Origin of the sequence: Mesorhizobium helmanticense, assembly GCF_003034915.1 — a bacterium.
Classification (GTDB): Bacteria; Pseudomonadota; Alphaproteobacteria; order Rhizobiales; family Rhizobiaceae; genus Mesorhizobium; species Mesorhizobium helmanticense.
On the sequence record NZ_PZJX01000006.1, the window covers coordinates 113049 to 162401 of the forward strand.

48 protein-coding genes (1 of these 48 cut by a window edge) are annotated in these 49353 nt (G+C 62.5%); 25 read left to right on the forward strand and 23 right to left on the reverse strand.

The features are described from left to right. Positions 1-557, forward strand: partial view of an alpha/beta hydrolase gene (locus C9427_RS03915; protein ID WP_107647881.1) — the 3' portion only. The gene continues 418 nt to the left of window position 1, outside the view; 557 of the gene's 975 nt are visible here — the last part of the coding sequence; its start codon lies beyond the left edge, outside the window; it ends in the stop codon at positions 555-557. Between the two features lie 89 nt (positions 558-646). On the opposite strand, the gene C9427_RS03920 is transcribed toward C9427_RS03915, so the two are convergent. Continuing rightward, a complete protein-coding gene (locus tag C9427_RS03920) occupies positions 647-2095 on the reverse strand; it encodes a DEAD/DEAH box helicase (RefSeq protein ID WP_107647882.1) in 1449 nt (482 codons plus the stop codon). A gap of 394 nt (positions 2096-2489) precedes the next feature. On the opposite strand from C9427_RS03920, the gene C9427_RS03925 reads away from it, so the two are divergent. The 4 genes from C9427_RS03925 (at position 2490) to C9427_RS03940 (ending at position 7568) form a co-directional block, all read left to right on the forward strand. After that, entirely contained in the window at positions 2490-4022 is a 1533-nt protein-coding gene (locus C9427_RS03925) for an acyl-CoA carboxylase subunit beta (RefSeq protein WP_107647883.1), read from the forward strand. Positions 4023-4093: 71 nt separating this feature from the next. Next, positions 4094-4672 (forward strand): CatB-related O-acetyltransferase, encoded by a 579-nt coding sequence (locus C9427_RS03930; protein WP_107647884.1) that lies wholly within the window; start codon positions 4094-4096, stop codon positions 4670-4672. A gap of 378 nt (positions 4673-5050) precedes the next feature. Continuing rightward, complete coding sequence (locus C9427_RS03935; protein ID WP_245436972.1) at positions 5051-6217, forward strand: FIST signal transduction protein; 1167 nt, start codon at positions 5051-5053, stop codon at positions 6215-6217. Between the two features lie 10 nt (positions 6218-6227). Then, positions 6228-7568 (forward strand): ATP-binding response regulator, encoded by a 1341-nt coding sequence (locus C9427_RS03940; RefSeq protein ID WP_107647885.1) that lies wholly within the window; start codon positions 6228-6230, stop codon positions 7566-7568. Here C9427_RS03940 and C9427_RS03945 read toward each other — a convergent pair. Further along, positions 7565-8248 carry a response regulator gene (locus tag C9427_RS03945; RefSeq protein ID WP_107647886.1) on the reverse strand — a complete coding sequence of 228 codons (684 nt, stop codon included), beginning with the start codon at positions 8246-8248 and terminating at the stop codon, positions 7565-7567. The two genes, C9427_RS03940 and C9427_RS03945, sit on opposite strands and share 4 nt — an antisense overlap. Before the next feature lie 170 nt (positions 8249-8418). Between C9427_RS03945 and maiA the strand changes: the two genes are divergently transcribed. Further along, positions 8419-9069: a maleylacetoacetate isomerase gene (maiA, locus tag C9427_RS03950; protein ID WP_107647887.1), complete on the forward strand. Its 651-nt coding sequence runs from the start codon at positions 8419-8421 to the stop codon at positions 9067-9069. Between the two features lie 44 nt (positions 9070-9113). Then, the gene (locus C9427_RS03955; protein WP_107647888.1) at positions 9114-10154 is read left to right on the forward strand and encodes a zinc-dependent alcohol dehydrogenase family protein; all 1041 of its coding nucleotides are present in this window, start codon (positions 9114-9116) and stop codon (positions 10152-10154) included. A 127-nt stretch (positions 10155-10281) separates the two neighbouring features. Here C9427_RS03955 and C9427_RS03960 read toward each other — a convergent pair whose 3' ends face one another. Continuing rightward, positions 10282-11175: a DMT family transporter gene (locus C9427_RS03960; protein ID WP_107647889.1), complete on the reverse strand. Its 894-nt coding sequence runs from the start codon at positions 11173-11175 to the stop codon at positions 10282-10284. A gap of 108 nt (positions 11176-11283) precedes the next feature. On the opposite strand from C9427_RS03960, the gene C9427_RS03965 reads away from it, so the two are divergent. Next, positions 11284-12693, forward strand: a complete 1410-nt coding sequence (locus tag C9427_RS03965; RefSeq protein ID WP_107647890.1) for an aminotransferase-like domain-containing protein — start codon at positions 11284-11286, stop codon at positions 12691-12693. A 21-nt stretch (positions 12694-12714) separates the two neighbouring features. Here the strand turns inward: C9427_RS03965 and C9427_RS03970 are convergent, their stop codons facing one another. From C9427_RS03970 to C9427_RS03980, 3 genes are all read right to left on the reverse strand, one after another. Continuing rightward, complete coding sequence (locus C9427_RS03970; RefSeq protein ID WP_107647891.1) at positions 12715-13212, reverse strand: MaoC family dehydratase; 498 nt, start codon at positions 13210-13212, stop codon at positions 12715-12717. Positions 13213-13376: 164 nt separating this feature from the next. After that, positions 13377-13805, reverse strand: a complete 429-nt coding sequence (locus C9427_RS03975; protein ID WP_107647892.1) for a phasin family protein — start codon at positions 13803-13805, stop codon at positions 13377-13379. A gap of 114 nt (positions 13806-13919) precedes the next feature. Further along, positions 13920-15218, reverse strand: a complete 1299-nt coding sequence (locus tag C9427_RS03980; RefSeq protein WP_107647893.1) for a DUF445 domain-containing protein — start codon at positions 15216-15218, stop codon at positions 13920-13922. A gap of 293 nt (positions 15219-15511) precedes the next feature. Here C9427_RS03980 and rirA point away from each other — a divergent pair, with 293 nt between their 5' ends. After that, positions 15512-15973, forward strand: a complete 462-nt coding sequence (gene rirA / locus C9427_RS03985) for an iron-responsive transcriptional regulator RirA (RefSeq protein ID WP_097577247.1) — start codon at positions 15512-15514, stop codon at positions 15971-15973. 60 nt (positions 15974-16033) lie between these two features. Here rirA and C9427_RS03990 read toward each other — a convergent pair whose 3' ends face one another. Together C9427_RS03990 and C9427_RS03995 are read right to left on the reverse strand one after the other, a co-directional pair. Further along, positions 16034-16963, reverse strand: a complete 930-nt coding sequence (locus C9427_RS03990) for a glutaminase (protein ID WP_107647894.1) — start codon at positions 16961-16963, stop codon at positions 16034-16036. Positions 16964-16974: 11 nt separating this feature from the next. Further along, positions 16975-18123, reverse strand: a complete 1149-nt coding sequence (locus tag C9427_RS03995; RefSeq protein ID WP_107647895.1) for a pyridoxal phosphate-dependent aminotransferase — start codon at positions 18121-18123, stop codon at positions 16975-16977. A 144-nt stretch (positions 18124-18267) separates the two neighbouring features. Here C9427_RS03995 and C9427_RS04000 point away from each other — a divergent pair, with 144 nt between their 5' ends. The 6 genes from C9427_RS04000 to aat all read left to right on the forward strand — a co-directional run bounded on the left by C9427_RS04000 (position 18268) and on the right by aat (position 23624). After that, positions 18268-19662, forward strand: coding sequence for a M48 family metalloprotease (locus C9427_RS04000; protein WP_107647896.1), 1395 nt, complete (start codon positions 18268-18270; stop codon positions 19660-19662). A gap of 85 nt (positions 19663-19747) precedes the next feature. Beyond that, complete coding sequence (locus C9427_RS04005; RefSeq protein WP_097577248.1) at positions 19748-20551, forward strand: DsbA family protein; 804 nt, start codon at positions 19748-19750, stop codon at positions 20549-20551. Between the two features lie 143 nt (positions 20552-20694). Continuing rightward, positions 20695-21129, forward strand: coding sequence for a type II 3-dehydroquinate dehydratase (gene aroQ / locus C9427_RS04010; protein ID WP_107647897.1), 435 nt, complete (start codon positions 20695-20697; stop codon positions 21127-21129). Positions 21130-21155: 26 nt separating this feature from the next. Next, a complete protein-coding gene (gene accB / locus C9427_RS04015) occupies positions 21156-21617 on the forward strand; it encodes an acetyl-CoA carboxylase biotin carboxyl carrier protein (RefSeq protein ID WP_107647930.1) in 462 nt (153 codons plus the stop codon). A 19-nt stretch (positions 21618-21636) separates the two neighbouring features. After that, complete coding sequence (accC, locus tag C9427_RS04020; RefSeq protein ID WP_097577241.1) at positions 21637-22980, forward strand: acetyl-CoA carboxylase biotin carboxylase subunit; 1344 nt, start codon at positions 21637-21639, stop codon at positions 22978-22980. Between the two features lie 26 nt (positions 22981-23006). Beyond that, the gene (gene aat / locus C9427_RS04025; RefSeq protein ID WP_107647898.1) at positions 23007-23624 is read left to right on the forward strand and encodes a leucyl/phenylalanyl-tRNA--protein transferase; all 618 of its coding nucleotides are present in this window, start codon (positions 23007-23009) and stop codon (positions 23622-23624) included. A 3-nt stretch (positions 23625-23627) separates the two neighbouring features. Here the strand turns inward: aat and C9427_RS04030 are convergent, their stop codons facing one another. The 3 genes from C9427_RS04030 to C9427_RS04040 form a co-directional block, all read right to left on the reverse strand. Continuing rightward, positions 23628-24014 carry a hypothetical protein gene (locus tag C9427_RS04030; RefSeq protein WP_107647899.1) on the reverse strand — a complete coding sequence of 129 codons (387 nt, stop codon included), beginning with the start codon at positions 24012-24014 and terminating at the stop codon, positions 23628-23630. Between the two features lie 74 nt (positions 24015-24088). Continuing rightward, positions 24089-24619: a DUF2155 domain-containing protein gene (locus tag C9427_RS04035; protein ID WP_107647900.1), complete on the reverse strand. Its 531-nt coding sequence runs from the start codon at positions 24617-24619 to the stop codon at positions 24089-24091. Positions 24620-24744: 125 nt separating this feature from the next. Beyond that, positions 24745-25143 (reverse strand): NADH:ubiquinone oxidoreductase subunit NDUFA12, encoded by a 399-nt coding sequence (locus C9427_RS04040; RefSeq protein ID WP_097577237.1) that lies wholly within the window; start codon positions 25141-25143, stop codon positions 24745-24747. A 211-nt stretch (positions 25144-25354) separates the two neighbouring features. Here C9427_RS04040 and panB point away from each other — a divergent pair, with 211 nt between their 5' ends. The 4 genes from panB (at position 25355) to C9427_RS04060 (ending at position 30000) form a co-directional block, all read left to right on the forward strand. Beyond that, complete coding sequence (gene panB, locus C9427_RS04045) at positions 25355-26209, forward strand: 3-methyl-2-oxobutanoate hydroxymethyltransferase (protein WP_245436970.1); 855 nt, start codon at positions 25355-25357, stop codon at positions 26207-26209. Next, the gene (gene panC, locus C9427_RS04050; protein WP_107647902.1) at positions 26206-27057 is read left to right on the forward strand and encodes a pantoate--beta-alanine ligase; all 852 of its coding nucleotides are present in this window, start codon (positions 26206-26208) and stop codon (positions 27055-27057) included. Before panB ends, panC begins: the two co-directional genes overlap by 4 nt. Before the next feature lie 196 nt (positions 27058-27253). Next, a complete protein-coding gene (locus C9427_RS04055; protein ID WP_107647903.1) occupies positions 27254-28414 on the forward strand; it encodes a helix-turn-helix transcriptional regulator in 1161 nt (386 codons plus the stop codon). A 185-nt stretch (positions 28415-28599) separates the two neighbouring features. Beyond that, complete coding sequence (locus C9427_RS04060; RefSeq protein WP_107647904.1) at positions 28600-30000, forward strand: ArnT family glycosyltransferase; 1401 nt, start codon at positions 28600-28602, stop codon at positions 29998-30000. Positions 30001-30031: 31 nt separating this feature from the next. On the opposite strand, the gene C9427_RS04065 is transcribed toward C9427_RS04060, so the two are convergent. Continuing rightward, a complete protein-coding gene (locus C9427_RS04065; RefSeq protein ID WP_245436971.1) occupies positions 30032-30325 on the reverse strand; it encodes a GNAT family N-acetyltransferase in 294 nt (97 codons plus the stop codon). Between the two features lie 86 nt (positions 30326-30411). Between C9427_RS04065 and C9427_RS04070 the strand changes: the two genes are divergently transcribed. Continuing rightward, a complete protein-coding gene (locus tag C9427_RS04070) occupies positions 30412-31557 on the forward strand; it encodes a GGDEF domain-containing protein (RefSeq protein ID WP_107647905.1) in 1146 nt (381 codons plus the stop codon). 24 nt (positions 31558-31581) lie between these two features. On the opposite strand, the gene C9427_RS04075 is transcribed toward C9427_RS04070, so the two are convergent. From C9427_RS04075 to urtA, 6 genes are all read right to left on the reverse strand, one after another. Continuing rightward, the gene (locus tag C9427_RS04075) at positions 31582-31758 is read right to left on the reverse strand and encodes a hypothetical protein (protein ID WP_107647906.1); all 177 of its coding nucleotides are present in this window, start codon (positions 31756-31758) and stop codon (positions 31582-31584) included. Positions 31759-32057: 299 nt separating this feature from the next. After that, entirely contained in the window at positions 32058-32753 is a 696-nt protein-coding gene (gene urtE, locus C9427_RS04080; protein WP_107647931.1) for an urea ABC transporter ATP-binding subunit UrtE, read from the reverse strand. A gap of 70 nt (positions 32754-32823) precedes the next feature. After that, entirely contained in the window at positions 32824-33570 is a 747-nt protein-coding gene (gene urtD, locus C9427_RS04085; RefSeq protein ID WP_107647907.1) for an urea ABC transporter ATP-binding protein UrtD, read from the reverse strand. Between the two features lie 4 nt (positions 33571-33574). Next, positions 33575-34804, reverse strand: a complete 1230-nt coding sequence (gene urtC / locus C9427_RS04090) for an urea ABC transporter permease subunit UrtC (protein ID WP_107647908.1) — start codon at positions 34802-34804, stop codon at positions 33575-33577. Beyond that, a complete protein-coding gene (gene urtB, locus C9427_RS04095; protein ID WP_107647909.1) occupies positions 34801-36417 on the reverse strand; it encodes an urea ABC transporter permease subunit UrtB in 1617 nt (538 codons plus the stop codon). The genes urtC and urtB overlap by 4 nt, the downstream gene beginning before the upstream one ends. A gap of 113 nt (positions 36418-36530) precedes the next feature. After that, complete coding sequence (gene urtA, locus C9427_RS04100) at positions 36531-37841, reverse strand: urea ABC transporter substrate-binding protein (RefSeq protein ID WP_107647910.1); 1311 nt, start codon at positions 37839-37841, stop codon at positions 36531-36533. 311 nt (positions 37842-38152) lie between these two features. On the opposite strand from urtA, the gene C9427_RS04105 reads away from it, so the two are divergent. After that, positions 38153-38548, forward strand: a complete 396-nt coding sequence (locus C9427_RS04105) for a hypothetical protein (protein WP_107647911.1) — start codon at positions 38153-38155, stop codon at positions 38546-38548. A 64-nt stretch (positions 38549-38612) separates the two neighbouring features. On the opposite strand, the gene C9427_RS04110 is transcribed toward C9427_RS04105, so the two are convergent. The 3 genes from C9427_RS04110 to C9427_RS04120 form a co-directional block, all read right to left on the reverse strand. Continuing rightward, positions 38613-40184, reverse strand: coding sequence for a GMC family oxidoreductase (locus C9427_RS04110; RefSeq protein ID WP_107647912.1), 1572 nt, complete (start codon positions 40182-40184; stop codon positions 38613-38615). A gap of 48 nt (positions 40185-40232) precedes the next feature. Further along, positions 40233-40781, reverse strand: coding sequence for a Twin-arginine translocation pathway signal (locus C9427_RS04115; protein WP_107647913.1), 549 nt, complete (start codon positions 40779-40781; stop codon positions 40233-40235). Between the two features lie 80 nt (positions 40782-40861). After that, positions 40862-41257, reverse strand: a complete 396-nt coding sequence (locus tag C9427_RS04120) for a VOC family protein (RefSeq protein ID WP_107647914.1) — start codon at positions 41255-41257, stop codon at positions 40862-40864. A gap of 232 nt (positions 41258-41489) precedes the next feature. Between C9427_RS04120 and C9427_RS04125 the strand changes: the two genes are divergently transcribed. The 4 genes from C9427_RS04125 to C9427_RS04140 all read left to right on the forward strand — a co-directional run bounded on the left by C9427_RS04125 (position 41490) and on the right by C9427_RS04140 (position 46017). After that, a complete protein-coding gene (locus tag C9427_RS04125) occupies positions 41490-41795 on the forward strand; it encodes a ribbon-helix-helix domain-containing protein (protein WP_097573801.1) in 306 nt (101 codons plus the stop codon). Positions 41796-42406: 611 nt separating this feature from the next. After that, complete coding sequence (locus C9427_RS04130; RefSeq protein ID WP_342587232.1) at positions 42407-43033, forward strand: gluconate 2-dehydrogenase subunit 3 family protein; 627 nt, start codon at positions 42407-42409, stop codon at positions 43031-43033. Positions 43034-43036: 3 nt separating this feature from the next. After that, on the forward strand, positions 43037-44803 hold the full coding sequence (locus C9427_RS04135; protein WP_107647915.1) for a GMC family oxidoreductase: 1767 nt from the start codon (positions 43037-43039) through the stop codon (positions 44801-44803). Next, complete coding sequence (locus tag C9427_RS04140; RefSeq protein WP_107647916.1) at positions 44800-46017, forward strand: c-type cytochrome; 1218 nt, start codon at positions 44800-44802, stop codon at positions 46015-46017. Before C9427_RS04135 ends, C9427_RS04140 begins: the two co-directional genes overlap by 4 nt. A 47-nt stretch (positions 46018-46064) precedes the next feature. On the opposite strand, the gene C9427_RS04145 is transcribed toward C9427_RS04140, so the two are convergent. Both C9427_RS04145 and cckA read right to left on the reverse strand, forming a co-directional pair. After that, a complete protein-coding gene (locus tag C9427_RS04145; protein WP_107647917.1) occupies positions 46065-46775 on the reverse strand; it encodes a purine-nucleoside phosphorylase in 711 nt (236 codons plus the stop codon). A gap of 223 nt (positions 46776-46998) precedes the next feature. Then, a partial coding sequence (cckA, locus tag C9427_RS04150) for a cell cycle histidine kinase CckA (RefSeq protein ID WP_107647933.1) occupies positions 46999-49353 on the reverse strand: 2355 nt, incomplete at its 5' end.

Genomic DNA, 49353 nt, shown 5'->3' on the forward strand with positions numbered 1-49353 from the left:
CCATAGGCCGGGCGATCGGCGACAAGGTGATCGTCATCGGCACCTCGACCGGCGGCTCGCTGGCGGCGTGGGCGGCGACGCAGCCCGGCGCTTCGGACGGCATTGCGGCGATCGCGTTCATCTCGCCGAATTTCGGCGTGAAGGCTTCCGGCGCCGAACTGCTGACCATGCCATGGGGCAAACAGATCGCCGAACTGGTCATCGGCAAGCAACGCAGCTTTGAGACGCGCAACGCCTTGCACGCGAAATTCTGGACATACCAGTATCCGACGGCGGCGACGCTGCCGATGGCGGCGCTGACGGAACTCGCCTATGGCGCGCCGGTGGAGAAGGCGACCATCCCTGCCTTGTTCATCTTTTCGGATTCGGACGCCGTGGTGCGGCCCGACCGCACCCGCGAAATTGCCGGGCGCTGGGGTGCGGCACACGAGCTGGTGCCCGTGGACGACACCGACGACAAGGACAACCACGTTATTGCCGGCGACGCGCTGTCGCCGTCGACCACGGCTTTCCTCGCACAGCGGATCGTGGTGTGGGTGGAGGCCGTGGTGCAGTAGAAACGAAAGGGCGATCAGAGCATTGCTCCGATCGCCCTTTTTTATTTATCAGCGATCAAGCCGGGCTCAATCCGCCGAAGTGGCATTCATCAGGCAGCGTGCGTCGCCGGCCGCTTGCCGCCAAAGCGGCGCTTGTTGTTGCCCTTGAACGGCTTGCGGCCTTCCGGGCGGTCGCCTTGATGCTTGGCCGCGAACGGCCGGTCGCCGGCCGGCTTGTCGCCGAACCGCTTCTTGCCGAAGCCGTTGCCACCACCGGGCCGCCTGCCGTCGCGACGGCCATTGTGGTCGGGGCGGCTGTTGGCCGGCTCGAAGCGCTCGTTCTTTTCGGCCGGATTGCGCTGCGGATCCGGGCTGCCGAGATGGTCGGCAACGACAGGCAGCTTGGTGCGGATGATGCGCTCGACCTGGCGCAGCTTGCTGTTTTCGGAAGGATCGCAAAGCGTGATCGCAATGCCATCCATGCCGTTGCGGCCGGTGCGGCCGATGCGGTGGACATAGCTCTCCGCCTCGTCCGGCAGGTCGAAGTTGACGACGTGGCTGATGCCGGGCACGTCGATGCCGCGCGCCGCGATATCGGTGGCGACAAGAATGCGCACCGAACCGTCGCGGAAATCGTTCAGTGCCTTCTGGCGGGCGTTCTGCGACTTGTTGCCGTGGATGACGGCGGCCTTGAAGCCGTCGCGCTCGAGGTCCTTCGTCACCCTGTCGGCGCCATGCTTGGTGCGCGAAAAGATGATGACGGACTTCATTGCGTCGTCGGCGAGCATCGTCGACAGCACCTGGCGCTTCTGCTTGGTGCGGGCAAAGACGACGCCCTGCACGATCTCGGCCGCCGCGGTGCTTTGCGGCGCGACTTCGACGCGGATCGGGTTCTTCAGCAGGCCTTTGGCCAGCTCGGCGATTTCATTCGGCATGGTCGCAGAGAACAGCACCGTCTGGCGGTCGGGCGCGGTCGCCTTGGCGATGCGCTTGACGTCGTTGATGAAGCCCATGTCGAGCATGCGATCGCCCTCGTCCAGCACCAGCCATTTGGTGTCGGAGAGGATGAGGTCACCCTCGCGCACCAGGTCGGTCAGACGGCCGGGCGTGGCGATCAGGATGTCGACGCCGGGCGCAACCTTCTTCACCTGGCTGAAGCGCGAGACGCCGCCAAGCACAAGCGCGGTCGAGACATGCGCGCCCTTGGCGAGGATCTTGATGGTGTCCTCGATCTGAACGGCGAGTTCGCGCGTCGGCGCCAGGATCAAGGCACGTGTGGTCTTCGCACGGCGCTTGGTGCCTAGCGCGATGATCTTCGACAGGATCGGCAACGCGAAGGCCGCCGTCTTGCCCGAGCCGGTCTGTGCGATGCCGAAAATGTCACGGCCTTCCATCTGCGGCGGGATCGCCTGCATCTGGATCGGCTTCGGTTCGGTAAAGCCGGCGCCATGGGTCGCCTTGAGCAGCGCGCCGGTAATTCCAAGGGCTGCGAAACCGGAGAGTTCCGCAGTGCTGCCGGTCGAGTTGGTGTTACCGGCAAAGGTGTTTTCGTTGGTCAAAATAGTCTTCTTTCACACGGCCTGTAGCCGCAAACATCGATGGCGGCAGGGCGCAACCTGCCGTCGAAAAAAATTGATACGAAACGACAAGGCGGGCGGACGTAAACGTCCACTCGGCTGCGCTGTCGTGCCCGCAGGCATCATGCCACGGGGCTTTTTCGCCACCTTGCCGATCAACGGGAAAGAGGGAAAACAGACGCAACCAGTCTCATTCGTCGAGAAGGCCGGATCTTGCCCGGCCCAAGCGCCTATGCCGCTGCATATGGCCTAGTTCGCCGCGCAATGCAAGGGGCGCCATGTTGCGATGCAACAAATCGATGGCAAAAGCGGCGCTTGCGCTCCCTTGCCGGCATGATTACCACGAAACGCACCTTTTCGTTTTGGGGATCGACCGATGAAGGACGTGCTGAAGGAACTCGAGCGACGCCGCGACATGGCGCGCATGGGCGGTGGCCAGGTCCGCATCGACGCCCAGCACAAAAAGGGCAAGCTGACCGCGCGCGAGCGTATCGACGTCTTTCTCGACGAGGGCTCGTTCGAGGAATTCGACATGTATGTCGAGCACCGCTCGACCGACTTCGGCATGGAAAAAACCAAGGTGGCCGGCGACGGCGTCGTCACCGGCTGGGGCACCGTCAACGGCCGGCCGGTCTACGTCTTTGCCAAGGATTTTACCGTATTCGGCGGCTCGCTATCGGAGGCGCACGCCGAAAAGGTGGTCAAGGTGCAGGAGATGGCGCTGCGTAACCGCGCGCCGATCATCGGCCTCTACGACGCCGGCGGCGCGCGCATCCAGGAGGGTGTGGCGGCGCTCGGCGGCTATGCCGAGATTTTCCAGCGCAATGTGCTGGCCTCCGGCGTGATCCCGCAGATCTCGGTGATCATGGGACCCTGCGCCGGCGGCGACGTCTATTCGCCTGCCATGACCGACTTCATCTTCATGGTGCGCGACACCTCCTACATGTTCGTCACCGGGCCGGACGTGGTGAAGACAGTCACCAACGAGACGGTGACCGCCGAAAGCCTGGGCGGCGCCTCCGTCCATACGACGAAATCCTCGATCGCCGACGGCGCCTACGACAATGACGTCGAGGCGCTGTTGCAGATGCGCCGGCTGGTCGATCTGCTGCCTGCTTCCAACACGGCTGATATCCCCGAGATCGAATGCTACCAGTCGGTCACCGATCACGATCTCTCGCTCGACCGGCTGATCCCCGACAACGCCAACAAGCCCTATGACATCAAGGAATTGATCCTCAAGATTGCCGACGAGGGCGATTTCTTCGAAATCCAGCAGAGTTTCGCCAAGAACATCGTCACCGGTTTTGGGCGAGTCGAGGGCCGCACGGTCGGCTTCGTCGCCAACCAGCCGATGGTGCTGGCCGGCGTTCTCGATTCGGATGCCAGCCGCAAGGCAGCGCGTTTCGTGCGCTTCTGTGACTGTTTCTCGATTCCGATCGTCACCTTCGTCGATGTCCCCGGCTTCCTGCCCGGCACCGCGCAGGAATATGGCGGGCTGATCAAGCATGGCGCCAAGCTGTTGTTCGCCTATGCGGAGGCGACCGTGCCGAAGATCACCGTCATCACCAGAAAAGCCTATGGCGGCGCCTATGATGTGATGGCGTCGAAGCATCTGCGCGGCGACATGAATTATGCCTGGCCGACGGCGCAGATCGCCGTGATGGGCGCCAGGGGCGCGGTCGAGATCATTTATCGCAAGGATATCGGCGACGCGGAAAAGATCGCAGCGCATACAAAGGCTTACGAGGATCGCTTCCTGTCGCCCTTCGTCGCCGCCGAGCGCGGCTATGTCGACGAGGTGATCATGCCGCATTCTACCCGCCGCCGCATTGCCCGCGCGCTCAGGATGCTGCGTAACAAGGACATGCAGAACCCCTGGAAGAAGCACGACAACATCCCGCTGTGAGGCGGCGTTCCGCGCAGGCACACTTCCCTGCCTGGGTTGCGGAGTTCTCGGCGTGTCTTTAGGTTTCGCCGATGGCGCTCAAGAAGCTTCGCATTTGGCTAGGGTTGAAACAGCATCCCGATGCGATCCCAAGACATGCAAAGATTGGGCGCGAAAGCTATGGCATTCACGGCAGAACATTCCTGAACTGCACCGCTGAAAGTCCCATCGAGATCGGCGCATTCTGCTCCATTGGTCCGGGCGTACTTTTTATCTGCCAGGCAAGTCATCCAACCAGCACGGCTTCGACTTTCCCCCTTCAGTCGCGGATTTTCAGGCAGAAAAGAAATCTGGAGTATCTGGTATCAAAAGGCCCGATCGTCATCGGCAACGATGTCTGGATAGGCGCCAGGACCATCGTCATGTCGGGCGTGACAATCGGCCATGGAGCTATCGTCGCCGCAGGCAGCGTCGTGACGAAAGATGTTGCGCCTTACACGCTGGCAGGCGGGAGCCCGGCCAAGGCGATCAGGCGACGATTCTCCGACGACACGATCTCCACTCTGCTCGAAATCCAATGGTGGAACTGGCCTGTAGACCGCTTGAAAGCGGAGCGCTCAGCTTTCGATCTGACGGCCGATGAATTCGCGCAGCGCTACAGGTTGGCCTAGAGCCGGATGATTTCAGGTCAAGTCGACCTGAAATCTGAATCCGGCTCTAAATCAAAGAGATAGAGCATGATGTCGTCCGAAAACCACTTCACACTTTTCGGCATCATGCTCCAGCTCCAGAGGAACCAGCCTCAAGGCGGAAAAATCGAGCCCGACAGAATTCGCCGGCTGGAATAATCGCGTAAACGGTGGTTGGCCTGCCTTGCGCTCTGGTTTCCGTTCTACTTGAACCGCTTCCATGACGAGCAAGTCCAGTGTGGTGGATCGGCCATTGCCAAAGCGCGACTTGAAGACAACAATGGTTTCGACGCCCCCGCGCAAGGCCAACAAAGAGCCGCGAACAAGAGAGAGCGTCGGAGGAAACGACAGGAGGAGCCGCTGGCCAGTTCACGGACGCGCTATGCATGCGGCCTGTCGGCGCTCACCACCGACGAGCCCGACACGGATGCCTTCGCCCGTGCGGTGGCACTGGAGGCCGCGGCAATCGATGCCGGCTTCGCCCTGCTCTTCTTCTCGCAAAGCCTTGTCGAGGCGACCGCCCTGACGGATGCGCTGAAGACCCATGCGCCGGCGCTGCGCTATGCCGGCTGCTCGACCGCAGGCGAGATCACGCCGCAGGGTCTGGAGGACGGCCATATCCTGGCGATGCTGCTTCCCTCCGCATCATTCTCGGCGGCCAGCACCATGGTCGAAAATCTGTCCTCGTCGGGCATGGACAAGATCACCGGCGAAGTCGAGATGCTCAGGCGTTCGTTGCGCGGGAACAGGCCCGAGCGGGCCAAAAGCACCTTCGCGCTCTGCCTCATCGACGGCCTGTCCTATGCCGAGGAAGCGGTGACCTCGGCCATCCATTGGGGCCTCGACGACATTCCGCTGATTGGCGGGTCGGCGGGCGATGACCTGAAATTCGAGACCACGCGGCTGATCTCGAACGGCAAGGTCGCCTCCGACAGCGCCATCATCGTGCTGATCGCCACCGAAATTCCTTTCCACGTCTTCAAGACCGACAATTTCGTCCCCACCGACGAGAAGCTGGTGGTGACGGCGTCCGACCCCGATCATCGCATCGTGCGCGAATTCAACGCCATCAATGCGGCCGAGGAATATGCCGCTTCGGTCGGCATCGTCGCGCAGACTCTGACGCCGCTGAGTTTCGCCTCGCATCCGGTGGTGGTGAAGGTGGGCGGCGAATATTACTGCCGCTCGATCCAGAAGATGCATCCGGACGGTTCATTGTCGTTCTTCTGCGCCATCGATGATGGCGTCGTCCTTTCCATCGCCCAGCCCAAGGATATGGTGGAGGCAACGCGTTCCGCCTTGAGGGACGTCGAGAACAGGTTGGGCGGCATCGACGTGATCCTTGGTTTCGACTGCGTGCTGCGCCGGCTCGACGCCCGCAACCGGCAGGTGTTTCGCGATATTTCGGAACTCTACCGGGTCAACAATGTCATCGGCTTCGGCACCTATGGCGAACAATACCGGTCGATGCATCTGAACCAGACTTTTACCGGCATCGCCTTCGGCGAACGCCAGGCGGCGGAATAGGACATCTTCCATGCCGCTCAGGGACATCACCGACCTGGAGAAATTGAAGAAGATCAACGCCGCCCTGGTCAGCCGCGTCGAGCGGTCGATGGACCAGCAAGGCAACGCCTTCTCGCTCTTCCAAACCGCGATTTCGCTCGAGAATCGAGTGCGCACGCGCACAGAGGAGTTACATTCGACCTTGCGCCGGCTGGAGCAGTCGAACATCGATCTCAGCGCCGCCAAGGAAAACGCCGAGCTGGCCAACCTGTCCAAGACCAGGTTCCTGGCGGCCGCCAGCCACGACGTGCTGCAACCGCTGAATGCCGCGCATCTGTCCGTCTCGGCGCTCGCCGAGGTGCAGACCTCCGACGAGGGCAGGAAACTGGTGCGGCAGGTCGAGCGGTCGCTGGAGACGATGGAGGACCTGCTGCGCACCCTGCTCGACATTTCCAAGCTTGATGCCGGCGTCGTGCAGCCCGATATCGGCGACGTCAGTCTGGAAACGCTGTTTTCGTCGCTGCGCTCGGATTTCCTGCCCGTCGCCGAGATGAAGGGGCTGACGCTGAAGTTCCGGCCGGTCAATGCGGTCGTGCGTTCGGACCGCACCTTGCTGCGCCGCGTCCTGCAGAACATCCTGTCCAATGCGCTGCACTACACACGCTCCGGCGGCGTGCTGGTCGGCACCAGGCATCGCGGCGACACGATCCGCATCGATGTCGCCGATACCGGCTGCGGCATCCCCGACGACCAGCGCGAGGCCGTGTTCGAGGAATTCCACCGCGGCACGATCTCGACCGATGCCGGGCTCGCCGGCGGCGGGCTGGGTCTGGGCCTGGCTATCGTGCGCCGCATCGCGGCCGCACTCGGCCATCCCGTGACGTTTTCGTCCAAAGTCGGCCACGGCACGATCTTCCACATCGACGTTCCCGTCGGCATTGGCGCCACGGCCGACGCCATTGCCAGCGCCACCGATATGGAGCGGCCGCGCGGCTACGGCCTGTTCGGCACAAAAGTGCTGCTGGTCGAGAACGACGCCGAGGTGCTGCAGGCGATGACGTTTCTGCTCGAACGCTGGCAATGTCTGGTGCGCGCCGCCACCTCGACCGGCGAAGCGCTCGACATGCTTGGCGACACGGACTGGGTGCCGGACATCATCATCGCCGACCAGCATCTCGACGCTGGCGACCTTGGCACCGCCACCATCGCCGAGGTCCGCGACTATCTCGGCCGCGCCGTGCCGGCGCTGATCGTCACAGCCGACGGTTCGGAGGCCGTTGCAAAAGCCGCCCGCGCCGCCGGCATCGAGCTGATGCGCAAGCCGCTGAAGCCGGCGCAACTGCGGGCGCTGCTGGCGCACCTTTTGGCTTAAAACCCCGCCTGGTCCCGAAACAACTCCGCATTGTCCAGCTTCGACACCTCGATCACAGCCTGCGTGCGGCTATAAACGTTGAGCTTGCGCAGGATCTCGGAGACATGCGCCTTGACCGTGGTTTCGCCGACCTGCAGCTCGTAGGCGATCTGCTTGTTGAGCAGGCCCTGGCGCAGCATCTGCAACACCCTGAGCTGCTGTGGCGTCAGCTTGGCAAGGCGCTGCACCATCTCGGCGCGATCGGTGCTGTCGGCGTCCGGCGGCTGGCCTTCATAGGTTTCGGGCACATAGATCGCGCCTTCCATCACCGAGCGGATGGCGGCCGCCAGATCGCTCTTGCGCGCCGATTTCGGAATGAAACCGGCAGCACCATAGGACAGCGCCTCGGAAATGATCCTGGGCTCCTCATAGCCCGAGACGATGACCACCGGCAGGCGCGGATAACGGGTCCGAAGCTGCAGCAGCCCCTCGAACCCATGCACGTCAGGCATGCTGAGGTCGAGCAAGGCAAGATCGAAGGGCTTGGCATCAGCCAGAAGCTCGAGCGCCTCGGCGATGGTGCGCGCCTCCACCGTGTCGACCTCCGGATAAGCCATCTGCACGGCGCTGTGCAGCGCCTCGCGAAACAGCGGATGGTCGTCGATGATCAGAAACCGGGCGCGATCGTTGACTGCGGTCATGGGGCTCGTTTCGGTTCGGTCTGGTCGACCTGTTCTGGCGCAGGATAATCCTGCGACCATGGTCAGATTATTGCCAAATAGTACATCGCCATCCATGGTGAAGGGCGGAGATGGCAATTTCCGAACGGCCATGCCTTGCTCGGTGGTCCAAATCGGCCGAATGTGCCGCAATGAGCGACATCGTCCTTCACAACTACTACCGCTCCTCCACCTCCTACCGGGTGCGGATCGCGCTGGAGATGAAGGGCCTGACCTATCGATACGTGCCGCATCACCTGCGCCACGGCGAGCATCTGGAGCCCGCCTATCTCTCTGTCAACCCGCAAGGGCTGGTCCCTGCGCTGATCCTGGGCGACGGCACGCTTCTAACCCAATCGCTGGCGATCATCGAATTTCTGGACGAGACCAAGCCCGCGCCGCCGCTGCTGCCGAAGGAGGCGCTTGGCCGGGCCCATGTCAGGATGCTGGCGCAGATGATCGCCTGCGACATCCATCCCGTGAACAATCTGCGCGTGCTGACCTCGCTGCGCACGCTGTTCGGCGCCGGCGACGAGGACGTCGTCAACTGGTTCCGGCACTGGGTGAACGAGGGTTTCCAGCCACTTGAAAAGATCCTGGCTTCTTCGTCCGAGACGAGGATATTCTGCCATGGCGACACGCCGGGGCTGGCCGACATCTGTCTGGTCGCCCAGGTCACAAGCAACGCGCGTTTCGGCGTCGACATGACGCCCTACCCGACGATTGCGCGCATCCACGCCGCCTGCATGGCTCTGCCGGCCTTCCAAAAGGCGGCGCCCGAGAACCAGATCGATGCCGAGTAACGGCGCAATCCAATTATGACGAGCATGACTATGAGGTATTGCCAATGAAAGCCGTCGTCTTCGAAAAGTTCGGCGAAGCGCCGACCATCCAGACCGTCGCCGATCCGACGCCGGCGCCCGAGGGCGTCGTCATCAAGGTCGAGGCGACGGGGCTCTGCCGCAGCGACTGGCACGGCTGGATGGGTCACGACGACGGCATCCGCCTGCCGCATGTGCCGGGCCATGAGCTTGCCGGCGTCGTGGTGGCCGCCGGCTCAGGAGTGACCCGCTGGAAGGCCGGTGAGCGCGTCACCGTGCCGTTCGCCGTCGGTTGCGGTCGCTGCTTCGAATGCACGTCCGGCAACCATCAGGTCTGCGAGCACCAGTTCCAGCCCGGCTTCAGCGCCTGGGGTTCGTTTGCCGAATATGTCGCCATCGACCATGCCGACACCAATCTGGTGCGCCTGCCCGATGAGATGGAGTTCGCCACTGCTGCCAGCCTCGGTTGTCGTTTCGTGACGTCGTTCCGCGCCATCGTCGACCAGGGCCGGGTGACGCCCGGCGAATGGGTGGCCGTGCATGGCTGCGGCGGCGTCGGCCTGTCGGCGATCATGATCGCCAGCGCCATGGGCGCCAACGTCATTGCCATCGACCTGACCGACGAGAAGCTCGATTTCGCCAGCAAGATCGGCGCCGTGGCGACGATCAACGCCGCCAAGACGCCGAATGTGGTCAAGGCGGTCAAGCAGATCACCAATGGCGGCGCGCATATGTCGGTGGACGCGCTCGGCCATCCCACCACCTCGTTCAACTCGATCGCCAATTTGCGCCGGCGCGGCCGGCACGTGCAGGTCGGCCTGATGCTCGGCGATCATGCCAGGCCGCAGATACCGATGGACAAGGTGATCGCCTTCGAGCTCGAAATCCGCGGCAGCCACGGCATGCAGGCCTACCGCTACCAGGCGATGATGGAGATGATCCGCACCGGCAAGCTCAAGCCCGAACTCTTGGTCGGCAAGCGGATCAGCCTCGAGGACGCGCCGGCCGCGCTGATGGCGATGGGCGGTTTCGAAGGCATCGGCATCGGTGTGGTGACGAAGTTCTAATGCATGTCGCGCAAAAGCATGCCCACGGGCTTGACCCGAGGGTGCGCAGCGGTTTTGCGATAACGACATGCATAAAAACAAAAACCTAAAGCGCGTCAAACATGACGCGCTTTAGCGGACGGCGCAGTCACTGCGCGGCCACCCGTTGCGGCACAGCCTGCTTGGCGAACCTCTTGGCGCCAACGACGCAAAGCACCACGGCGACCGTGACGGCGATCATCAGCGGGCTGACCTGCTCGTGCAGCAGCGTTGCCGCCAGCGCGAGGCCGAAGAAGGGCTGGAGAAGCTGCAACTGTCCCACGGCGGCAATGCCCCCCAGCGCCAGCCCGCGATACCAGAACACGAAACCAATCAGCATGCTGAACAGCGAAACATAGGCCAGGCCGATCCAGGCGTTGACGCCGACGCCGTCAAACGACGCCGGCTTGGTCATCAGCGTCAGCGCAAACATCACCGGCAGTGACAGCACCAGCGCCCAGCAGATCACCTGCCAGCCGCCGAGCCGGCGCGACAGTGCGGCCCCTTCGGCATAGCCAAGACCGCATGCGATGATGGCGGCAAGCATCAAACTGTCGCCCAGCGGCGAAGCCGATCCACCCTGCGCTAGCGCAAAGCCGGCAACGAGGGCGCTGCCAAGGCACGAAAACAGCCAGAAAGCCGGCCTTGGGCGATCACCGCCGCGAATGACGCCAAAGATCGCGGTCGCAAGCGGCAACAGGCCGACGAAGATGATGGAGTGAGCCGAGGTGACGTGTTTCAGCGCCAGCGCGGTGAGCAAAGGGAAGCCAACCACGACGCCGAGCGCCACGATGACCAGGGAAAACAGGTCACCACGCCGCGGACGCTCGGCGCGCAAAACGATGAGCAGCACAAGGCCGAGCAGACCGGCTATCGCGGCGCGGGCCACGGTCAAGAAGATCGGATCGAAATCCATCACTGCCACGCGTGTAGCCGGAAGCGAGCCGCTGAAAATCAGCACGCCGACGAATCCGCTCACCCAGCCGCTCGCCGTCTTGTCCATTCAACGCTCCCGATGCTCGCGCTCCTCTATCGGGCCAAGACATGTGGCACCACCAGAGACAATGCAGTACAATTCGAAGAAACTGTTATGGTCTAGCGAGCAGTACAGATGGATGAACTGACGGCGGAAAGCCAAGGCAACGGGACGCTTGTCGAAAGCGTCATGGCAACGATCAGGCACAGGATCGCCGCACGGATCCTGACACCGGGAGCACGGTTGCCGTCGATCCGCGCCTTTGCCAAGACCATGCAGGTCTCCAAATCCACCGTGGTCGACGCCTACGAGCGTCTTGCCGCCGAGGGGGATATCCGTTCGCGGCCGGGTTCGGGTTATTATGCCGCCGGACCAATTGCGCCTTTGTCATTGGCCGAGATCGGCCCCCGGCTCGACCGTGCCGTCGATCCGCTCTGGGTTTCGCGCCAGTCCCTGGAGGCGGGCGAGGACGTGCTGAAGCCAGGTTGCGGCTGGCTGCCGGCCTCGTGGATGCCTGAGGCTGGCCTGCGCCGGGCGCTACGGACGCTGGCGCGAGCCGACAATGTCTCCCTGACTGATTATGGCACCCCACTCGGATTGCCGGCGTTGCGTCACCTGCTTTCTCGGCGCATGGCCGGGCACGGCATCGAGGCCTCTCCCGACCAGATCGTGCTGACGGAATCGGGAACGCAGGCCATCGATCTGCTTTGCCGCTTCCTTATCGAACCCGGTGACCCGGTACTGGTCGACGACCCCTGCTACTTCAACTTCCACGCGCTGTTGCGCGCGCACAGGGCCAAGGTCGTCAGCGTCCCCTACACCCCTTCGGGACCGGATATCGCAGAGTTCGCGCAGGCGCTGGCCGAGCACCGACCGCGCCTCTACATCACCAATTCCGCCCTGCACAATCCAACAGGCGCCATTCTGTCGCCGGTCACCGCGCACCGCTTGCTCAAGCTCGCCGAGCAGTCGGACCTGACCATCATCGAAGACGATATCTTTGCCGATTTCGAGCACACCCCCGCCGCCAGGCTGGCGGCGTTCGACGGCCTCAATCGGGTCATTCATATCGGTAGCTTCTCAAAGACGCTTTCAGCCTCGATACGCTGCGGTTTCATCGCCGCGCCGCGGCGCTGGGTGGAGGGTTTGACCGATCTCAAGATCGCCACAACCTTCGGCGGCGGGCGACTGGCGGCCGAACTGGTGCTGACGTTGCTCAGGGACGGTCTCTATCGCAAGCATATGGATTTGTTGCGGGCGCGGCTGTCGCGCGCCATGGTCGACACGAGCGCCCGCCTGAGAGCCATCGGCATCACCCCATGGATAGACCAGCCGGCAGGCATGTTCCTATGGTGCAGCCTGCCGGAGGGCATGGATGCCGCCGATATCGCTCGCCGCGCCCTGTCCGCCAATATCGTTCTGGCGCCCGGCAATGCGTTCAGCCTGTCTCGATCGGCAAGCCGCTTCATGCGCTTCAACGTAGCGCAAACGGGCGATGAGCGGATTTTCAGAGTGCTTGAAGAGGCGATGGCGCGTCGTGACTGACGGCCCGGGCCTGGTGCTGCCTCACGCCCCTGCCCGCCTCCGTCGCTCATACAGCATGACCAGCGTTTCGGCCGTCAGCGCCGGCTTCTGCTCGCCTTCGATCTCGACAGTGTTGGCCGCCTTCATCAGGTACTGGCCAGGTCCCCTGTCTTCCATCGACAGGAGCGTCGTGCGCAGCCTGATCCGGGCGCCGACCCGGACAGGCGACAGGAAACGCACTCTGTCGAAGCCGTAGTTGAAGGCGGCTTGCGTGTTTTCCGGCACGATGCCCATGTCGAGCGCCAGCGCGCCGATGATCGACAGCGTCAGATAGCCATGCGCGATGGTGGTGCGGAACGGGCTTTGCCGCCTTGCCCGTTCCGGATCGACATGGATCCACTGGTGGTCGCCCGTGCATTCGGCAAACTGGTCGATGCGATTCTGGTCGACCGTCGTCCAGTCGGACACGCCAAGTTCCTGCCCGGCCATGGTCCTGAGCTGCTCATAGGTCGGCGGCGTCCTCGGCCGTATTTGCGTCATTCCTGCTTTCCCGATCGCTGGCCTGCCTCCGGACCACGAACCGGCCGCCTCTGTCAATTCGCTCTGTGCGATTCCGTTCCGCCTATTCGGCCCGAGTCACCGTGCTCCACGAACCGGAAGCGGTTTGCCCAGCCAGGAGAACCGGCTCGACCGACAGCGGTCGATTACTTCTTCTCGTAGCCGGCGCGGATCTCCGCTATCGCTTCCTTGATGCGATCGCGCAGGATCTCGACCGATTCGGCGCCGGACTTCTTGACCAGCTCGGCGACCTCGCCGGCATTCTTCAGCGCGGTTTCGAAGGATTTCCTGGCGAACTCCGTTTGTTTCGTCATCAACTCCTGCGGATTGCCCGGCGCCCTGTAACTCTGCGCCATGTCGGTGACCTCGCGCAGCGTGTCCTGCAGCATCACGCGCTGCCTGGACATAAGCGACTGCGCTCCGGCGGCACTGGCCCTGGCCGACTTTTCCAGGGCTTCGAGGTTCTTGCGGTGATGGCTGAGGATCGCCTCGACATCGACGTTCGGCAACTTGAGGTCGCGGCCGAACCTGCCGAACATGTCCATGAAGGAGTCGGAATCGGGTTGCTTTGCCATGATGGTTCTCTCCCCTGTTGCCGCGAATGCGGCACCCGAAGAAGAGAATAGAGCACCGGAGCTTCGCGGTCCATTCGGACGGGCAATGAACGTTTCAGAGCCGTACGCGGCGCCTCAGTTGACGAGAAACAGCAGCTCCGCCGTATAGAGCACGACACCGGCAAGGCCGCCGATGACCATGCCGTTGAAGCGGATATATTGCAGGTCCCTGCCGATGTTCATCTCGATCAGCCTGGTGAGCTGGGCAAGATCCCAGCGCTTGACCTGGTCGGCGATGAATTTCGACACGCCGCTCTTCTGGCTTTCGACGAAAGAGGACAGCGCCACGACGAAGCCCTGGTTCATGTCGGCCCTGATCTGCGAATCGCCGGCAAGATGGCGGCCGACCTCGACAAACATGTTGGCCAGATGGGCGCGGATCATCGAGTTCTCCGCCTTGGCGTCCTGCTCGATGAACAGGCGCAGACTTTCCCACATGTCGCCGGCCAGCGCCTTGAGTTCCGGCCGAGCAAGGAAATCGCGCTTCAATTTCTCGGCCCGCCTGGCATATTGCCTGGATGTCCTCAGCCGCTCGATGAAGCTTTCCACGAAGCGGTCGAATTCGGCGCGCATCGGGTGATCGGGATTGGCCCTGACCTCGTCGAGCAGCGATCCGGCTGAGGCGACGATCTTCTTCAGGAGATACGCATCGGCGCGAAAAAGGTTGAACAGCGACGGCAATTCCTCGCGGATCTTCTCGCGCATCGTCGCCAATGCCTCTTCATCGCTCAGGAACCGGCCGACGACCTTGGTGAATTCGTCGAACAGTTTCTGATGGCGGCGGTCGTCGGTCAGCGCCGACAGCAATTCGGCGGCGAGCGGCGCCAGCGGCACCTTTTCGACCTGCTCCAGCATACGGCTGGTGACGAAACCGCGCAGGCCGGACTGTTCGATTGCCGCCAACGTCTGCGGCACCAGACGGCCGACGAACCGCGACAGGCCGGCCGCGCGGTCGGCGTCCGACAGCCAGTCGGCGACGAGCGCGGAAAAGTCGACCTCGGCGAGCTTTTCGCGCACCGGCTCCGGCGCCAGGAAATTGACCTCGATGAACCGGCCGAGATTGTCGGCAATGCGGTTCTGATTCTCCGGAATGATAGCGGTGTGCGGGATCGGCAGGCCGAGCGGGCGCTTGAACAGCGCCACCACCGCATACCAGTCGGCCAGCCCGCCGATCGTCGCGGCCTCGGCAAAGGCGGCGACGAAACCAAGCCAGGCAAAGCGGCCCTCGAACGACTTGGCCACCGCAAAGATGAGTACGCAGAGCGCAAGCGCTGCCGTAGCGAGGAATTTAGTGCGCCGGAGCGCCGAAAGCTTGGCGACCGCATCGGCGTCGAACCGGGCGACGGGCGCCAAAGCCGAGGCTGGTTGTGACATGGAACCGCTCCTGATGGATCTCGCGGACTTACTTAGTAACCCGCCCAGCCGAATGCGCGCCACATTTCATCCCAGCCCGGTTTGCGCGACCGCACACAAAGTTGACGATAATATTCAACTATTAAGCCGTGCTTGTCTGGAATTATTCCAAGGTATAGGCCATATTCACTGATGTCGCCCAAAACCGCGCCAGCGATTGGGGACGACAGCATGGACAAAGACAAGGGCCCGAAGCGCGTCGCTCGTTTGACTCGACGCGTTTTGGGGTCAAGCCACTGCTTCGCGAGGACAAAATGCGCCTGACACGCCAGACCAACTACGCCATGCGCATCTTGATGTATTGCGCCGCGAACACCGATCGGCTGAGCCGCATCCCCGAGATTGCCGCCGCCTATTCGGTATCCGAGCTTTTTCTGTTCAAGATCCTGCAGCCGCTGGTCGAGCATGGCCTGGTCGAGACAGTGCGCGGCAGGAACGGTGGCGTCAGGCTTGGGCGCCCAGCCGAGCAGATCAACCTGTTCGACGTGGTGCGGGTGACGGAAGAAAGCTTCGCCATGGCCGAATGCTTCGAAAACGATGCCGCCGAATGCCCGCTGATCGACAGTTGCGCGCTGAATTCGGCGCTGCGCGAGGCGCTCAACGCCTTCTTCGCTGTGCTTGCGCGCTATACGATCGCCGACATGGTGGCGGCACGGCCGAATGTGCGACACCTGCTCGGTATTGACATGCTGGAACAGCGGGCGCCGGCCGCCTGATTCTGGTTGGCCGACCATCGGCACCCTCCCAACAGAATCGCTCACGACCGCCGCAGCCGACTATGGCGCGAAAATCGACCAGTTCATCATCCGGGCCAGTTTCTCCAACGCGATCGAGCCCAGCCTGGAATTGCCGTTGGCGTTGAGGCCCGGTGACCACACGGCAAGCGAGGCGACGCCCGGCACGATGCCCAATATGCCACCGCCGACGCCGCTCTTGCCCGGGATACCGACGCGGAAAGCAAAGTCGCCCGAGCCGTCATAGTGGCCACAGGTCAGCATCATCGCGCCGATGCGGCGGGCGCGTTCGGCCGACACGACGGAATGGCCGGTTGCCGGATTCTTGCCGCCATTGGCGAGGAAGCGGCCGGCCAGCGCCAGCTGCCGGCAGCTCATGGCGATGGCGCAGTGATGGAAATAGACGCCGAGCGCCAGCTCGGGCGCATGATGGAGATTGCCGAAGGATTTCATGTAGTTGGCAAGCGCAAAATTGCGGTAGCCGGTGGCACGCTCGGAGGCCGCGACCTCGCGGTCGATGATGACAGTGTCGTCATCGGCCAGGAACTGGATGAAGCGCAGGATCTCGCCGATCGCCTCGCGCGGCTGGTGGCCTGCGAGCAGAATGTCGGAAATGACGATGGCGCCGGCATTGATGAACGGATTGCGCGGAATGCCGTTCTCATGCTCGAGCTGGACGATCGAGTTGAACGGATTGCCCGATGGCTCGCGCCCGACGCGCTGCCAGAGCGCATCGCCGACATTGCCGAGCGCCAGCGTCAGCGTGAACACCTTGGAAATGCTCTGGATGGAAAACGGCTCATCGGCGTCGCCCGCCATGAGCACGCGACCGTCATTGGTCACGGCGGCGATGCCGAAATTCTTCGGATCGACCTTGCCGAGCTGCGGAATGTAGGTGGCGACCTCGCCCCTATCCGTCCGCTCCGCCATCTCGGCGGCGACTTCGGCCAAAGCCTGTTCGAGTTCCGGCATTGGCGTCCTCGCTACTTCAGCCAGCGCTCGATGCGCGCCAGCGCCTCGAGCATGTCATCATAGCTGCCGGCATAGGAAAAGCGCATGGTTCGATGGCCCTGGAGTGGATCGAAATCGCGGCCGGGCGTCGCCGCGACATGCGCCTCGGCCAGCATCCGGCGCGCGAAAACCATGCTGTCGTTGGTATGCCTGGTGACATCGCAAAAGGCATAGAAGGCGCCGTCCATCGGCGCCGCCAGCGCGAAGCCGAGCTCCGGCAGGCGCTGCATCAGAAGCTCGCGATTGCCCGCATAGCGCGCCTTCACCACTTCCAATTCCCCGGTTGCCTTGAACGCTTCTATCGCCGCGATCTGGGAAAGCTCGGGCGGCGAGATGTAAAGGCTCTGGGCGATGCGCTCGACGGGTCGCACCAGCTCTTCGGGGAGCACCATCCAGCCGATGCGCCAACCAGTCATGCAATAGTATTTCGAAAAGGAGTTGATCACCGTCACATCCGGGCTGCGGGCAAGCGCCGTCGTGTCGGGCGCGGTATAGGCCAGCCGATGATAAATCTCGTCGGAGATCACGGCGATGCCCAGCTCTTGCGCGGTCTTGATCAGTGCCGACAGCTCGGCGGCAGGGATAACCGCACCGGTCGGGTTGGCCGGACTGGCGAACAGAACGCCCTTCAGCGGCTTTTGGCGGTGCGCGGCTTCCAGATGCCCAGCATGGAGATAGGCGGCGCCGTCAAGCTCGATCTCGACGATCTCGATGCCGAGCGCCGCCATGATGTTGCGATAGGCCGGGTAGCCAGGGGCTGCAATGGCGACGCGGTCGCCCGGATCGAACATTGCCAGGAAGGCGAGGTTGAAGGCTGCCGACGATCCGGTGGTGACGGCGATCCGGCTGGGCGGGACATCGAGCCCATAGTGATCGCCATAGTGCTCGGCGATTGCCTTACGCAGGCCGGCCAGGCCCAGTGCATCGGTATAGCCGATGAGCCCCATCTTCAAGGCGTGGGCAGCCGCTTGCCTGACCCCGGCCGGCGCCGGGTCGGACGGCTGGCCGACAGCCATGGAAACGACCGGAATGCCGGAGGCCTTCAGCCGATTCGCCTCCGCCAGAATGTCCATGGCGTGGAACGGCTCGACCTCGCCGCGGCGTGAAAGCGAAACAACCATTTGACCTCACATCCTGCCGTCCGAAGCCGCCGGCCCTGGCGGCCGCGCCGCACAAATGCCCGATTGATGTGAGGATCACAAGTTCAGTAAGTTTTCGGTGCCGACTTTTCATCCTTCGCCCGCTCGTCTACCAGTGGACCTGCCATGTTGAGCCGACCCAGATTGACGATTGCCAGGGCAGCGCGCGTTTTCGCGACGCTTTGGCTTGCCGTGATGGTCACTGTCGCCGGCTCGGTCAATGCCTTCGCGCAAAACGTGCCGGTGGTGCGCGACGCCGAGATCGAAGCCCTGGTGCGCGACTATGCGCGGCCGATCTTCAAGGCGGCGGGCCTGTCAAACGATGCCATCGACATCGTCCTGGTCAACGATCAGAGCTTCAACGCGTTCGTCGCCGGGCGCCGTCTGTTCATCAACACAGGCGCCTTGATGGAAGCGGAAACGCCTAATGAGATCATCGGTGTCATTGCCCATGAGGCCGGGCACATCGCCGGCGGTCACCAGCAGAAATTGCGCGAGCAACTCGAACGCGCCAAGACGATGGCCATCATCGCAACGCTGCTTGGCGCCGGCGCCATCGTCGCCGGCGCCACGACCAACAGCCGTGGCCTGGCCGGCGCCGGCATGGGCGTCGCTGCGGGCGGTGGGGAGATGGCACAGCGCAGCGTCCTTGCCTATCAGCGCTCCGAAGAGATGACCGCCGACCGCTCGGCAATCACCTATCTCAACGCCACCGGCCAGTCTGGCATGGGCATGCTGAAGACGTTCGGCCGGTTCCAGAGCGCGCTGTCGCTGTCGGGCGCGCAGGTCGATCCCTACAGGATCAGCCATCCGATGCCACGCGAGCGTATCGCCAATCTCGAAGTCCTGGTGAAGCAGAGCCCCTATGTCGACAAGGTAGACCCGCCGGCGCTGCAGCAGCGGCATGACATGATGCGCATCAAGATCGCCGCCTATATGGGAGGCCAGGCCGCCGCGGTGCGGCTGATGCGCAAGAATCCGGGCAGCCTGGCCTCGCAATATGGCCTTGCGCAGACGACCTATCTCTATGGCAATCTGGCTGCCGCGCTTAGCAAGACCAATGCATTGATCAAGGCGCAGCCGAAAAACCCCTATTTCCAGGAATTGCGCGGCGACATCCTGATGAAGGCGAACAAGCCGAAGGATGCTTCGCAGGCCTATGCCAAGGCGGTCAGCCTCGACCCGGTGCGATCGGGACTGCTGCTGGTTTCCTACGGGCAGGCGCTGATGGCCATCGGCACGCCTGATTCGCTGGAGAAGGCGGTGGTGCAGATCAACAAGGGCCTCGGGCGCGATCGCGAAAACGTCGCCGGCTACCGCTATCTGGCGCAGGCCAATGGCGAGCTCGGCAAAATCCCGGCCGCCGATCTTGCCACCGCTGAAGGCCATTTCTATTCCGGCGACTACAGGAATGCCAAGATCTTCGCCATGCGCGCGCAACAAAAGTTGAAGCGCGGCGAGCCGGGCTGGCTTCGCGCGCAGGACATCATAAACTACGCGCCACCAGGCAAGAAAAAGTGAACCTTCCGGCAACCGCGGCGACATATAGTCAGGCCGGTCAGGTCAGACCAATCGGGCCGAAAACCAGGCAAGAGGATTACGGATGATGAACAAGGCAATTCTGCTCGGCACTACGGGAGTGGCGGTTGCTCTCGCCATGCTGGCTTTCGGATTCGTGGCCGGAAATCCGCAGGCGGCAAAGGCCGATACAGCTCAACTCGCCCAGGCGGTGTCCGGCGATAGCAAGATCGACCGCGCGGAAGTCGAGGGCATCATCCGCGACTATCTCCTGAAGAACCCGGAAGTGCTGCTGGAGGTCCAGGACGCGCTTGAGGCCAAGCAGAAGGAAGAGCAGCGGATCGCCAGTCTCGGCGTCATCACCAATGCCAAGGACCAGATCTTCAACTCGGCCTTCGACGGCGTCGTCGGCAACCCGAACGGCAAGGTCACCATCGTCGAGTTCTACGATTACAATTGCGGCTTCTGCAAACGCGCCATCGAGGACATGCAGGCTCTGACGAAAGCCGATCCGGACCTGCGCTTCGTGCTCAAGGAATTCCCGATCCTCGGCCCGGATTCGCAAAAGGCAAGTGTCGTCTCGATGGCGTTCCATCTGATGCATCCGGAGAAATATGGCGAGTTCCACAACGCACTGCTCGGCGGCCAGGGGCGCGCCACCGAGGCCACGGCCATCAAGGTGGCGCTTTCGCTCGGTGCCGACGAAGCGACATTGCGCGAGAAGATGAAGGATCCGTCCATCACCGAGGCCTTCTCCAAGACCTTCGACCTTGCCAACAAGCTGGCCATCACCGGAACGCCCTCCTACGTGGTCGGCAACGAGGTGGTGTTCGGGGCGCTCGGCCAGGAAGTACTGGCGGAGAAGATCGAAGCGGCCAAGGCCGCGCTCTGATCGGCACTGGTTTCGCCACAGGCCGTTTCCCGCCTGTTGTGGACAGCGAAAGAACGCACTTGCGCTCTTTTCGCAGGCGTCTAAGCCCATTATAGAGGCCCAGTGCGCCGGCTTGAGGCCGGTGCCGGGAAAGGTCGGCATTCTTGAAAACTGTTTTCGTCCTGAACGGTCCCAACCTCAACGCGCTCGGCAAGCGCGAGCCGGGCATCTATGGCGGCAAGACGCTTGCCGCGATCGCCGAAGACTGCAAGCAGGCGGGCGCGGCGTTGGGGCTCGATATCGATTTCCGCCAGTCGAACCACGAGGGCGATCTCGTCGACTGGATCCAGGAAGCCGGCGACAAGGCTGCCGGCATCGTCATCAATCCGGGCGCCTACAGCCACACCTCGATTGCCATTCACGACGCGATACGCGCCGTGGCGCCACTGCCCGTCGCCGAAGTTCATCTTTCCAACATCCACGCGCGGGAACCATTCCGCCACGTCTCAATGGTCTCGCCGGTCGCCGTCGGCATGATCTGCGGGTTCGGGCCACTCGGCTACACGCTGGCGCTGCAGGCGCTGGCCGCACGCCTATGACCGGCCAACAAACAGAAGGCTCGAAAATGTCGATAAAGAAGACCGGTGTTGACCAGCAGCTGATCCGCGATCTGGCGGGCATACTGAACGACACCAACCTCACCGAGATCGAGGTCGAGCTGGGCGACTTGAAGGTGCGCGTGTCGCGACAGGCGCCGGCCGTGCATGCGATCGCCGCGCCGCAGCCCGCTTATGCGCCGGCGGCGGCCCAGCCCGCGGCCGCCGCGGCCGGGCCGGCGGCAGCCGAAATATCAAAGAACGCGGTCGCTTCGCCGATGGTCGGCACCGCCTATCTGGCGCCGTCACCCGACGCCAAGCCGTTCATCGAGGTCGGCCAGACGGTCAAGGAAGGCCAGACGCTGCTGATCATCGAGGCGATGAAGACGATGAACCAGATCCCCTCGCCTCGCGGCGGCACGGTGACGGCGATCCTGTTCGAGGATGCGCAGCCGGTCGAATATGGCATGCCGCTCGTCGTGATCGAGTAGAGCCGGGAACAGGCGAGACATGTTCCAGAAAATCCTCATCGCCAATCGCGGCGAAATTGCCCTGAGGGTGCTGCGCGCCTGCAAGGAGCTCGGCATCCAGACCGTGGTGGTGCATTCGACCGCCGACGCCGACGCCATGCATGTCAGGCTCGCCGACGAGAGCGTCTGCATCGGCCCGCCGCCGTCGCGCGACAGCTATCTCAACATCCACCAGATCGTCGCGGCCTGCGAGATCACCGGCGCCGATGCCGTGCATCCGGGCTACGGCTTTCTGTCGGAAAATGCCAAGTTCGCCGATATCCTCGCCGCGCACAACATCACCTTCATCGGCCCGACGGGCGACCATATCCGCATCATGGGCGACAAGATCGAGGCCAAGCGCACGGCAAAACGCCTTGGCATTCCGGTCGTGCCCGGCTCCGACGGCGCGGTCACCGAGGAAAAGGAAGCCAGGCGCATCGCCGCCGAGATCGGCTACCCCGTGATCATCAAGGCTTCGGCCGGCGGTGGCGGACGCGGCATGAAGGTGGCGCATAGCGAAGCCGAGCTTGAAATTGCCTTGCAGACGGCCCGCTCGGAAGCCGGTGCTGCCTTCGGCGACGACGCCGTTTATATCGAGAAATATCTGGAAAAGCCGCGCCACATCGAGGTCCAGGTGTTCGGCGACGGCGCTGGCCGCGGCGTGCATTTCGGCGAGCGCGACTGCTCGCTGCAACGCCGCCACCAGAAGGTCTGGGAAGAAGCGCCCTCGCCGGCGCTCAATGCCGAGGAGCGCGCGCATATCGGAGGCGTCTGCGCCAAGGCCATCGCCGATCTCGGTTATTCCGGCGCCGGCACCATCGAATTCCTCTACGAGAACGGCGAGTTCTATTTCATCGAAATGAACACTCGCCTGCAGGTCGAGCATCCGGTGACGGAGGCGATCACCGGCATCGACCTGGTGCATGAGCAGATCCGCGTCGCCTCGGGCGGCGGGCTTTCGGTGCGGCAGGAGGACATCAAGTTCAACGGCCACGCCATCGAATGCCGCATCAATGCCGAGGATCCGCGCACCTTCACCCCCTCACCGGGCACGATCACGCATTTCCACACGCCGGGCGGCCTCGGCATTCGCGTCGATTCCGGCGTTTATTCCGGCTACAAGATCCCGCCCTACTACGACAGCCTGATCGGCAAGCTGATCGTGCACGGCCGCAACCGCGTCGAATGCATGATGCGGCTGCGCCGCGCGCTCGACGAGTTCGTCGTCGATGGCATCAAGACGACGCTGCCGCTCTTCCGTGACCTTGTCGGCAACGCCGACATCGCCAATGGCGACTACGACATCCACTGGCTGGAAAAATACCTGGCCAAAGAGGAATAGCCATCAACTTCTAGTATGATGACGCGATGACCCGTCCCTACGCGCCAGGCTATCGCATCCCGACAGATCTTCTGCTCAAGGCCTATGCCTCGGGCGTTTTTCCGATGGCCGAAAGCGCCAGCGACCCGGAAGTGTTCTGGGTGCGGCCGGAGACACGCGGCATCATCCCGCTCGACGGGTTCCATACGCCCAAAAGCCTGGGCAAGACGCTGCGGAAAAACCTGTTCGACATCCGTTTCGATTTCGATTTCGAGGCGACGATCGACGGCTGCGCCGAGAAGCGCGATGAGCGCCGCTCGACCTGGATCAATGCGCCGATCCGCGAAGCCTATGTCGAGCTCCATCGCATGGGTCATTGCCATTCGGTCGAGGCCTGGCGCGAGGACCGGCTGGTCGGCGGCCTCTACGGCGTCTCGCTTGGCCGGGTGTTCTTTGGCGAAAGCATGTTCGCCAGGGAAACGGACGCCTCGAAGGCCTGCCTCGTGCGCCTGGTCGAGCGGTTGAAGGAGCGCGGCTTCGCGCTGCTTGATACGCAGTTCACCACCGAGCACCTCAAGCGCTTCGGCGCCGTCGACGTGCCGCGCGGCAAGTATGAAAAGATGCTGGCCGAGGCGCTGAAAGGCGAAGCGGTGTTTTATCCGTGACGATCAATCTTTCGCAGTTGCCTCCATTGGCGTTTGCGAATGAAACATCATCTTCCAGCCATTGACGCGATGAACATAGCCGGAGCTGACCAGCGCCGCGTACGGTTCGCCGTTCTCCCGCGTCGCACGCGCCTCGTAGGTGAGCATGACGATGTCGCTGCCCGGCTCGATTATTCCCTTGAGTTCGATGTCGAGGTCGCGCCAACGATTTGGATTGGTTACGGTCTTGGCGAGATCGGCATTGTCCATCGCCTGCGCCATCTGCGGAAATGCCACCAGGCATTCGGTGTCGGCGTTGGCCGCATAGTAGGCCGCGTCGCCCGTCCAGAACCCCTTTTCGAGCTCCAGCAGCTCTTTCTTGCTCGCGGTGATCCGCTTGCTGTCTGACATCGAAGATCCTCCATGCGCATCGATGCGCGGCCGTCCGTGGCCTAACGCATGGCGCGTATGGCGGTTCCGGAGGATCAGTTGGTCTTGCTGGTATCCGGTTCAGCGGTAGCAGGGTTGGCCGTGGCCTTTTTCCCGGTATCGGCCTTGGCCGAGTCGGGCGCCGGCACATCCGACTTCTGCTTGCAGCCCTTGAGCCAGACGTCGTAAACGGCGTGCTCGACGGCATTGAGGCCGGGACTCTCGGCAAACATCCAGCCGGTGAAGATGCGGCGTATCTTGCGGTCGAGCGTGATCTCATCGACCTCGACGAAGGAATCGGTCTTCGGCTGGTCGTCCTGCGGCCGCGAATAGCAGACGCGCGGCGTTACCTGCAAAGCGCCGAACTGCACCGTCTCGTCGATATAGACATCGAAGGTGATGATGCGGCCGGTAATCTTGTCGATGCCGGCGAACTCGGCGACGGGATTGGTGATGCGATCCGATGTCGCGGACGGGGCTGGCGCCTCCGGCGCCGCCGGCGTCTGCGCGGCGGCCACGCCGAAAGCACCAAAAGCGACAGTTATCGCCGTCAGTGCGCCCATCGAGATTCGGCCGAAAATGCTCATATGGGGATACCGGTTGTTTGCGCCCGGGTGATTCTGTCGATCGCCAAGGCTATTCGCTGCTGCGGGATCAGCAAGCAGCTAAACGCCAATTGTGGCGATAAAGGATCGATCCGCGTTGACGAGGGTTATGACCCCGGCGTCCAGGCGTCGTAGTCGCCCGTCACCTGCGGGCGGTGCTGATTGGTTAGCACCGAGCCCTTGGGGCGGTAAGCGGCGGCACTGCCGGTGAGGTTCGGCTGATGCGATTTCTGCCAATCGCGTGGCTTGTAGCTTTCGCTCGGCGGCGCGACGTCGACGCGATGATGGATCCAGCCATGCCAGCCCGGCGGGATTTCCGAGGCTTCCGAATAGTTGCGATAGATGACCCAGCGGCGCGTGCGGCCTTCCGAATCGACACCACCCTCGTAGTAGACGTTGCCAGTCTCGTCCTGCCCGACTTCCTTGCCGTGCCGCCAGGTATGGAAGCGCGTTCCCAGCGTCTGGCCGTTCCACCAGGTGAAAAACTGCAGAAGGAAAGTTTTCATCCAAATCCTCGCGGCGGGCGCCCGTTGCCTGCTTATGGCGTCAGGTCATCGCGAAGGCAAGACCTTTGCCTGAGGTGCCGTACAAATGGTCGTCAGCGGCCAATGCAAACCTTTGTTCCGGGACGCGTGCTTGCCAAGCTTGTCTCGTCTTCCTAAAGCTCGGCGCGCCCGGTGCGGGCAATGGTGACTGGTCTTGAGGGAGATGACGCTTTTGGCCCCAGACGCATCCGACGCGGATCAGCGGATCAGCGCCAACTCCATTCGCCGGCGCAAGGGCGGCGTGCCGATCGTCTGCCTCACCGCCTACACCTATCCGGTCGCGCGCCTGCTCGACGACCATGTCGACCTGCTTCTGGTCGGTGACAGCGTCGCCATGGTCCTGCATGGCCACGAGACCACGCTCGGCGCTTCGCTGGAGATGATGATCGCCCACGGGCAAGCAGTGATGCGGGGTTCCGCCAAGGCCTGCGTTGTGGTCGACATGCCGGCCGGCAGCTATGAGGACTCGCCGCGCCAGGCCGTTGCCTCGGCGCGGCGGATCGTCAAGGAGACCGGCTGCCAGGCCGTCAAGCTGGAAGGCGGCGTCGCTGTTGCCCGGCAGATCGCGGCGATCGTTGCGGCCGGCATTCCGGTCATGGGGCATATCGGCTTGCTGCCGCAATCGGTGGAAAGCGACGGCGGTTACAAGATCAAGGGCCGCAGCGAGGAGAATGTGGCAGCACTTTTTCGCGATGCGGACGCGGTCGAAAAGGCCGGTGCGTTCTCGGTGGTCATCGAAGGCACTGTCGAGACCGTCGCCGCCGACCTCACCCGGCACATCTCCATCCCCACCATCGGCATCGGCGCCAGCGGCGACTGTGACGGGCAGATCCTGGTTATCGATGACATGGTGGGCTTGACCGTCGACCGCGTGCCGAAATTCGTCAAGCAATATGCAGATCTGCGCAGCGTCATCTCCGGTGCCGCCGCCAGCTATGCGGCGGAGGTGCGAAACCGGACGTTTCCCGGCCCGGGCCATGTCTTTCCCGCCGCTACCGACAAGAGCAACGCAGGCGACAAAGTATGAGCCGTCCCCTCGTCGTCGACAGCGTCGCCGCGCTTCGCGCGCAAGTCCGCGACTGGCGTCGCGACGGCCTCAACATCGCAATGGTGCCAACCATGGGGGCGCTGCATGACGGCCACATCTCGCTGGTCGAGATCGCTCTCGAAAAAGCCGATCGCTGCGTTGTTTCGATCTTCGTCAATCCGACGCAGTTCGCGCCGAGCGAAGATCTCGACAAATACCCGCGCCAACTCGCCCGCGACCTCGAGCGGCTACGACAAGCCGGCGCGCAGCTCGCCTTCACGCCCGCTGTGAAGCAGATGTATCCAGCCGGTTTCGCCACGAAAATCTCGGTCGGCGGGCCTGCCGCCGGGCTGGAGTCGGATTTCCGGCCGACCTTCTTCGACGGCGTCGCGACTGTCGTGGCGAAGCTCTTCCTGCAGGCGTCGCCCGACTTCGCGGTCTTCGGCGAGAAGGACTATCAGCAGCTTTGCGTGGTCCGGCAGCTCTGCCGCGACCTCGACATGCCGGTGGAAATCATCGGCGCGCCGACGGTACGCGATGCGCATGGCCTCGCCATGTCGTCGCGCAACGCCTATCTCGGCGACGCCGAGCTCGAGGTGGCACGCCAGCTCAACGCCATATTGCGCCGGGCGGCGGTGGCGCTTGCGGCCGGCACGAATGAAGACAGCGCAACCGCCGAGGCCAGTCGCGCGCTGGTCAAGGCCGGCTTCGACAAGGTCGACTATGTCGCGGCGCGCGAGAGCCTGACGCTTGCCCCGTGGCGGCTCGGCCGCGACGGCCGCCTGCTCGCCGCCGCCTGGCTCGGCAAGACCAGGCTGATCGACAATGTGGAAGTTCTCTCCGCCTGATCCGGCGAGCTTCAACCAGCCCTTGTTCGAGCTGGTATCGCGGCAGGCATAGACTTGCCTGCATGGTGATATTTTGCCGCCCGTAGCCCCGAGTCATGCAACCAGGACAACCGAAAGCTGCCGCAAGACATTTCACAGACAGGACGGAGCCAATGGGATTGTGTGACCTTATGCAAGGTCATCTTGGAAGTTAATATTGACTTCGCTGGCGAACAGGAACGGTCGCGCGCTGCCGCAGATCGTCGAGGCGATCTACGATTCGATTGCCGATGTCGACCGCTGGCAATCGACGCTCGATGCCATCTGCCGGCTCGTCGACGGGCAGCTAGCCATGCTCGCCGTCCTCGACACGATCAGCAGCTCTGCCCGGTTTTCGGTATCCTGTGGCGACCCCGCCATCCTGGAGCCGCTGAAGCACGACTATGGCTCGGAAGTGCCTTTCTATGCCGTCGTTCCCCGGATGGAGATCGACGTGCCCTTCACCGTCGATTCGATCTATGCGCTGCAAGGTTCGGGTGCGCGGGAGAAATGGCTGGAAAGCCGCATCGTGCGTGAATGGGTCCAGCCCAACCGGCTCGACGATTTCTTCTGGGTGGCGCTGATGAGGCAGCCGGCCCGCATCGGGACGCTGATGGTGGTCACCGACGAGGACAGGCGCCCGATCTCGAGCGAGGATATCGACCTGGTTAGCCTGCTTGCACCGCATGTGCGGCGAGCCATGACCATCGGCGACCTGTTCGAAGCCGAGCGGCGCAAGGCCGATATTTTTCGCTCGATCCTCGAAAGCCTCGACCATCCGGTACTGGTCGTCGCCGACGACATGAACATCATCTTCGCCAATCCGGCGGCCGAAGCGCTGCTGGCCGAAAATACCTCGGTTTCCTGCGTGCGGGGTCAGCTCTCCTTCACCTATGGGCTCGCCAATGCCGCGATCGGCCGCGCCGTCCAGCTCGGCAGACGCGACGAATTCGCTCTCGGACCTGCCGGCATCGGCATCCCGTTGGCCGCGGCAAATGTTCCGGCGGTGGCTCATGTCATGCCGCTGGCAAGGCGCGAAATTTCGGCGCGCCTGTCGCAGCGCGCGGCCGCCGCCATCTTCATCGCAGCCGCGGGATCCGCGCCGGTCCCCGCGCTGGAGGCGATCACGGCGCTGTTCGGGCTGACCGCGGCGGAAAAGCGCGTCGCCGGACACGTTGCCGCCGGCCTGACGCGCAAGGAAATCGCCGCCGCCGGCGGTGTCTCGGACGGCACCATCAAGTCGCAACTGGCAACGATCTTCGACAAGACCGGCACCGGCGATCAGCGCGGGCTCGAACTCCTGATGCGCGAGCTGTCGCCACCGCTGCGCTCGAACTGATCTTGCGCCGGGGAACGGGTCCAGGCGGCATGTTTTGCAGCCTTTGCGGACCTCATTGCCAAAATCTGCAACACTGAGCCGGCTTCGTTACAATTCGGCCAAAATCATGGCGCGGTCCTGCGCACTCCAGAAGCGCGGCACCATGCCCGGCTGGAAAGAGGTGATTTCTGGCGCGGGTCCCAATCTTGATACCAGCACATGTCGAGCGGCTGCTTCCCTATCTGTTCCTGCTTGCATTGATCTGCATCGCGGTCGCCTTTCGGCCGCTGCTGCCTGTCGATGAAACGCGATATCTCAGCGTCACCTGGGAGATGTATCGAAGCGGACAGATCTTCGTTCCGACGATGAATTTCGCGCCCTATCTGCAGAAACCGCCGCTGCTGTTCTGGCTCATCGACTTCGTCTGGACCGTTTTTGGCGCCAGCCGGGTCGCCGCGATGCTCGTCATCTCCGCCGCATCGTCGCTCGTCATCTGGCTGACGACCTTGCTTGCAAGGGCACTGTTTCCCGGTCGCGAAGACATCGCAAGCCGCATCCCCTGGCTGGTCGCCGGAAGCACGGTTTTCGTCATTTATTCGACGCTGATCCTGTTCGACATGCTGCTGACGGCCTGCGTGGTCGCAGCACTGTTGTCGCTGCTGGCCTTTGCTAGGAGCGGCAACCATTGGCAGGCGGTTTTGGCGGGACTGTTCATCGGACTGGGTGTCTTGGCGAAAGGCCCTGTCGTGCTCATCCATGTCGGCGTGCCCGTTCTCTTCTATCCATTCTGGCGCGATCGCCAGACAGGGCTGACGACGCCGAAATTCCTGGCGGGGGCAGGCCTGGCCATTCTCGTCGCATTGATACCAGTAGCGGTCTGGCTGGTGCCGGCGACCATCCTGACGAAAGGCAACTTCGTCTACGACCTCGTCTGGAACCAGTCGGCCGGGCGTGTCACCGGCAAGCTGCACAATTCCCATAACCGGCCGTTCTATTTCTACATCCTGCTGATGCCGCTGCTGTTCATCCCGTGGATTTTCGTACCGCATGTCTGGCGCTTGCGACTGCCGGCCCGAATACGCGGCCTGATAAAGACACGGTCAAGGGACCTGCCGGCGCTGCGGCTGTTATCGATGTCGTTCGTCGCCATCGTGCTGATCTTCAGCGCCATATCCGGCAAGCAGCCGCACTACCTCGTTCCGGTCCTGCCGCTGGCAACGATCATGTTCGGATATTTCATGGCGGAAGTGCCGCTCGCCAGGATCAAGGGAGCAGCCTTTTCCATGCTCGCCATATTCGGCGTCGGGCATGCAATCGCCTCCGCCACCGCCTTCAAACGTTACGATCTCATGCCGCTGGCGAACTTCATCAGCCAGCGGAGGGATGCGGACTGGGCCGTCGACTTCGACTACCAGGCCCAAGTCGGCTTCCTCGCCCGGCTCGAGAAGCCGCTGGAGCGGATCGACAATCCCCAGGAATGGCTTCGCTCCCATCCGGGCGGTTATGTCATCGAGCAATCCCGCAAGGATCCCGGCACAACGGAGCAGACCGCATTCCGCCTTCGCGTGGACCGTGACTATCTTGTCGTCCTCAAGGGACAACATTGACGGCGTGGCAGGCACCGTTGCCGCCGGCTGCTTACCCGATCACCTTCTCGAAAATGAGCGCCGGCAGCCCGGAGCCACCGCCACAGTCGGCGGTATTGCCGGCGGGCAGAAACCCTTGCGCGCGGTAGAAGGCGACGGCAGGAGCGTTTGCCTCCTCCACCTCGACACGCAGCGTGCGCGCCTCCGGAAAGCTGGCCTCGACCTCTTCCAGCAGCGCCTGGCCGATCCCTCGCCTCTGGCAATCCGGATGCACATAGAGCTGGTTCAACAGGATGATCTTCGCATCAGAATCGAAGCGCTTGGAATCGCGGCCTCTTCGCCGCATCGTAACTTTATCGATACCTCCTTGCTGCATGACTCCAGTCGGGCCAGGTCGCGGAGTTGCGACCGTCGTGGCAAGGAACGCGGGGCATGTCGCTTGACTACAACTCACTTCTGCTGGCAATCGGTTTCTCGGCCGCCTGCCTGAGTTTGACGTTGTTCGGCATCTGGCTGACAGCCCGTACTGAAAAATTTCTGCTGACCTGGGCGATCAGCGCGTTGCTGATCGTCGGCGACGTTTTCATCTACAGGGACTATATCGACGCGCCGGGACGCCTGCTCGGCATGGCGAGTTTCGCCGTGCTCCTCGTCGGCTTCTCGACGATGCTGGGCGCCGCCTACCAGTTCACGTCAGGCCGATCGCCGATCCCGCTGACGGTCTTCGGCAGCGGCGTCTCGCTGGCCGTGGCGTTGCCACCCATGGCGCTTGGGTATGACGGGCTCGGCTTCATGCTCGAGAATTCCTGTGCCGCCCTGCTCTTGTTCGCGACGGCTCATGAATACTGGAAAGGACGCGTCGAGGCGCCCGTTCCGATCATCAGCCTCACGGTGCTCTACTGCGCCACCGCCGTGTCCTTCGTGCTCTGTGCCACAGTTCTCGCATGGGACGGCCGATTGGTTCTCGGACATGCGCCGAGCAACTGGGCCGAAAATCTCAGCCTCGTCATCGTCATTGCCTCGATGACCGGCGTCGGCGCCCTTTCGCTGGCGCTCAACCAGGGACGCCTAGCCCGATATCACCGCCTGGATGCATTGACCGATCCGCTGACCGGCCTGCTCAACCGGCGCGCGCTGTTCGATCTCAACAACAGTGCCCCGATCGGAGCCTTCACGGCAGTGGTCGTGTTCGATCTCGACGGCTTCAAGGCCATCAATGATGAATTCGGCCATGCCACGGGCGACCGCGTGCTGAAAGTGTTCGCCGAGGAACTGACCAGCAATCTTCGCCCGAGCGATGTCGCCGCGCGCATGGGTGGAGAGGAATTCGCGCTGGTTCTGAAACGCACCCTGCCCGAAACGGTGGAGCTAGCCGCCGAACGCATACGCACCGCCTTCGCCGCGCGCGTCATCGAGACCGAGACGCGTCCCCTGACATGTACGGTCAGCGCCGGCTTCGCTTTCGGCAGCAAGGAAGGTCTGAGCTTCGACAAGGTGCTCAGCGGCGCCGACAAGGCGCTCTACGCCGCCAAGCGCGGCGGCCGCAACCGTGTATCGACACTGCGACGCGCGAGCTAGCGGCGCAGCAACCTTAGCCGGGCCTCAAGCCGCCATGACGATCTCATTGTAGGCATCGAGGTCGACATAAAAAACCTTGGTGATCTCCGCGATCAGTTCGTCGTGGTCATACCCCTCCGATTTCAGAATGTTGATGGCGGTCATGATGTCGACGCGCTCGGTGAGCCGTCGTTTCTGATAGTCCTCGACGTAACGTTCCATAGGCTGTCCCTGGTGCCCGAAAAGTTGAAACAACGATCAAACCACGGGAGGGAAGCCGCTCGCACGAAGCGTGGTGGCGCGGCTTGCACCTTCCTCTGATCTGCCGATTGAGACTGATACGGAAAGCGGCCGACTCACCAAGGCCAAGCAAAGCCTAGCATGCAATCTTCAGCGCGCCAGGGTTGCAAACGGCGGCCTTCGTGATTTCGTCATCCTTGGGCATAGCGACGCGGAGTGGAGCGCAGACCCCAGGATGACGAAGGGAGGGATGGTTCGGTCAATTTTCGAGGTTGGCGATACTAGACGGTAAGAAACTTGCGGACATCCGCCCGGTCGAGATCTTCCGCCGGGCCGGTATGGACGATCTGGCCGCGGTCCATGATGTTGACCTCGTCGGCCAATTCCCGGCAGAAATCGAGATACTGCTCGACCAACAGCACGGCGATGCCAGCCTGGTCGCGCAGGTAGCGGATGGCGCGGCCGATATCCTTGATGATCGACGGCTGGATGCCTTCGGTCGGCTCGTCGAGCACCAGCAACTTCGGCCGCATCACCAGCGCCCTGCCGATCGCAAGCTGCTGCTGCTGGCCGCCGGAAAGGTCGCCGCCACGGCGCGCGAGCATCTGCTTGAGCACCGGAAACAGCTCGAAGACATGGCCGGGAATGTTGCGGTCGGCGCGCTTCAGCGGCGCGAAGCCCGATTCAAGGTTTTCCCGCACGCTGAGCAGCGGAAAGATCTCCCTGCCCTGCGGCACGAATGCGATGCCCGACCGGGCGCGGTCATACGCCGCGCTCCGGTCGAGCGCCTTCCCCTCGAAGGCAACGCTTCCGCTCGTCAGCCGATGGTGGCCGACGATCGATCTCATCAAACTGGTTTTGCCGACGCCATTACGGCCAAGCACGCAGGTGATCTTGCCGGCGCCCGCCTTGAGCGAGACGCCGCGCAACGCCTGGGCGGCGCCGTAATGCAGCGTGGCGTTGGTAACTTCGAGCATGGTCAGCGCTTTCTCCAACGCCTGAGGAAGGAAAGGTCGAAACGATGGAACGAAACCCGCCAGACCATGATCATCTCCCGAGATAAACTTCGACGACGCGCTCGTCGGCCGAAACGAAATCGAGCGAGCCTTCGGAAAGCACCGAGCCTTCATGCAGGCAGGTGACCTTGACTCCAAGCTCGCGCACGAAATGCATGTCGTGCTCGACAACGATGACCGAATGGTCGCGCGCGATATCCCTGAGCAGCCGCGCGGTTTCCTCGGTCTCGGCGTCGGTCATGCCGGCGACCGGCTCGTCGACCAGCAGCAGCTTTGGGTCTTGCGCCAGGAGCATACCGATCTCGAGCCATTGCTTCTGCCCATGGCTCAGATTGGCGGCAAGTTCGTCGCGCTTGTCGCCGAGCCGGATGATGCCGAGGATGTCGTCGATCTGCCGTGCCTCGGCCACTGAGCGGCGATGGAACAGCGCCGGGAAGATCGAGCGCGGCCCCTTCAGCGCCAGCATCAGGTTCTCCTCGATCGTGTGGCTTTCGAAGACGGTCGGCTTCTGGAATTTCCGACCGATGCCCATCATGGCGATCTCGGCCTCGTCATGTTTTGTGAGGTCGACCTGACCGTCGAAGAAAACCTCGCCCTGGTCGGGCCGCGTCTTGCCGGTGACGATGTCCATCATCGTCGTCTTGCCGGCGCCGTTGGGGCCGATGATCGCGCGCATCTCGCCCTTGTCGAGCACCAGCGACAGATTGTTGATGGCGCGAAACCCGTCGAAGGAGACCGAGACGCCGTCGAGATAGAGTATGGTGTTCGACTTCGACATCGCTCTACTCCGCCGGCTGCGGTTCAGGGCCGGAAGCGGACCAGTCGCCAGGCGTCCTCGCGGCGCTGCGAACGATCTTCGCCGGCGGCACATCAGGATCGGTGCCGGCCTCCTCGGCGATCGAGGCCGCCCGCATCGCCTTGGCGTTGCCACGCCAGGAATCCCACATGCCGATAATGCCCTTGGGCAGGAACAGCGTGACGGCGACGAACAGGCCACCCAGCGCAAACAGCCAGAATTCGGGCAGCACACCGGTGAACCAGGATTTTCCGGCATTGACCAGAAGCGCGCCGATGATTGGCCCGACGATGGTGCCGCGGCCACCAACGGCTGCCCACACCACGACCTCAATCGAGTTGGACGGCTCGAACTCGCCCGGATTGATGATGCCGACCTGCGGCACGTAGAGCGCCCCGGCGATGCCGGCCATGACAGCCGAAACGGTAAAGGCGAACAGCTTGACGTTCTCCGCCCGCCAGCCGAGGAAGCGCGTGCGGCTTTCGGCGTCGCGCACCGCCATCAAGAGCTTGCCGTATTTGGAGCCGACGATCGCCCAGGTGACGAAGACGGCAAGCGCCAGCGTGATAGCGCTGGCCGCAAACAGCGCCGAGCGCGTCGCGTCGGCCTGCACGTTGAAGCCCAGAATATCCTTGAAATCGGTCAGGCCGTTATTGCCGCCAAAACCCATATCGTTGCGGAAAAAGGCAAGCAGCAGCGCATAGGTCATCGCCTGGGTGATGATCGACAGATAGACGCCGGTGACGCGGCTGCGAAAGGCGAACCAGCCGAAGACGAAAGCGAGCAGGCCTGGCACCGCAAGCACCATGATTGCGGCGAACCAGAAATGGTCGAAACCGTACCAGAACCACGGCAATTCCTTGTAGTTGAGGAACACCATGAAATCGGGCAGCAGCGGATTGCCGTAGACGCCGCGCGAGCCGATCTGGCGCATCAGATACATGCCCATCGCATAGCCGCCGAGCGCGAAAAAGGCGCCATGGCCGAGCGAGAGGATGCCGCAATAGCCCCAGACCAGATCGAGCGCGAGCGCCAGCAGCGCATAACAGAGATACTTGCCGGTGAGCGCCACGATATAGGACGGCACGTAGAACGCGCTTGCCGGCGAGACCGCAAGATTGAGCGGCGGCACGATGATGGCGGCTGCCAAAAGGATGAAGATCGTGATGGCGATGCGGCGATCAGCGCCGGCGGCGAAGAAGCGTCCCGTGATCATGCTTCCACCGCCCTGCCCTTCAGCGCGAACAGGCCGCGCGGGCGCTTCTGGATGAACAGGATGATGAGCACCAGCACGACGATCTTGCCGAGCACGGCGCCGGCATAGGGTTCGAGGAACTTGTTGACGATGCCGAGCGAGAAGGCGCCGACCAGCGTGCCCCAGAGATTGCCGACGCCGCCGAAGACGACGACCATGAAGCTGTCGATGATGTAGCCGCGGCCGAGATTGGGCGAGACATTGTCGATCTGGCTGAGCGCGACGCCGGCAATGCCGGCAATGCCGGAACCAAGCGCAAAGGTCAGCGCGTCCACCCAGGGCGTCCTGATGCCCATGGAAGCGGCCATGCGGCGGTTGGCGGTGACGGCGCGCATCTGCAGGCCCCAGGGCGTGCGCTTCATCACATAGAGCAACAGCGCAAACACGCAGAGCGAAAAAACCAGGATCCAGAGGCGGTTCCAGGTGATCGCAAGCTGGCCGACATCGAACGAGCCCGACATCCAGGACGGATTGCCGACCTCCTGGTTCGTCGGCCCGAAGATGGTGCGCACCGCCTGCTGCAGGATCAGCGAGACACCCCATGTCGCGAGCAGCGTTTCCAGCGGCCGGCCATAGAGGAAGCGGATGACGCCGCGCTCGATGGCAAGGCCGACCAGGGCCGCGACAAGGAAGGCCAACGGCAATGCGATGACCAGCGACCAGTCGAACAGGCCGGGAAAGGAATTGCGGATCACCTCCTGGACGACAAAGGTGGTGTAGGCGCCGAGCATGACCATTTCGCCATGCGCCATGTTGATGACGCCCATGACGCCGAAGGTGATGGCCAGGCCGATAGCGGCAAGCAGCAGCACCGACCCCAGCGAAATGCCGTACCAGATGTTCTGGCCGGCATCCCAGAAGGCGAGCGTCGAATTGATGGTGCCGATTGCCGCGGTCGCCGCGTCCTTGACCGCGCCTTGCGAATTCGCTTCGACCGAGGTCAGCAGGGAGAGCGCATCGCGATCGCCGCGCGCGCCGATCAGGGCGACTGCCGCAAGCTTGTCGGCTTCGGGCTTGTCAGAAACGAGTACCGACGCGGCGCGCGCCTGTTCGAACAGTACCTTGACGTTTGCATCGGTCTCAGCGGCAATCGCTGCGTCGAGCGGCTCGATGTTGGTGGCATCGGGCGTCTTGAACATGGTTACGGCGGCGGCGATGCGCACGGCCGGCTCCTTGGCGCGTAGCGTCAGCGTCCCCAGCGCGTCGCGGATGACGCGGCGCAACGTGTTGTTGACCTTGATCTTGGTGATGTCAGACTTGGCTGCTTCACCCGATTTTTCGCCGCTCAGGGGATCGAGGAGCTCGACGCTGTCGCCGCCCTCCTTGCCGACGAAGACCAGGGAATCGGCTTTGCGAACATAGAGATCGCCTTCCGCGAGCGCTGCAAGCGGGCGTTCGACCAAGGGATCGCCGGTGGCGGCAAGCTCGCGCACCACGGCCTCGGTGGCCGAGAAATTCGAGGTTGTGGCAAATTTCGCGATGATCGCGCGCAGATCGGCTTCGGCAGCGTTTGCCGGCAACAGATTTGCCAGCAGAAACAGCAGCACCAAGCCGAGAGCGCGCAAAAAGATCATCCGTTCAGCTATTCCTGAGAGTTCGAATTCTGCGTCCGGGCGGACTGGAGGAGGAGTTCGCCCGGACGCTTCGCGGCCTTGGTCATGGACCTTGCGGTCCAGACCGGGGAGGATCAGTTGGTTCCCTTGCCGCCGCACTTGCCGGTGGCGACGTTGAAGTTGCCGCAGGACAGAGGCGCGCGCCAATCGGAGATCAGGTCCTTGGAGTCAGGCAGATAGTCGGACCATTCATCGCCCATCACGAGACCAGAGGTCTGCGACACCGTCTCGAACTGGCCGTCGGCCTGGATCTCGCCGATCAGCACCGGCTTGGTGATGTGATGGTTCGGCATCATCGTCGAATAGCCGCCGGTCAGGTTCGGCACGGAGACGCCGATCATGGCGTCGATGACCTTGTCCGGATCGGTGGTGCCGGCCTTCTCGACCGCCTTCACCCACATGTTGAAGCCGATATAATGGGCTTCCATCGGGTCGTTGGTGGTGCGCTTGTCGTTCTTGATGAACTTGTGCCAGTCGGCGATGAACTTCTTGTTCTCGGGCGTATCGACGCTCTCGAAATAGTTCCAGGCGGCAAGATGGCCGACCAGCGGCGCGGTGTCGAGACCGGCAAGCTCTTCCTCGCCGACCGAGAAGGCCATGACCGGGATGTCCTCGGCCTTGATGCCCTGGTTGCCGAGTTCCTTGTAGAACGGCACGTTCGCGTCGCCATTGACGGTCGAGACGACAGCGGTCTTCTTGCCCGCCGAACCGAATTTCTTGATTGCCGAAACTTCGGTCTGCCAGTCGGAGAAGCCGAATGGCGTGTAATTGACCATAATGTCCTCCGCGGCGACGCCCTTGGCCTTCAGATAGGCCTCGAGAATCTTGTTGGTGGTGCGCGGATAGACGTAGTCGGTGCCTTCAAGCACCCAGCGCTTTACCGAGCCGCCGTCCTCGCTCATCAGGTAGTCGACGGCGGGAATGGCCTGCTGGTTCGGCGCGGCACCCGTGTAGAACACGTTGCGCTCGCTCTCCTCGCCCTCATACTGGACGGGGTAGAACAGGATGTTGTCGAGCTCGGAAAATACCGGCAGCACCGACTTGCGCGACACGGAGGTCCAGCAGCCGAATACCGCCGCCACCTTGTCCTTCGAGATCAGCTCGCGCGCCTTTTCGGCGAAGAGCGGCCAGTTGGAAGCCGGGTCGACAACGACCGCCTCAAGTTTCTTGCCGAGCAGGCCGCCCTTGGCATTCTGCTCTTCGATGAGCATCAGCATGGCGTCCTTCAGCGTCGTCTCCGAAATCGCCATGGTCCCCGACAGCGAATGGAGAATACCCACCTTGATCGTGTCGTCGGCCGCCCTGGCCTGGGCGGACATCAACAGACCCGCAGCGACTATGCCCGCCGAAACCATTTTTGTTATTGTCGAGAAATTACCCCTCATATTCCACACTCCCAAGCTGGTTGACTGCACCGCAACCATGCAATGCAACCTCCGTGCCAACCGGTGGTGGACCGTAGAAAAGGCAGGAATTTTCAAACGTTATCAGCTTCTTATAATATTAGCCGGCAATGATGGAACGGGATCGATAAAGTTTTGCTGGGAATAAATTGCGCAGCTCTGCCTAGGTTTTGCCCAAATGCCTAAAATGCCTACATTTTAGGCTGCATTGCATTTAACTCGCCGAAGTTGAAGGAACGACCGTTGCGGTGCGGCGATGAAATAGGCAAATTCGTCTCGAACCGAGTGATCTCATGACTTCCAATATCTCCTGCATTTTCAGCATCACGCTTATGCTTGCAGCCACCGGCGCGGCGCGCGCCGACTTCAGCGACGGCAAAATGCCGGACGGCACCTATCATTGCGAAGTCTATCTGCTTGGCATGTTCCTCAACCTCGGCGACATCACCATCAAGGGCAATCGTTATAGCGGCCCGGTCACGTTCGGGACCGCTGAGCAGGGCTATAATTATCAGATGGACGCCAATGGCGTGATCACCTGGCTTGGTCCATTGGGCGGCTATACCAGCGGCGGCAACTCGATCTCGCTTACCCAGGCCACTCTGGACGGGCAGACCAGCCCGTCCTTCGACATCATCATGCGCCAGCCCGACGGCGCCTTCACCGCTTCGACCTGCACGAAGAGTTGACGCCAAAAAAGGCGCGGAACCTTGCCGGTTCCGCGCCAGCAGGCAGTCGGGAGGATGCTGTCGGCTAAATGCTCTTCGCCGACATCTGTCCGGCGATGTACTCGGCCTGGCGGATTGCCAGCGACACGATCGTCAGTGTCGGATTTTCGGCGCCGCCGGTGGTGAACTGGCTGCCGTCCGACACGAACAGGTTCTTGATGTCATGCGACTGGCCATGCTTGTTGACGACGCCGTCGGCCGCCTTCTCGCTCATCCGGTTGGTGCCGAGATTGTGGGTCGAGGGATAGGGCGGCGTCGGGAAGGTGCGGGTCGCGCCGACCGCCGCGTAGAGCGCCGAGCCCTGCTTGTAGGCATGGTTGCGCATCGCCGTGTCGTTGGCGTGGTCGTCGAAATGGACATCGGCGATCGGCATGCCGTGCTCGTCCTTCATGTCGGCATGCAGCGTGATGCGGTTTTCCGCGCGCGGCATGTCCTCGCCGACGATCCACAGGCCGGCCATGTGGTCGTAATGGTCGAGCGCCGTGGTGAAGGACCGTCCCCAGCCGCCGGGATCGAGGAAGGCGGCCATGAATGGCAGGCCGAGCGACAGCGTCTCGAACTCGTAGCCGCCGACGAAACCGCGCGACGGATCATGCCGCGCCTCGTCGCGGATGATCCCGGCCATGGTGGTGCCGCGATACATGTGCACCGGTTTGTCGAAGATGGCGTAGACCGAGCCGGTGGTGTGGCGCATGTAGTTCTTGCCCACCTGCCCCGACGAATTGGCGAGACCGTCGGGGAACTTGCTCGATGCCGAATTGAGCAGCAGACGCGGGCTTTCGATCGAATTGCCGGCGACGGCGACGATACGGGCCTTCTGCTCCTGCAGCTTGCCGTCCTTGTCGGCATAGACGACGCCGGTGACCTTGCCTGACGCATCGTGGTTGATCTTGATCGCCATGGCATTCGGCCTGACCTCGAGATGGCCGGTCGCCTCGCCCTTGGGGATCTCGGCATAGAGCGTCGACCATTTGGCGCGCCATTTGCAGCCCTGAAAGCAGAAACCGGTCTGCTGGCAGGAGTTGCGGTCGTCGCGGTCGACCGAATTGATGGCCATGTTGCCGGTGTGGCACTCCTTGTAGCCGAGCTTATCGGCGCCGGCCTTCAGCACCTTGAAGTTGTTGTTCCCCGGCAGCCTCGGCCAATCATTGGTCCCGGTGACACCCATCTTGGCTTCGGCCTTGGCGTAGTAGGGCTCCATCTCGGCCAGCGTGATCGGCCAGTCGAGCAAAGTCGCGCCTTCCAGCTTGCCATAGGTCGAGAGCGTCTTGAATTCATGCTCCTGGAGGCGCAGCGAGGCGCCCGCCCAATGCGTGGTCGAGCCGCCGACCGACTTGACGATCCATGCCGGCAAATTGGGAAAGTCCTTCGCCACCCGCCAGTCGCCCGACGTCGTGCGCTTATCCGTCCAGGCGAGTTGGGCGAAGGAATCCCACTCGTCGTTGATGAAATCCTCATATTCGTGGCGGGCGCCCGCCTCCAGGATGACCACGTCGACGCCTTTCTGGGCGAGTTCGTTGCCGAGCGTGCCGCCGCCGGCGCCCGAGCCGATGATGACGACCACGCCATCGTTCTTGAGATCAAATGGTGCTGCCATGGTTTCCTCCCATGATGTCTGTCTGATGCGGTTGGGGACGAACGAGGCTCAGAGCCACTCGATGTCGTCGAAGCCGCGCGCGATGTAGCCGCCCTTGGAATAGGATTCGCCTTCGTAGCCGAAGATCGGCCAGACCTCCTTCTGATTGTAGAGGCCGACGACCAGCCCGCCGCGGACCGCCTGGAAGAACGGCGTGCCCTCGATCTGCTTGAGCACGGCGACGCGCTGCTCCTCCCAACCGAGGCCGGTGTAGCCGTCCTTGCCCGATTTCACGTCGAGGTCGGCGATGCCTTTTTCGATGAGATCCTTGTGGGCGGGATCTTTCCCGGCCTGCTCGTCATGCGCCTTGACGGCGATAGCGTAATATTTGTCGGGCACCTGGTCGTGCGGGTAGATGTCGCGCGCCATCTGGATCAGCGTCGCCATGGTTTCGGGCTTGAGCGCTGATGTCTCCAGGCCCCAGGCATGTTCCGGGCTGATGACGGCGCTGCCTGAAATCACCAGCAATGCGCTTGCCCCGCCGCGTTTCAGCAGCTCGCGGCGCGATAGCCCGGGTTTCCCCTCAAAGCCCAGCTTCCTCTCGTAGATCGTGACCATTTGTTCCTCCCTTGCTTGCTACTTGCACCCGAGGGGCGCCGTTGCTGGCGCCGCGCCAGCCGGCGCGGCCGTGATCTCTCCTATTTGAAACGCCCGCTGCGCTGCAGGACCTCGATCTTATAGCCGTCGGGATCCTCGATGAAGAAAAAGCGGGCAAGCAGCACGCCGTCGCGGTTGAACTCGACGATCTTCTTCGGGGCGAGCCCGAGCGCGCCGAGCCGGTCGTGCTCGCTGTCCAGATCGGCGACCGAAACCGCGAAATGGCCATAGCCGTCGCCGAGCACATAAGGCTCCTGCCGGTCCTTGTTGACGGTCAGTTCGAGCTCGAACGAAGTATCGGCATTGCTGAGATAAATGAGCGTGAAGCTCTCGAAATCGAGCCGATCGGCAACATCCAGTCCGAAGGCGTTCCGGTAGAAATCGACGGACCGGGCCTCATCGAGAACCCGGATCATGGTGTGGATTGCCTTCGCCAAATCAGTCTCCGCTGCTGCTTGCCTTGAAGCGATTATGAGCAGCGCTGGGAAAAGGTGGTGGCAGCCGGTTACCACGCAACGCCGTCACCAGCCCGATACCATTCCTGCCAAGGACGAAAGTCCGATTGCCGTTTTCTGTTTTCCGATGGAAGATGGCTGGCGGGATAGGCTCTGTTCAAAGGCGCGAATCGCTGCTGATTGCGCCCAAAACCAACAACAATGGGAGGTAACGATGTGCAGGGTTTTTGCCGGGCAGGATCCGGAGGGCTACCGCCAGATCAACCGCTCGATCCGCATCGATGGGCACTCGACCAGCATCCAGCTCGAGGCGACCTTCTGGACACTGCTCGACGAGATCGCCGACAGCCAGGGTTTGACGACGCCGAAATTCATCTCGAAGCTCTATGATGAGGCCATCGAGATCAATGGCCAGATTCCGAACTTCGCGTCGATGCTGCGCACCACATGCGCCCTCTATCTGCGCGGGCACCGGCCTGGCATGGAAGAGCAGACGGCGCCGAAACGGGAAGCGGCCTAGCTTTCGGCCGCAACCTCGGCGGCAGCTGGTCATATCTGTGAAAAACGCCTGGCTTTAACGCCTGGCCTCACGACGCTGTTTCCGTCGCTCCGGTATCCACAGGCATGGCTGGCGCAGCCTTCGGCACGGCTGGGGACCGCGACCTGAAGCGCGTCGCGTTCGACCGGCCTCATGCGACGCGCTTTAGATTCTTGTTTTTATGCATGTCGTTACCGCAAAACCGCTGCACACTTTTGCGCGACATGCATTAGCCGGCAAGCGACCCTGTGGCCAGGCCGCGGATTTTGACCAGGCTCCTCAGCCTTTGATGGCCCAATCGAAAGCTGGCCGAAGTCCCGCTAACGATTTTGTGATGTGGTTGACGGGATCATCTTCTTCTCGCAGTTTGTCGACAATTGATGAGTGCGGCTTAAACTTTACAGTTTTTGTCATAATTACTTGGGCGCAACTTCCCGAGCGCGTCCGCTTGCTTTCGAGGTTGCTAAATGAGCCACCGCTATCCTGTTCGGATGAATCGGCGTCTTTTCCTCTCCTCGGTCGCAATGCTTACAGTAACCGCAACATCGCCCAGTTTTGCCCGGTCCTTGTCGGGCTCGCTGCCTTGGGCCCCGATGGCGTCCGATCCGCCAATGCAAGTCCTGCCCGGGGGCTGGCAGTTTTTCACGCCGCAGGAAGCGGCACTGGTCGAGGCCATCGTCGACCGGATCATTCCTGCCGACGATCTCAGCATCGGCGGCAAGGAAGCCGGTTGCGCCGTCTACATCGACAGGCAATTGACGGGCGCGTTCGGCACATCGAGCCGGCTTTATACGCAAGGGCCCTTTTTGCCCGCCCTGCCCACGCAGGGCTATCAAGGTGAGGCAAATCCGGCCCAGCGTTACCGCACCGGCCTTGCGGCCATCGACTCCTTCCTGAAGCAGCGGGATGGCAAGTCATTCGCCGAGCTTCAGCCCACGGAGCAGGATGCATTCCTGACGGCAATGGAGGCTGGAAAGGTTGAGCTGCCGAACGGCGTCAAAAGTTCGGGATTCTTCGGACTACTGCTGCAGAACACGATGGAAGGTTTCTTTGCCGATCCGGTCTATGGCGGCAACAAGGACATGGTGTCGTGGCGCATGCTTGGTTTTCCCGGCGCCCGTTACGATTACCGGGACCATGTCAGCAAACACAATCAACCCTACCCACAGCCACCCGTCTCGATCGAGGGTCGTCCGGAATGGCTCAGGAAAGGCGCCTGACCCATGACGACGATACTGCCCCGCAAAGACGTCGTGATCGTCGGCCTCGGCTGGACAGGCGCCATCCTTGCCCATGAATTGACCGATCAGGGTCTCGACGTGCTGGCCATAGAGCGCGGTCCGTGGCGCGACACGGCGACCGATTTCAACATCGGCTATGTGCAGGATGAACTGCGCTACGCGGTCCGGCGCGACCTCTTTCTGCAACCCGCCGTGGAAACCATGACGGTGCGCAACAACCCGTCGCAGACGGCGCTGCCGATGCGCGATTTCGGATCCTTCCTGCCCGGAAACGGGGTCGGCGGCGCGGGTGTCCACTGGAACGGCCACACCTGGCGGTTCTGGGATTCGGATTTCCAGATCAGGACCAACCTCACCAAAAAATATGGCGCATCGCGGATAGCCGATCTCCAGGTCCAAGATTGGGGCGTAACAGGCGCCGAAATGGAGCCCTACTACGACCAGTACGAATATCTGGCGGGAATCTCGGGCAAGGCCGGCAACATCAAGGGTCAGTTGCAGGAAGGCGGCAATCCGTTCGAGGACCCACGGTCGCGGGATTATCCGAACCCGCCGATGCAGATGACCTACGCGCCGACACTGTTCGCCGAGGCTGGCCGGTCGATCGGGCTGCACCCTTTCCCCACGCCATCGGCCAACATGTCGCGAAACTATGTCAATCCGCTTGGCATCGCCATGGGCCAATGCACCTATTGCGGTTTCTGCGAGCGTTTCGGCTGCGCCAATTATTCCAAGTCGAGCGCCCAGACCACCATCCTTCCCGTGCTGATGAAGAAGGCCAATTTCGAGGTCCGCACCGACAGCGAGGTGCTGCATGTCGATCTGGCCCCTGGAGGCAAGTCGGCGCGCGGCGTGACCTATGTCGACACGTCGGGAGAAGAGTATTTCCAGCCGGCCGATCTCGTGCTGCTCTGCGCTTACGGCTTGCACAATGCACGGTTGATGATGCTGTCCGGCATCGGCAAGATTTACGATCCGGTCACCGGCAAGGGAACGGTCGGACGCAATTACTGCTACCAGACCAATGCCGGCGTCCAGGTCTTCTTCGATGACAAGAACTTCAATCCCTTCATCGCGGCTGGTGCGCTCGGCCAGACGATCGACGACTACAATGGCGATGCTTTCGACCATGGCGCGCTGGATTTCGTCGGCGGCTCGGGCATCAACTGCATACCGACCAACGGGCGTCCGATAGGGACCAGGCCCACCCTGCCTGGCACGCCGAAATGGGGCAGCGCCTGGAAAAAGGCGACCGTCGAAGGCTACAAGAGCACGCTTGGCTTTTCCTCGCAGGGAAGCAGCTACGCGACGCGCACCAATTATCTCGATCTCGACCCGACCTACAAGGATCGTTTCGGCCGGCCGCTGATGCGCATGACCTTCGATTTCCCCGACAATGATATCCGGATGTCGAACTATCTATGCGACCGGATGGAGGAAATCGCCAAGGCCCTGGGCGGCAAGCAATACAACGTCAGCCGCCGCAAGAAGGGCTGGGACAGCGTCCCCTATCAGAGCACCCACAATACCGGCGGCGCCATCATGGGAACCGACCCGGGGAAAAGCGCGGTCAACACGTTCCTGCAGAGCTGGGACGTTCCCAATGTCTTTGTCATCGGCGCATCGGCCTTCCCCCAGAATGCCGGCAAGAACCCGACGGGGACAGTCGGCGCCCTGGCGTTCCGTGCAGCCGACGCCATCCGCAACCAATATCTGCGCAATCCAGGAGCGCCGTTGGTGCAAGCATGAAGAAGTTCGTTTTCACAATGGTCATCGGTGCTACTGCCCTGACCGTCGGCCCTGCAATGAGTGCCGACCAGGCGGACCAGATCATGCGCGGACAGTATCAGGCTGTGCTCGGGGACTGCGCGGGCTGTCATAATCAGCCCGGGGGCAAACCCTTAGCCGGCGGCCTGCCGCTTGAAACGCCTTTCGGCACGCTTGTCGCACCCAACATAACCCCCGACCGTACGACAGGCATCGGCAATTGGACGGAGACCGATTTTCACAACGCGATGAAAACCGGCATCGGCCACAACGGCGTACGGCTCTATCCCGCCATGCCTTATCCCGCCTACACCAGGATGAACGATCGGGATATTTCCGACCTGTGGGCCTATTTGACGACGGTCGAGCCGGTATCGAACAAGGTCGAAGCCAATCGGCTGCCTTTCCCGTTGAACATTCGGCTCGCCATGCTGGGGTGGAATGCCCTCAACTTCACCGAGGAAGCCTTCAAGCCGGATCCCGCCAAATCGGCTGAGTGGAACCGCGGCGCCTATATCGTCCAGGGGCCTGGGCACTGCGGCACTTGTCATACGCCCAAATCCTTTCTTGGCGCCGACAAGGACAGCGGTTTCCTGCAAGGTGCATCGCTGCAAGGATGGTTCGCCCCCGATATTACCGGCAACGCTCAGTCCGGCCTTGGAAAATGGTCGGAAGGCGATCTGGTCAGGTATCTCAAGACCGGCGTCAATGCTCATTCGATTGCGTCGGGTCCGATGGCGGAAGCCGTCGAAAATTCGACATCGAAAATGACCGATCCGGATCTGAAGGCTGTCGCCGTCTATCTCAAGAGCTTGAGTCCGGACCCTGGAAATACGCAACCGGCAAAGCCTGACGAAGCACGGATGGCCACGGGCGAGGCAATCTACCGTGACAATTGTTCAGCCTGCCATGGTGGAGACGGTGACGGCGCCGGGGAGCTTTTCCCGGCCCTTGCCGGCAATTCGATCGTCGCACAAGGCAATACTGAAACGCTTGCCAGGGTCGTTCTGGCGGGAAGTCAGGCGGTGCATACGACACACGCGCCGACGACGCCTGCCATGCCCTCTCTGGCATGGCGCCTGAAAGATCAGGAGATCGCCGACGTGTTGACGTACGTGCGCGGCAGTTGGGGCAACAACGCCCCGGCGGTCTCGTCCGGCGACGTGGCGGCTGTTCGCAAGCAATTGCTGCCATAAGCCCTGCCGTGCGCGATCATGCGCTTGAATGCCCCTGTGCCGTAGAGCTAGCTCTCGATTGCAACATCGAGCGCCAGCCGGGCCATATCGGTGAAAAGCGCCTGACGTTCGGAATAGTCTGTTTGCTCGCCGGTTACCACATTATCGACGACGGACAGGATCGACAGGGCCCGGGCGCCGAAATGCGACGCGATGCGGTAGAGCGCGCTGGTTTCCATGTCGACGGCGAGCGCGCCTTCAGCCTGCACATCGGCAAAACGGGCACGCCCCTCGGGATGATAGAATACATCGCTGCAGGCCGTCAGCCCGGCATAATGTTCGATGCCGAGTTCGCCAGCCCTGGCCAGAGCACGGGCAAGCAGCGCCGGATCGGGACCGGCTGCGGCATCGTAGAGCCCGTAGACCTGGCCGCTCCCTGCACTTTCGCCGCGAACCGATTGCGAGATCACCAGGCTGCGCAGCCCGACCTCGGCGGTCAAGGCGCCACAGGTGCCGGTGCGGATCAGCGTCTTGACGCGATGGAAGTCCAGCAATTCGTGTGCGTAGATCAGGAAGGACGAGACACCGATCCCCGTCGTCTGGATGCTGACCGGCCTGCCCTGGAAAAGACCGGTGAACCCGAGGGCGCCCCTGCGCCGGTTGACGCAGCGCGGCGCTTCGAGAAAAGTCTCAGCCATCCATTCGGCGCGCTCCGGGTCACCCGGCAACAGCACCGTTTCGGCATAATCGCCCCTACCAGCCTCGTTGTGCGGCGTCACGGCATCTACCCCAATTCCCCGCCGCGTTGTCATCGCAATCATGGCAGGCTGGCGTCGATGCGCAAGCGGCGATTGCGAAGTTCCAGTGGCCGGACCTCACTGGTTATGAACGGACGGCTCGTTCTCCGGCACCGCCAGCTGTAAAAGGCCGGGCATGGGCGTCTGTGAACTCGATCACATTCAGGCTACGCGCCTCAGGTTGTTTTGCTTTGGGTGACATGCCTTAGGATTCGAGCACGTCCTTGACGATCGTGGCCAGTTGCTTGAGCGAGAACGGCTTCGGCAGGAAACCGAAATGCGCATCCGCCGGCAGGTTTCTGGCGAACGCGTCCTCGGCATAGCCGGAAACGAAGACGAATTTGATGTCCGGTTGCCGCTTGCGCAATTCGCCAAGCAGCGTCGGCCCGTCCATTTCCGGCATCACCACGTCGGAAACGACGATGTCGACCTTGCCGCCAAGCGCTTCGAAGACTTCCAGCGCCTCGACGCCCGAGGATGCCTCGTGGACGGTATAGCCACGCGACGTCAGCGCCCGCATGCCGCCCATGCGCACGGCATCTTCGTCCTCGACCAGCAGCACTGTGGCCGAGCCCGACAAATCCTTGGCCGATTCGGCGATCTTGGCAGGTGCTGCCGGCGCCTCGCCGGGCTCGCCTGCCTTTTTCACCTCTGCAATGTGACGCGGCAGGAAGATGCGGAAGACGGATCCCTTGCCGACTTCGGAATCGCAGAAGATGAAGCCGCCCGTCTGCTTGATGATGCCATAGACCATCGACAGGCCGAGCCCGGTGCCCTTGCCCACCTCCTTGGTGGTGAAGAAAGGCTCGAAAATCTTCTTCAGGACATCGGGCGCGATGCCGCTGCCCGTGTCCTCCACTTCGACCACCACATAGTCGGCCGGGGCCAGCTCACGGTAGGAAAAGGTCTTGCTCTCCTCCGCCGTCACGTTCCTGGTGCGCACGGTGAGCTCGCCGCCAGTCGGCATCGCGTCGCGCGCATTGACCGCCAGATTGACCACCACCTGCTCGAATTGCCCGATGTCGACCTTGACCGGCCACAGGTCGCGGCCATGATCGACCTTCAGCTTGATGTCGTTGCCGACCAGGCGGGCCAGCAGCATCCTGAGATCGGCAAGCACATCGGTCAGGTTGAGCACTTCCGGCCTGAGCGTCTGCTTGCGCGAGAAGGCCAGCAGCTGCCGCACCAGCGAGGCCGCCCGGTTGGCGTTCTGCTTGATGTTCATGATGTCCGGGAAGGACGGATCCGACGGGCGGTGATTGGTCAACAAGAGATCCGAAGCCATGATGATGGCGGTCAGCACATTGTTGAAGTCGTGCGCGATTCCGCCGGCAAGCTGGCCGACTGCCTGCATCTTCTGGCTCTGCGCCATCTGGCCTTCGAGCGCCTTCTGCTCCGTGGTCTCGACGGCGTAGACGATGGCCGATTCCTCGGCGCCCTCGCCGTCAGTACCGTCGGCGACCGCGTTGACGTAGAAGCGTATGTGCCGCTCCTCGTTGCCGGGCAGCAGCGTATCAATGGGCTCGATGTCGGCCTGCCGCTGCCTGGCCTTTTCGAACGCCGCGGCAAAGGCGGGCCGGTCGCGCTCATGGACCACCGTATCGAGCCGCACGCGGCGGTCGACGGCATCGCGATCGACGACCGAGGAAAACAGCGACAGGAACGGCGCATTGGTGCGCAGGATGCGCCCGCTCTGGTCGACGCCCGCGATTGCCATCGGCGTCGAATTGAAAAACCGGGTGAAGCGGATCTCCGAGGCGCGAAGATCGGCGGACGCATCCTCACCCTGGGTCCGGTTGAGCACGATGGTGCGGGTCGGGCCGTTGAGGCCCTCGCGGCTGGCCGAAACGCGATGCATGAAACGCACGGGCAGCGCCTCGCCGGTCATTGTCGTCAGATCGAGATCGATGACCGCGTTGCGCGTGGTGCCGGGATCGGCCTTGACCGAGCGGACCAGCGCCATGCCGTCGCCAGCCACGATCTCGGGAAGCGTGACGGCGCCGGGCGTGAAACTCGTCAGGTCGATGCCCAGCCATTCCGCCAGAGTGGCGTTGATGTAGGTGACCCGGCCTTCCTGATCGGCTGAAAAGAAACCAGCCGGCGCATGGTCGAGATGATCGATGGCCTTTTGCAGATCGAGGAAGAACCGCTCTTGCTCGGCCCGCTCCTGCGAGATGTCGGCGAGTTGCCACGCGAGTAGCGGCAGCCTCTGGCCCGGCACGTTGAAGGCGCGAGCCCGTGCCCGGTACCAGCGCGCGCCGGGCTCGGCGCCGGGGCGAATGGATTGCGCGAGCCGAAACTCGCCGTCGCCGGACTGGCCATCGCGCAGGCCGGATGCCAGCCGGTATATGGTCACCGAGGCCTCGGGAACATCGGAGAGCAATCCTTCGACCGTCTTGAGATCCGCCGCGGAAGCAGCCCCCGTCATGTCGGCATAGGCCCGATTGGCATAGACGACACGGCCTTTGGTGTCGGTGACGAGAAGGCCCTGCGACATCGAATCGACGAAGGCTTTCGACAGTTCGTCGTTTGTCGAACGTGGCGTGATCTGCACGAAGCC

Excerpts from the sequence above, each read along its gene's own strand:
- C9427_RS03925 (WP_107647883.1), top strand. The coding sequence starts at position 2,490 with ATGAAGGACGTGCTGAAGGAACTCGAGCGACGCCGCGACATGGCGCGC.
- C9427_RS03930 (WP_107647884.1), top strand. The coding sequence starts at position 4,094 with ATGGCGCTCAAGAAGCTTCGCATTTGGCTAGGGTTGAAACAGCATCCC.
- C9427_RS03940 (WP_107647885.1), top strand. The coding sequence starts at position 6,228 with ATGCCGCTCAGGGACATCACCGACCTGGAGAAATTGAAGAAGATCAAC.
- C9427_RS03945 (WP_107647886.1), bottom strand. The coding sequence starts at position 8,248 with ATGACCGCAGTCAACGATCGCGCCCGGTTTCTGATCATCGACGACCAT.
- maiA (WP_107647887.1), top strand. The coding sequence starts at position 8,419 with ATGAGCGACATCGTCCTTCACAACTACTACCGCTCCTCCACCTCCTAC.
- C9427_RS03955 (WP_107647888.1), top strand. The coding sequence starts at position 9,114 with ATGAAAGCCGTCGTCTTCGAAAAGTTCGGCGAAGCGCCGACCATCCAG.
- C9427_RS03960 (WP_107647889.1), bottom strand. The coding sequence starts at position 11,175 with ATGGACAAGACGGCGAGCGGCTGGGTGAGCGGATTCGTCGGCGTGCTG.
- C9427_RS03965 (WP_107647890.1), top strand. The coding sequence starts at position 11,284 with ATGGATGAACTGACGGCGGAAAGCCAAGGCAACGGGACGCTTGTCGAA.
- C9427_RS03970 (WP_107647891.1), bottom strand. The coding sequence starts at position 13,212 with ATGACGCAAATACGGCCGAGGACGCCGCCGACCTATGAGCAGCTCAGG.
- C9427_RS03975 (WP_107647892.1), bottom strand. The coding sequence starts at position 13,805 with ATGGCAAAGCAACCCGATTCCGACTCCTTCATGGACATGTTCGGCAGG.
- C9427_RS03980 (WP_107647893.1), bottom strand. The coding sequence starts at position 15,218 with ATGTCACAACCAGCCTCGGCTTTGGCGCCCGTCGCCCGGTTCGACGCC.
- rirA (WP_097577247.1), top strand. The coding sequence starts at position 15,512 with ATGCGCCTGACACGCCAGACCAACTACGCCATGCGCATCTTGATGTAT.
- C9427_RS03990 (WP_107647894.1), bottom strand. The coding sequence starts at position 16,963 with ATGCCGGAACTCGAACAGGCTTTGGCCGAAGTCGCCGCCGAGATGGCG.
- C9427_RS03995 (WP_107647895.1), bottom strand. The coding sequence starts at position 18,123 with ATGGTTGTTTCGCTTTCACGCCGCGGCGAGGTCGAGCCGTTCCACGCC.
- C9427_RS04000 (WP_107647896.1), top strand. The coding sequence starts at position 18,268 with ATGTTGAGCCGACCCAGATTGACGATTGCCAGGGCAGCGCGCGTTTTC.
- C9427_RS04005 (WP_097577248.1), top strand. The coding sequence starts at position 19,748 with ATGAACAAGGCAATTCTGCTCGGCACTACGGGAGTGGCGGTTGCTCTC.
- accB (WP_107647930.1), top strand. The coding sequence starts at position 21,156 with ATGTCGATAAAGAAGACCGGTGTTGACCAGCAGCTGATCCGCGATCTG.
- accC (WP_097577241.1), top strand. The coding sequence starts at position 21,637 with ATGTTCCAGAAAATCCTCATCGCCAATCGCGGCGAAATTGCCCTGAGG.
- aat (WP_107647898.1), top strand. The coding sequence starts at position 23,007 with ATGACCCGTCCCTACGCGCCAGGCTATCGCATCCCGACAGATCTTCTG.
- C9427_RS04030 (WP_107647899.1), bottom strand. The coding sequence starts at position 24,014 with ATGTCAGACAGCAAGCGGATCACCGCGAGCAAGAAAGAGCTGCTGGAG.
- C9427_RS04035 (WP_107647900.1), bottom strand. The coding sequence starts at position 24,619 with ATGAGCATTTTCGGCCGAATCTCGATGGGCGCACTGACGGCGATAACT.
- C9427_RS04040 (WP_097577237.1), bottom strand. The coding sequence starts at position 25,143 with ATGAAAACTTTCCTTCTGCAGTTTTTCACCTGGTGGAACGGCCAGACG.
- panC (WP_107647902.1), top strand. The coding sequence starts at position 26,206 with ATGAGCCGTCCCCTCGTCGTCGACAGCGTCGCCGCGCTTCGCGCGCAA.
- C9427_RS04065 (WP_245436971.1), bottom strand. The coding sequence starts at position 30,325 with ATGCGGCGAAGAGGCCGCGATTCCAAGCGCTTCGATTCTGATGCGAAG.
- C9427_RS04070 (WP_107647905.1), top strand. The coding sequence starts at position 30,412 with ATGTCGCTTGACTACAACTCACTTCTGCTGGCAATCGGTTTCTCGGCC.
- C9427_RS04075 (WP_107647906.1), bottom strand. The coding sequence starts at position 31,758 with ATGGAACGTTACGTCGAGGACTATCAGAAACGACGGCTCACCGAGCGC.
- urtE (WP_107647931.1), bottom strand. The coding sequence starts at position 32,753 with ATGCTCGAAGTTACCAACGCCACGCTGCATTACGGCGCCGCCCAGGCG.
- urtD (WP_107647907.1), bottom strand. The coding sequence starts at position 33,570 with ATGTCGAAGTCGAACACCATACTCTATCTCGACGGCGTCTCGGTCTCC.
- urtC (WP_107647908.1), bottom strand. The coding sequence starts at position 34,804 with ATGATCACGGGACGCTTCTTCGCCGCCGGCGCTGATCGCCGCATCGCC.
- urtB (WP_107647909.1), bottom strand. The coding sequence starts at position 36,417 with ATGATCTTTTTGCGCGCTCTCGGCTTGGTGCTGCTGTTTCTGCTGGCA.
- urtA (WP_107647910.1), bottom strand. The coding sequence starts at position 37,841 with ATGAGGGGTAATTTCTCGACAATAACAAAAATGGTTTCGGCGGGCATA.
- C9427_RS04105 (WP_107647911.1), top strand. The coding sequence starts at position 38,153 with ATGACTTCCAATATCTCCTGCATTTTCAGCATCACGCTTATGCTTGCA.
- C9427_RS04110 (WP_107647912.1), bottom strand. The coding sequence starts at position 40,184 with ATGGCAGCACCATTTGATCTCAAGAACGATGGCGTGGTCGTCATCATC.
- C9427_RS04115 (WP_107647913.1), bottom strand. The coding sequence starts at position 40,781 with ATGGTCACGATCTACGAGAGGAAGCTGGGCTTTGAGGGGAAACCCGGG.
- C9427_RS04125 (WP_097573801.1), top strand. The coding sequence starts at position 41,490 with ATGTGCAGGGTTTTTGCCGGGCAGGATCCGGAGGGCTACCGCCAGATC.
- C9427_RS04130 (WP_342587232.1), top strand. The coding sequence starts at position 42,407 with ATGGCGTCCGATCCGCCAATGCAAGTCCTGCCCGGGGGCTGGCAGTTT.
- C9427_RS04135 (WP_107647915.1), top strand. The coding sequence starts at position 43,037 with ATGACGACGATACTGCCCCGCAAAGACGTCGTGATCGTCGGCCTCGGC.
- C9427_RS04140 (WP_107647916.1), top strand. The coding sequence starts at position 44,800 with ATGAAGAAGTTCGTTTTCACAATGGTCATCGGTGCTACTGCCCTGACC.